Genomic DNA, 56547 nt, shown 5'->3' with positions numbered 1-56547 from the left:
CGAGCTACCTGCTGCGGTTAGAGATAGCATCGCTGAAAAGGGGACACTTACTGTCCGCTTTGATCTGAAGAGTGCGATCATACCGCGTGACTTAGGGCTTGGTAGCGATGATCGAATGCTGGCAATAGGCCTAAAAACTATTGCTTTGTATTAATATTCTCAAACGCGGCTCTGCGAGCCGCGTTTGACGGCTGGCTAGAATGAGGAACTTAATAGTTCTGTGGTTTTGTGGCCTTAACTTTTCGAGACCCTAGGCCCAATCTGTTTGTCCCACCAGCTGTATGAAACCGGTAGCGCCTTCGGTGAGTTGCTGGTTTTCCGGTGACTCGGTGAAATGCAGCATCACGTTGGCGCGGCTCATGCCGTGCTCGAGTTGCGTAGCCCAGTAGCTCAAGCCGCTGGCTTCGCCTTCGCGGCCTAGAACGGTGCGATAGAGGGTGTTGGTGAAGCCAACATTGTCTTGGCTGCCATACCAGGTGGCAAACTCGGGCGAAGCAGTGAAATTGCTGGCGATGTCGTCAAAGCTGCGACCAAGGGCGTGCTGGTGCATCCAATACTCGATGCCCTGATACTCCGGCACCCGATCGAAGGCAGTATAGAGGCGCGCGATCTGCGCCTCTTGCTGATCCAGGACGAAGATATCTCGGTCCTGAAAGCGCAGCACGTTCACATCGTGAACTTCCAGCGCAACACTGCCGTTGTTGGCCGTCAGTACCAACGTACTAGGTGCTGTGGCGGTACGTGCAAAATCCGCTACGGTTCCCTGCAGAGAAAGGACATCGTTTCCTTGGCCACCAAACACCCGCATTATATGACCAGAGTCGGCAACCATCTCGCTCTGTAGGAGGCTGTCTCCGTAGCTGCTGCCGAAAGCGACACCTTTTTGGATGACCACATCCGCGTTCGTCCAGGCAACGTGATCAACGATCTTGATGTGGCCCGCCGAGCCTTCTGTGAGCTGCTGACTTTCAGGTGAGTTGGTGAAATGAGTCATGACGTCCAGGCGATTCATGCCTTGATCCATCAAGGTAGTCCAGTAATTCAGTCCATCGCCATCACCTGCACGATCAAGCACACGCTCGTATAGCAAGGAGGCAAACTGGCTATTGGTACTGGTGCCATAGTGAGCGATGAATTCAGCAGAGTTGGCAAAGCTCCGACTGATATCGGTAAAGCTCATGCCATGGGCCTGCAGGTCGGTCCAATAGGCTAGCCCGGCAAGATCAGGCACACGATCAAATACCGTATAAAGCCTTGCCAGCTGAGCTTGGTTTTCCGTCATGACAAAAACAGTCTTGTCAGAAAAGTCGAGCGCGTTGACGTCGTGCAGGTTCAGCGTCTGCCCATTAACGTTGTCCTTTACCTGCAATAGGCTCGGATCATCGGTAGCCGTCGTCAGCTGATAAGACCAGGAAGAGCCGCGCATAATGAGCGCGTCCGTTCCTCGATAGCCGTAGACCTGGGCTGCGCCTGTTGTGTCGTACGACAGTCGAGCCTGGACAAGAATATCGTTGGCATCACTGCCACTGGCGACGCCAAGACCGCTTGGTCGATAGGCGCTGCTGGCATCCAGCAGGCCATCGTTGGCACTGCTCGCTTTGGCTACCCAGGCTGCGTTAGCGCCGGTCAGGGCAGCATAGAGAGAGAAGGTATTGGCGTTGTCCCCGGCGGACAGGACGCCACGGATGCTTGCAGTCGCACCAGAGCCATCCAGCAGCGGTCCGCCTGAAGCGCCTGAGCCCAGGCCAGTACCTACGAAGTAAAGCGGATAGTCAGCTACATAGGATGCCGTAGCGGTGTCTTGCATCAGTCCGGTACCGCGCACGGGATACCCTAGTACGGTGCCAGTCAGATCCGAGCCGGTAGTGGAAATGCCCAGGATGCCGGTAGTCGCCCCGATATTCGTGTCGAGACTGATCAGCGCCAGATCATGCCCAACCTCTTCATAACTCGGGACATGATCGCGATTCTTGTCCCAATTACTGGAATAGCCGGACCAGCTATGGGCCGCGTAGGTACCTAGAGGCGCGGAAAAAGAGGTGGAATTGATGTATGCGCCCGGTGTAACCGTGACACTGACTGCTTTTCCGCCATATCGATCGTCGTAGATCACGTGGAGCGCTGTCAGCACGTCGTTGTTGCCAACGACCGTTCCTGAGCCCCGGGCTACAGTACCATCAGGAAAAATACTCTGGATGAACGCGATTTCACGGTGGGGAGACGTGGAGCGATCATTGACGAGGAACATGGCGGGCCGCGGCAGTAGGTGACTTGTAGGTCATCATACAGACCCGAGTCTTGCCGCTGCATGTCGCAGGCGTGCGTTCCATCCGCTAGACAAAACCGTCCGGCAGACAGGATTACAAAAGAGATGGTGCCGGCACCAGGAGTCGAACCCGGGACCTACTGATTACAAGTCAGTTGCTCTACCAGCTGAGCTATACCGGCAAGGGGACGCCATTATAGCCATGGGAAAGCCCTTGTAAACCAAGGATGTGCGACGGTTAAGGCTGACGTAAGCCAGCTGCGGCTAAAATGACGCAAAGAGCTTGCGAGGAGCCGCTGATGAGAACCAAAACCCTGGCCTTCCTGGCCGCTGCCCTGGCCGGTTGCACCAGCCAGGCGAATCTTGAACGCAATCCGCCCATGGAGCTGCGCACGGGCAAGAGTGCCGAGGACTATCGCACCTGCCTGGTGACCGGCCTGGAGAAGGACGGTCGGCATGTGCTGGTTCAGCCGCAGGGCAGCAGCGGGCAGCGCGTGCTGGTGGACAGCAAGGTGCCGGGCGCCACGGCGGCCATCATCGACATCGGGTCGGCGTCGCGCGGTACGCGCATCCAGCTGCGTGAGCAGATGGCCAACAATCCGCTGCGGCCGCGGACCATTCTGACGGCGGTGAAGGATTGTCTGTGAGGTGAGCGGCTGGGCAGGCTGCCCTCACCCCGGCCCTCTCCCCGAGGGAGAGGGGGAAGAGCGGACTGCCCGTCGCACCTGGAGAGGCATATACAAGAAGGGCGCCCGAGGGCGCCCTTCTTGCGTTCGGCTGCCTGGAATCAGGCGGCCGGCTGGTCACGACGCTGCGGGACCGGCTCGGCGGCGCGCTGGCCGTTGACGTCGCGCAGCGGGGTGCCTCGTACCGGGGCGCCGTTGGCGACGTAGTAGGCGGCATTGCTGCGCGGCAGTGGGGCGCGTCCGCGGATTTTGTCGGCGATCTTCTCGGCGATCATGATGGTCGGGGCATTGAGGTTGCCCGTCGCGATGATCGGCATGATGGAGGCGTCCACCACGCGCAGGCCCTCCAGGCCATGCACGCGACCGGCGCCATCGACCACCGCCATGTCGTCGGTACCCATCTTGTTGGAGCAAGACGGGTGGTAGGCGGTCTCGGCGTGGGAGCGCACGAAGGCGTCCAGCTGGGCATCGGTCACGCAGTCGCGACCCGGATTGATCTCTTCGCCACGATAGGGATCCAGCGCCGGCTGCTGCATGATCTCGCGGGTCAGGCGGATGCCGTCGCGGAATTCCCGCCAGTCCTGCTCGGTGCTCATGTAGTTGAACAGGATGCTCGGATGCTGGCGCGGATCGCGCGAGGTCAGTTCGATGCGGCCGCGGCTGGGCGAACGCATGGAGCCGACGTGGGCCTGGAAGCCATGGGCCTCGATGGCGTTGGTGCCGTTGTAATTGATGGCGATCGGCAGGAAGTGGTACTGGATGTTGGGCCAGTCGAATTCCTCGCTGGAGCGGATGAAACCGCCCGCCTCGAAGTGGTTGCTGGCGCCCAGGCCGGTGCCCTTGAGCATCCATTCCAGGCCGATCTGCGGCTGGTTGTACCACTTCAGCGCCGGATACAGCGAGACCGGCTGCTTGCACTCGTACTGCAGGTACATCTCCAGGTGATCCTGCAGATTCTGGCCGACGCCGGGCAGGTCATGGACGACCGGGATGTCGAAGCGACGCAGCAGCGGCGCAGGGCCGACACCGGAGCGCTGCAGGATCTGCGGCGAGGCGATGGCGCCGGCGCAGAGCAGGACTTCACGACGGGCGCGCACGGTGATGGCTTCCAGGGAATCGCCCTTCATGTAGGCGACACCAGAGGCGCGCTTGCCCTCGAAGAGGATGCGATCGGTGGTGGCGTGGGTGACGATGGTCAGGTTCGGGCGGCCCTTGGCCTGATCCAGATATCCACGCGCGGTGCTGGAGCGACGGCCGTTCGGAGTGACGAAGCGGTCCATCGGGCCGAAGCCTTCCTGCTGGTAGCCGTTGAGGTCTTCGGTGCGCGGATAACCCGCCTGGACGCCAGCTTCGACCATGGCTTCGAACAGCGGATTGGTGTTCGGCTTGGCGGTGGTCACCGAGACCGGGCCGTCGCCGCCGTGCCAGTCATTGGCACCGGCATCGCGCTTCTCGGCCTTGCGGAAGTAGGGCAGGCAGTCGAGGTAGGTCCAGTCGTCCAGACCGTCGAGCTGCGCCCAGTTGTCATAGTCCAGGGCGTTGCCGCGGATATAGCACATGCCATTGATCAGCGAAGAGCCGCCCAGGCCCTTGCCACGGCCACATTCCATCCGGCGGTTGTCCATGTGCGGTTCGGGCTCGGTCTGATAGGCCCAGTTGTACTGCTTGCCCTGCAGCGGATAGGCGAGGGCAGCCGGCATCTGGGTGCGGAAGTCCAGGCGGTAGTCGGGACCGCCGGCTTCCAGCAGCAGGACGGTGACGTCCTTGTCTTCGGTCAGGCGGGTAGCCAGGACGTTGCCGGCCGAACCGGCGCCAATGACGATGTAATCGAATTCGTGTGCCATAGAGATTCTCCTCCTAACGGCGGGTGGGGTGGTCACCCCATCCCCGGGCCCTCTCCAGCGGAGAGGGGAGAAAAGCGCTACTGAAGCGGCTTAGAAGATCGAGGCGTAATCGCCCATCTCGACCTGCACCGACTTGATACGGGTGTAGTGGCCGAGAGTGGTGAGGCCGTTTTCGCGACCAACGCCGGAGTGCTTGTAGCCACCCACCGGCATCTCGGCGGGAGATTCGCCCCAGGTGTTGATCCAGCAGATGCCGGCTTCCAGGCGATGGATCATGCGATGGGCACGGGCCAGGTCACGGGTGACCACACCGGCGGCCAGGCCGTATTCGGTGTCGTTGGCGCGGCGCACCACCTCGTCCTCGTCGGCATAGGCGAGGATGCTCATGACCGGGCCGAAGATCTCTTCGCGGGCGATGATCATGTCGTCGCGGCAATCGGTGAAGACGGTGGGGGCGACGAAGTTGCCCTTGGCCAGCTCGCCCTGGGTGACGCGCTCGCCACCGGTGAGCAGGCGGGCGCCTTCGGCCTGGCCCTGGGCGATATAGCCCAGCACCTTTTCCATGTGCGGAGTGCTGACCAGCGGCCCGAAGTTGGTCTCGGCGGCCAGGGGATCGCCCAGCTTGATGCGCTTGACCCGCTCCACTACCTTGGCTTCGAAGTCGGCCTTGAGCGCCTGGGGCACGAAGACGCGGGTGCCGTTGGTGCAGACCTGGCCGGAGCTGAAGAAGTTGGCCATGACGGCGATGTCGGCGGCGCGTTCCAGGTCGGCGTCGTCACAGACGATCAGCGGCGACTTGCCGCCCAGTTCCATGGTGACTTCCTTGAGGGTCGAGCCGGCGGCGCTGGCCATGACCTTCTTGCCGGTGGCGACGCCGCCGGTAAAGGAGATCTTCTCGATGCCGGGATGCTCGGTCAGGGCCACGCCGACTTCCGGGCCGACGCCATTGACCACGTTGAAGACGCCATCGGGCAGGCCGGCTTCGGTGTAGATCTCGGCCAGCTTCAGCGCGGTCAGCGGGGTGACTTCGCTGGGCTTGAAGATCATGGCGTTGCCGGCGGCCAGGGCCGGGGCGGACTTCCACAGGGCGATCTGGATCGGGTAGTTCCAGGCGCCGATGCCGGCGACCACACCCAGGGGTTCGCGGCGGGTATAGACGAAGGAGGTCTCGCGCAGCGGGATCTGCTCGCCCTCCAGGGCGGGGACGAGGCCGGCGTAGTACTCGAGTACGTCGGCGCCGGTGACGATGTCCACGGCCTGGGTCTCGGACAGGGCCTTGCCGGTGTCCAGGGTTTCCAGCAGTGCCAGCTCATCGTTGCGCTCGCGGAGGATGTCCACGGCCTTGCGCAGGATGCGCGAGCGCTGCATGGCGGTCATGGCAGCCCAGACCTTCTGGCCGGCGGCGGCAGCGGCCACCGCCTTGTCCACGTCGGCGCGGCTGGCGCTCTGCACCACGGCAAGCACCTCGCCGGTGGCGGGATTCAGGGTTTCGAAGGTGGCACCACCGGTAGCGGCGACATAACGGCCACCGATGTAGAGCTGCTGTTCGGCGAAACGGGCCATGGACGTTCTCCCAAGCTGGGCGGGCGCCGTGGCACCCGCAAGGAACACAGGGGGCGCGAAAGAAGGAGCTCTTTGCGCCAGCGATGAATCCAGTCTACTTAATTTTTATTGAACGTTCAATCAATGAAAAATTCAGGGGCGCGTGGAGGCGGGGCGATGGGCGGCCCAGAGCGGTTCGATCAGAGTAGAGATGGATAGGGAAAAGCAGGAGGAGAGCCCCGGCCGAAGCGGACCGGCCGGGGTCGAAACGGTCAAAGAGGGGTTAGGCCTTGGCTAGTTGCAGGTCCAGGTAGTCGTAGGCGATCTGCAGGGCCTGCTGGGTGTTGAAGGTATCGCCGGAGAGGGCGCCGCGCAGCCAGAGGCCATCGATGATGGCGGCCAGGCCGCGCGCCGAGGCGCGGGCCTGCTCATGGGGCAGGAGGCGCCGGAACTGCCAGCAGAGGTTGGAATAGAGGCGCAGGTCGTTGATGCGTTGCAGGCGGCGCAGGTTGGGCTGGTGCATGCTGGTGGCCCAGAAGGCCAGCCAGGTCTTCATGGCCGGACCGCTGACCTGGGTATCGTCGAAGTTGCCCTGGATGATGGCGCGTAGGTTGGCGGCGGGATCATCACCGGGCAGGGCGGCGCGGCGTTCGCGCACGGCCTGGCGCAGGGCATTCATCAGATGCCGCATGGTGGCTTCGAGCAGGCCGTTCTTGTCCTGGAAGTAGTGGCTGATGATGCCGTTGGAGACCCCGGCCTTGCGGGCGATGAAGGCGATACTGGCGTCGCCCATGCCGACTTCGTCGACGGCTTCGAGGGTCGCGGCAATGAGCTGCGAACGGCGGATGGGTTGCATCCCGACCTTGGGCACGAGGCATCTCCTGAACAGAGCGGAAGAAGCCTCGGAGGGTAACTATTTTTTATTGAACGTTCAATCAATAAAAACGGTCACTACCTCCTGGATTGTGCCCTGGCTGGAACGGTAGTGCCAGCCCTGACAGGCGGTTACTTTTAATAACCGCCCGAAAGGCGTAGGCTGGGAGCCAGTTCTGCTTCGAGGATCGCCATGGACGCCGTGGTCAGTCGTATCTCCAGCCGTCGCCGCCTGCATGCCCACGCCTGTCCGATAAGAGACGTGCTGGACCGGATCGGCGATGCCTGGTCCTTGCTCACGCTCTTCACCCTGGAACCCGGTCCGCTGCGCTTCAACGAATTGCGCCGGCGGGTCGAGGGCATTTCCCAGCGCATGCTCAGCGTGACCCTGCGTCAACTGGAGCGCGATGGCCTGGTGTCCCGCACGGTGACCCCGACCAAGCCGCCCCAGGTGGAATACGCCCTCACCGAATTGGGCCAGAGCCTGATGGTACCGGTGGGTGCCCTGGCCGCCTGGGCCTCCGCGAAGCAGCCTTTAATTCAGCGCCACAGGGCGGCCTACGATCAGGCCGCCGAGGAGAATCCTGATGACCCGTCTCTCTAAGACCGCCCTGTCGGTCCTCGACCTGGTCCCCATCCGTGACGACGGCGATGCGACCCAGGCGCTGCACAATGCCCTGACCCTGGCGCGCCATGTCGAGCAGCTCGACTTTTCCCGCTACTGGGTAGCGGAGCACCACAACATGGACGGTATCGCCAGTTCCGCGACCAGCGTGTTGCTGGGCTATCTGGCCGCCGGCACCAGCACCCTGCGGCTGGGCTCGGGCGGCATCATGCTGCCCAACCACGCGCCGCTGGTGGTGGCCGAGCAGTTCGGCACCCTGGCCTCGCTGTATCCGGGCCGCATTGAACTCGGCCTGGGCCGCGCGCCGGGGTCGGACCAGCGCACCGCCTATGCCCTGCGCCGTGACCGCCTGGGCAGTTCCGACGACTTCCCGCGGGACGTGGAAGAGCTGCAGCACTACTTCGGGCCGCAGCAGCCGGGGCAGGGCGTGATCGCCATGCCGGGCGTGGGCACCGAGGTGCCGATCTGGCTACTGGGTTCGAGCTTGTTCAGTGCCCAGCTGGCGGCGGCCAAGGGCCTGCCCTATGCCTTCGCCTCGCACTTCGCGCCGCGCTATGTGCACGAGGCGATCCGGCTCTATCGCGAGAACTTCAAGCCGTCCGCGGTGCTCGATCGTCCCTATGTGATGCTCGGGGTACCCCTGGTGGCGGCCGACAGCGACGACGAGGCCAATTACCTGGCCACCACCGTCTACCAGCGCATCCTGGCGCTGTTCCGTGGCGACAGCCTGCGCCTGCAGCCGCCGGTGCGCAGCATGGAAGGGGTCTGGCTGTCCCATGAGAAGGAATCGGTGTCGAGCTTCCTCGGCATGGCGGTGATCGGCGGCCCGGACAAGGTCCGCGAGCGCCTGGAGCTGTTGCTGGAGAAGACCGACGCTGACGAGCTGATCTTTACCTGCGACGTCTACGAGCAGGCGGACCGGTTGCGCGCCTTCTCGATCCTGGCGGATCTGAAGGGCGGTTGATCGGGGATTGGGTCTGTTGGGCTTCGCTGCGCTCAGCCCAACCTACGTGTGCGCAGCGTTATCCACGTCGATGAGCCGTAGGTTGGGTTGAGACGGCTTCATCGTCGAAGCCCAACAGGCCCAAACGAAAAAGCTGACCTTTGCTAGCGGTCGGCTTTTTGTGTCCAAAGAAGGGCAACGCTGCTGCCTTTGTTGGGCTTCGCTTCGCTCAGCCCAACCTACGCGTGCGTAGCGTTATCCACGTGGGCGTTCTACAGGAAGGTGAAGACCTGCTCGCGGGTCAGGCGGGACTTGGGCAGAGCGGCGTTGAAGTCGCTTTCGCCGCGATAGCCCAGGCCAACCACCACCAGGGCGGTGTAGCCCTGTTCGCGCAAACCCAGTTCCTGGTCCAGGCTGTTGGCGTCGAAGCCCTCCATGGGAGTGGCATCGATGCCCAGGGCGGCGGCGCCCAGCAACAGGGTGCCCAGGGCCAGGTAGGTCTGCTTCTCCATCCAGTGCTGCACATCCTGGCGCTCATGACGATGCAGGTCGACGAAGTGGCGGCGGGTACCGTCCTGGGTGGCGCGCGCCTCGGGCTTGGCGAAGCGGCCGTCCTGGGCTTCCTGCTCCAGCACCTGGGCCAGATGGCCTTCGGTCATCTCCAGGCGGGTGCAGAGCACGATGACGTGGGAGGCCGGTAGCACCTTGGGTTCGTTGTAGGGACTCTGCATGCCACGGGCGATGCGGGCCTTGGCCTCGGCGCTGGCAGCGACCACGAAGTGCCACGGCTGCGAGTTGACCGAGGAGGGCGCCTGGCGCAGCAGCTCCAGCAGTTCCTCGACCTGCTCGGCCGGGATGCTGCGGGAGCCGTCGAAGGCCTTGGTGGTGTAACGGGTGCGGGCGATCTGGGACAGCTGCATGGATAACTCCTGATCGGATCAGTGGGTAGGGGCCGGCTGGGCGTCGATCTTGACGCGGAACAGGCTGTAGGGCTTCTCGCGCAGGTCTTTTGCATCGTGGAACTGGGCCTGGCGATGGAGCTGGTTGGCGGTGAAGTAGAGGTAGCCGTCCGGACCGATGCTGAAGGTGTCGGGCCAGAGCACGCGCGGATCGTGGACCAGGGTCCGCCAGCTGCCGTCAGCCTGGCGCTGGCGCACGGCGTTGTGCTCGTAGTCGCCGGCATAGACGCGACCCTGGGCATCGGCTTCGAGTCCGTCGGACGCGCCTTTCTCGCCGAGATCCTGTACCCCGGCGCGCACCTGGGCCTCGCTCGCCGTGGGATCACGCAACAGGGCGGTGGGCACGGCATAGAGATGGCGGCTGGACAGCGGGCTGAAGTAGAGGGTGCCGCCGTCCGGCGACAAGGCGATGCCATCGCTGGCGATGGCCGGGCGCACGGTGCTGCCATCGGGACGCCGCATCAGCAGCGGCTCGCCTTCCACCACCGGGACGAAGCTAGGATCGACGTTGGCCTGGGGCGCGCCGGTCAGGCGGCGCTGGGCCTGGCCGGTGGCGAGGTCGAGGATGATCAGGCCGCCCGGCGGCGCCGAGTCGGTGACATAGGCCACCCCGGCCCGACCGACGCGAAAGTCGAAGCGCACATCGTTGACGTAACTCTTGGGCTGGAGCACCGAGGCGGGGAAGGCCAGGGTCCTGGCGACCTTGTTGGTCTTGAGGTCGATGGCCACCAGCTTGACGCCACCGACCTTGGGCGCGGCGAAGCCCGGCGCGGCGGTGTCCAGCACCCAGAGGTGTCCGCGACCATCGGCCACCACGCTCTGCACGCTGATGAAGCCCTTGCCCGGCTGGCCCGGGGTCTCGACGTTCAACGCGGCGTCCGGGTAGGGCACGGCCTTGCCGTCCTTGAGTTCGGCGACGGTGAAGGGCACCTCGTCGCCCCAGCGGGGATAGTTGACGAAGATCCGGCCGGTCTCGCTGACGGTGACCCCGGTGGGCATGGCGTCCTGGAAGGCGAAGACCTGCTCCAGCTGGCCAAGGGTGCGCTCCTGGGGCAGCGGCGCGGCCAGGGCCGTCTGGCTACCCACGGCGAGGGCGGCGGCGAGGGTCAGGACACTGAAACGGGGCATCAGAAACCCTCCAGCACAAGCTTGCCGCGGGCCTGGTGGCTTTCCAGCCGGGCATGGGCGCGGCGCAGGTTGGCGGCATCGATCCGGCCCAGGTGCTCGCCCAGGGTGGTCTTGAGCGTGCCTTGGTCGATCAGCCCGGCAACGCGTTCGAGGATCTCGTGCTGGCGCACCTTGTCCGGGGTCTGGAACAGCGAGCGGGTGAACATCAGTTCCCAGTGCAGCGACAGCGACTTGGCCTTCATCGGCACCACGTCGAGTTGCGCCGGATCGTCGATCACGCCCAGGCGACCCTGGGGCAGCAGGACATCCACCAACTGGGTGAAATGCACATCGGTGTGGGTGAGGCTGGCGACGAGGGTCACACCATCCAGACCCAGGGCTTCGAGTTGGGGCCGCAGCGGCTGGTGGTGATCGATGACGTGATGGGCGCCGAGGGTACGCACCCAGTCCTGGGTTTCCTGGCGCGAGGCGGTGCCGATCACGGTCAGCTCGGTGAGTTGGCGGGCCAGCTGGACCAGCACGGAGCCGACGCCGCCTGCGGCGCCCATCACCAGCAACTGCTGGCCCGCGCCGCCACCCTCGGTTGCGCCGAGACGGTCGAACAGCAATTCCCAGGCGGTGATGGCGGTCAGCGGCAGGGCCGCGGCCTGGGCGTGATCCAGGCTCCTGGGCTTGTGCCCGGCCAGGTATTCGTCGACCAGGTGCAGCTCGCTGTTGCAGCCGGGGCGGAACAGTTCGCCGGCATAGTAGACCTCGTCACCCACGGCGAAGCGGCTGACGGCGCTGCCCACGGCGCGAACCACACCGGAGACGTCCCAGCCCAGCACCTTGGACTCCCGCTGCACCAAGCCTTGGCGCACCTTGGTGTCGACCGGATTGACCGACACGGCACGGACCTCTACCAGCAGGTCGTGGGCCTCGGGCGTGGGATCGGGCAGCACCGCGTCCTGCAGGGCGCGGGGATCGCTGGCGGGCAGGGTGGTGTCACCGTGGATGATGGCTTTCATGGGCGGATTCCTTGGTACGATGAGAAACGTTAGGCCATGGTCGTCTTCATTGTCGGTCGGAAAAAGCGGCAGAATCGGATAGCACCTTCACTGCAGGAGTGAAAATGATCCGCTTCGACGACCTGGGGCTCTTCGTGCGCTCCGCTGCCCTGGGCAGCTTTTCCCGCGCCGCCCGCGAGGCAGACCTGTTGCCGGGCCAGGTGAGCGCCGCCATCGGGCGGCTGGAGCGGGAGCTGGGCATTCGCCTGTTCGCTCGCTCGACGCGCAGCCTAAGACTGACCGCCGAGGGCGAGGCCTACCTGCCTTATGCGCGGGAGGTGCTGGAGACCCTGCGCGAAGGGCGCGAACGGCTGCAGGGTGAGAGCCCCGAGCTGCGCGGGGTGTTGCAGGTGGCGGCGCCGTCCGACCTGGGGCGTAATCTGCTGCTGCCGTGGCTGACCGAATTCCGCCAACGGCATCCGGGGCTGACGCTACGGCTGTTTGTGTCGGACCAGCAGGCGGACGTCTACCGCGATCCGGTGGACATCGCCCTGCGCTACGGGCGCAGCCAGGACGACAGCCTGGTGGCCCTGCCCCTCGCCCCGGACAACCGCCGGCTGCTGGCGGCGGCGCCGGCCTATCTGGCCCGCCAGGGTACGCCGCGCAGCCTGGATGACCTGGGCAGGCACGCCTGCTTGCTCTACCAGCTGCATGGGCGCACCCATGACAAGTGGAGCTTTCCACAGGCCGACGGTGGCCTGCGCCAGGTGGCCGTCGGCGGACCCTTGCAGAGTGACGATGCCGAGGTGGTGCGGCGCTGGGCGGTGGCGGGGGAGGGCATCGTCTACAAGTCCTGGCTGGACATGCGCGACGATCTCCAGACCGGTCGGCTGGTGCGGCTGCTGCCCGAGCAGCCCGGTGAGCCGTTGCCGCTGCAGCTGTTCTGTCCCCATCGGCGGCAATTCTCGCCAGCCGTGCGGCAATTGCACGGCTGGCTGGCGGAACGCTTCGCGGCGTTGGACGGACAGCCATGAAAAAGGGCGCGCATCCCTGGGGGATGCGCGCCCGCTATCCAACTCCCGGACTCAGGCCAGGGTCAGGCGCACGTCCACATTGCCGCGGGTGGCGTTGGAGTAGGGGCAGACCTGGTGGGCCTTCTCGACCAGGTCTTCGGCCACGGCGCGCTCCAGGCCCGGCAGGCTGATGACGAGCTCGACGTCCAGGGCGAAGCCGGTGGGGATGGGGCCGATGCCGACCTGGGCGGTCACGCTGACGTCCGCCGGCACGGCGATCTTTTCCTTGGCACCGACGAACTTGAGCGCGCCGATGAAGCAGGCCGAGTAACCGGCGGCGAAGAGTTGCTCGGGGTTGGTCCCTGCACCCCCGGCACCGCCCAGCTCCTTGGGCGTGGACAGCTGCACGTCCAGGGCCTTGTCGCTGCTGATGGAACGGCCGTCACGGCCACCGGTGCTGGTTGCGGAAGCGGTGTAGAGGATGTTCATGGCGTGCTCCTTTTTAGGTATCGCGATAACTGTTTGATCGGGCTTGGATCGCAAGGATTGCCCAGGTACGGATTTAAGTTATCGCGATACTTGTTATCGCGCAAATATATTTTTGGGAGCAGGCGACCAGCGGCGGTGGGACGGGATCAACGCTCCAGCTTGGCGCGCAGGGTCATCAGGTTTTCCCGCAAGGCATTCATTTGCGCATCGCCCAGTGCGCAATAGCCGCTGATGGTGCCGTTGATCTCCCGGGCCCGCTCGCGCAGGGCCCGGCCAGCCTCGGTGAGCTCGATGGACAGGTTGCGCTCGTCCTCGGCATTGCGCTGCCGGGTCACGTAGCCCTCGGCTTCCAGGCGCTTGAGCACCGGGGTCAAGGCGCCGGAATCCTGGTGCAGCCGACGCGCCAGCTCCTTGAGCGGTAGGCGGTCGTTCTCCCAGAGCACCAGCATCATCAGGTACTGCGGGTAGGTCAGGCCCACCTCTTCGAGCAGCGGCTTGTACACCTTGGTCATGGCCAGCGAGGTGGAGTACAGCGCGAAGCACAGCTGCTGATCGAGCAGAAGAGGGTCTTTGTTGGTCATGGCGGTCCCGCCTGGGTAAATGAGAAGTGATTCTACCCCGAGCATTTGGGTAGCATTAGCCCTTTCGCTTTCAGACCCCAGGGTTTCCATGCGTATCCATGTGTCGTTCATCGATCGTGTCGGCATCACTCAGGAAGTCCTGGCGCTGCTCGGGGCGCGCAATCTCAACCTGGACGCCGTGGAGATGGTGCCGCCCAACGTCTATATCGATGCGCCGACCCTGAGCGCAGCGGTACTGGAGGAATTGCGCGCCGCCCTGCTCATCGTGGTAGGGGTCGAGGCGGTGCGGGTGGTGGACATCCTGCCCGGCCAGCGGCGCTCCCTACAGCTCGATGCCCTGCTTGCCGCCATGGCCGACCCGGTGCTGGCGGTGGACGGCGAAGGACGCATCCTGCTGGCCAATCCGGCCTTTGCCGCCCTGGCGGGCGAAGGCGCCGGCAAGACCCTGGCCGAACTCTTCAACGACAGCGAATTGCCCGCCGAATTGCTGGATCAGGGCTTTCGCCTGCCCCTGCGCGAGGTGGTGCTGCGCGGCCAGGCGCTATTGCTGGACGCCACCCCCATTGGCGAACCCGTGGGCGGACTGGCCGGCGGGCTGCTGACCCTCTATGCCCCTAGCCGCATTGGCGGCCGTCTCTCGGCGCTGCGCCACGACACCCCCGAGGGCTTCGATTCGCTGCTCGGTGACTGCGCCGCCATCCGCACCCTCAAGGCCCGGGCCCAGCGCCTGGCCGCCCTGGAGGCGCCACTGCTGATCCTCGGCGAGACCGGCACCGGCAAGGAACTGGTGGCGCGCGCCTGCCATGCGGCCAGTGCGCGGCGCGAGGCGCCCTTTCTGGCGCTGAATTGCGCGGCCCTGCCGGAAAGCCTGGCCGAGAGCGAACTGTTCGGCTATGCCCCGGGCGCCTTCACCGGCGCCCAGCGCGGCGGCAAGCCGGGCCTGCTGGAGCTGGCCGACCAGGGCACGGTGTTTCTCGACGAGGTCGGCGAGATGTCGCCCTATCTGCAGGCCAAGCTGCTGAGATTCCTCTCCGATGGCAGCTTCCGCCGCGTTGGCGGAGCCCAGGAAACCAAGGTCAATGTGCGGATTCTCGCCGCCACCCATCGCGATCTGCAGGCCATGGTCGCGACCGGCACCTTTCGCGAAGACCTCTTCTATCGCCTCAATGTACTCAGCCTGCAGGTGCCGGCCCTGCGCGAGCGTGGCCAGGACATCCTGCTGCTGGCGCGGCACTTCCTGCAGCAGGCCTGCGCCCAGATCGGTCGACCGCCGTGCCGCCTGGCACCGGCCACCTACGGCGTGCTGCTGGGCAACGCCTGGCCGGGCAACGTCCGGCAATTGCAGAACATCCTCTTTCGGGCGGCTGCCATCAGCGAGAGCGGCCAGATCGACGTCGACGACCTGGACCTGGCCGGTACCGCAGTGGCCGGTAAGGTCGAGACCGAGGTCAGCACCCTGGAAGCCGCCGTCCAGGGCTACGAGGCGGCGCTGCTGGAACGGCTCTATCCGCAGTATCCGTCCAGCCGCCAGCTGGCCGCGCGCCTGCAGACCTCCCACTCGGCCATCGCCATGCGCCTGCGCCGTTACGGCATCCCGCGGCGCTAGAGGCCGCAGGCGTCCGGATCAGCGCAGGACGTTGGTCTTGGCCAGATCCACCACCTCGCTACCGCGGCCACTCATCACCGCGCGCAGCATGTAGAGGCTGAAGCCCTTGGCCTGGGCGGCCTCGATCTTCGGTGGCAGCGACAGTTCCTGCTTGGCGATGCGCACGTCCACCAGCGCCGGACCGGGGTGGGCGAAGGCCTCCTCCAGGGTGGCGTCGAGCAGACTGGCCGATTCCACCTTCCAGCCGCGCACGCCGCAGGCCTCGGCCACCCGGGCGAAATCGACCTCACCCAGATCGGTGGTCTCGTCGAGCATGCCGGCGGCCTTCATCTCCATGGCGACGAAGCCCAGGGTGGCGTTGTCGTAGACGATGACCTTGACCGGCAGCTGTTCGCTGGCGAGGGTCGCCAGTTCGCCCAGCAGCATGGACAGCCCGCCGTCACCGGCGAGGGCCACCACCTGGCGACCGGGATAGGCCGCCTGCAGACCCATGGCCTGGGGCAGGGCGTTGGCCATGGAGCCGTGGCTGAAGGAGCCGGCCAGCTTGCGCTCGAAGTTCATCGCCAGATAGCGCGCCGCCCATACTGTGGGGGTGCCGACGTCGCAGGTGAAGAGGGCATCTGCTGCGGCGAGTTCACTGACCCGGGTGGTGAGGTACTGCGGATGCAGCGGCTCGCCATCGGCGGTAGCGGTAGCCAGTTCGTCCAGCTCGGCGCGGGTCTTGCGGTAGTGCTGCTGGGCCTTTTCCAGGAAGCGACTGTGGCTGTTGGGCGTAAGGCGCGGCAGCAGGGCGTCGAGGGTAGCGCGGACATCGCCCACCAACCCCTTGAGCAGCGGGGTACGCACGCCCAGGTGGGCGCCCCGCACGTCGATCTGGACCACCCGGCCGTGCTCCGGGAAGAAGTTGCGATAAGGGAAGTTGCTGCCCAGCATCAAGAGCAGGTCGCATTCCTTGAGCGCGTGATAGCCGGAGGAAAAGCCGATCAGTCCGGTCATGCCCACGCCATAGGGATTGGAATACTCGATATGGGCCTTGCCACGCAGCGCATGGACTACCGGGGCCTGCAGCCGCTCGGCCAAGGCGACCACCTGGGCATGGGCACCGGCGCAACCGGCGCCGCAGAGCAGGGTGATGCGCTTCTCGCCAGCCAGCAACTCGGCCAGGGCATCCAGTTCGGCTTCCGGCGGGACCACCACCGGACGCACCGGCTCGCTCCACTGGGCTTCCTTGAGCGGCGCCTCGGCCAGGGCCACGTCGCCGGGAATCACCACCACCGACACCGAGCGATTGAGAATGGCCGAGCGCATGGCGGTCTCGAGGATGCGCGGCAGCTGCTCGGGATGGGAGACCACCTCGCAGAAGTCGCTGCAGTCGCGGAACAGCCGCTCCGGGTGGGTCTCCTGGAAATAGCCCAGACCGATCTCGCTGGAGGGAATCTGGGCGGCGATGGCCAGGACCGGTGCGCCGCTGCGCTGGGCATCGAACAGGCCATTGATCAGGTGCAGGTTACCCGGGCCACAGGAGCCGGCGCACACCGCCAGGCGCCCGCTGGTGTCGGCGGCGGCGCTGGCCGCGAAGGCAGCGGCTTCCTCATGACGCACCCCGCGCCAGCGGATACGGTCGCGCTTGCGCAGGCTTTCGGTGAGACCGTTGAGCGAATCGCCCGGCAGGCCCCAGATGGTGTCCACACCCGCGGCTTCGAGGGTGGCGACGAGCAGATCGGCAACGGTTTTCACAGCCATGACAAAGACTCCAGGCAAGGGTGGGGGAGGGCAAAGCCGCTTGGCAGAGGTCTTGTTGTGCTTTCTTGGTCCGACAGAGCGGGGCGGAAGTTCGCCTTGGGTGCTCCTGTCTGAATCTGGCCTCCGACTCCGCTGACGTTCCGCTTCCGGCGTTCTTGCCCAGGCTTCGCCAGGTGGCATCCGCGAGCAGAGCGCTCTGCCAGCTGCGTCGTCCGCTGCCGAGAGCATGCCGATGGACAGATCTGGCCTTGCTCTCAATATGGGATATACAGCCGATACGTTTCGGGAGGCCGAGCATGGATCAAGGTGCCGTGTTTCAGAGCAATCGCAGTTAGGCGGTGAGACTGCCCAAGGCGGTTGCCCTGCCCGAAGACGTAAAGCGTGTTGATGTGGTCGCCGTTGGCCGCGCGAGGATCATTGCTCCGGTCGGGGAATCCTGGGATTTCTGGTTCGAGGGGAGGGTGTCACGGCGGATTTCATGGCGGAACGTGGCCAGCCCACCGAGCAGGAACGTGAGCCTTCACTCGACACCAGGGGCAGTTGGGCATCAGTACGATCACCCTGATGGAGCTGATCTAGGGCTTCGCGGTACGTCTGGACGTGTTGAAGTACGGTCAGGAAGCCGCGGCGCACACCAGGCAACGGCATGCTTTGAAGACTGGTTAGTGCCGAAGGGAATGGGTCGGCGAGGGCGTTCACGCAGGCCTTGTCTATCCTGTATGGATAAGGGACAGCAGCCTGCAACCCGTTCAGCCTAGCTGTCAGATCCAAGAGCCCAGCTAACACTGTAATGATTTAGATACGGTGTTCGAAAATCGATACGGCTATAGGCGGCTAATCTATTAATCGTAACGATTTCGTTACAGCACACCATCCTCTGACTCGATAAGCCCTTGAAAATACTGAATTTTGTTCCTGGCATCGCCCTTGCACTGCTAGACCCATCTATCCATCAGGACAAAGGTCCGCAGGAGTCTGGCAATGGGTCTGCGCTATACCGAAGAACACGAATGGCTGCGTCAGGAAGCCGATGGCAGCATCACCGTCGGCATCACCGACTATGCTCAGGACTCGCTCGGCGACCTGGTCTTCGTGCAACTGCCGGAGCTGCGCAGCTACGCCCAGGGCGATGAGGTCGCGGTGCTGGAGTCGGTCAAGGCCGCCAGCAACATCACCATGCCGCTGGACGGCGAGGTCCTGGCCGTCAACGAGGCGCTCGACGACGCGCCCGAGACCATCAACAGCGATCCGCTGAACGCCGGCTGGTTCTTTCGCTTCCAGCCCGCCAATGCCGAAGCCTTCGCCGCGCTGCTCGACGAAGCCGCCTATCAGCAACTGATCAAGGGGTAAGACCGCCATGTCGCTGCACGACACCCTCAGCACCGCCGACGAATTCGTCCCGCGTCACATCGGTCCGCGCGAGCTGGACGAGATCGCCATGCTGAACCTGCTCGGCTACGAATCCCTGGATGCCATGACCGCCCAGGTGATCCCCGAGAGCATCAAGGGCACCAGCGTGCTGGACCTGCCCGCCGGACTGTCCGAAGCCGACGCCCTGGCCGAGCTGCGTACCATCGCCAGCAAGAATCGCCTGCTCAAGAGCCTGATCGGTCAGGGCTACTACAACACCCATACCCCGGCGCCGATCCTGCGCAACCTGCTGGAAAACCCGGCCTGGTACACCGCCTACACCCCCTACCAGCCGGAGATCTCCCAGGGTCGCCTGGAAGCCCTGCTCAACTTCCAGACGCTGATCGGCGACCTCACCGGCATGCCGGTGGCCAACGCCTCGCTGCTGGACGAGGGCACCGCCGCCGCCGAGGCCATGACCTTCTGCAAGCGCCTGGCGAAAAACAAGGCCAGCGCCTTCTTCGCCTCCGTGCACTGCCATCCGCAGACCCTCGATGTGCTGCGCACCCGTGCCGAGCCCCTGGGCATCGAGGTGGTGGTGGGCGTGGAAACCGAGATCGAGGACCACGGCTGCTTCTTCGGCGCGCTGTTCCAGTACCCGATGACCACCGGCGAGATCCGTGATTACCGGGAAAGCATCCAGGCCTTCCAGGCGGCCGGTGCCCTGGTGGCCATGGCCGCCGACCTGCTGGCCCTGACCCTGCTCACGCCGCCCGGTGAACTGGGCGCGGACGTGGCCATCGGTACCGCCCAGCGCTTTGGCGTACCGCTCGGTTTCGGCGGCCCCCACGCGGCGTACTTCGCGACGCAAGACAAGTACAAGCGCGACATGCCCGGGCGCGTCGTCGGCGTCTCCATCGACCGCCACGGCAACCCGGCCTATCGCCTGGCGCTGCAGACCCGCGAGCAGCACATCCGCCGCGAGAAGGCCACCAGCAACATCTGCACCGCCCAGGTGCTGCTGGCCAACATCGCCAGCATGTACGCGGTCTACCACGGTCCCGAAGGCCTGACCCGCATCGCCACCCGGGTGCAGCGTCTGACCAGCTTGCTGGCCGCCGGTCTGCAGCGCCTGGGCCACGAGACCCAGCACACCGCCTTCGACACCCTGACCCTGGTGTTCGGTGCGCGTACCGCCGCCCTGCACGAGGCCGCCCGTGCCCGTGGCTACAACCTGCGCGAAGTCAGCGCCGAGGCCCTGGGCGTGTCCCTGGACGAGACCAGCACCCTGGCCGACGTCCAGGCGCTGCTGGAGATCCTCGCCGACGGCAAGGCCGCGCCCCAGGTCGCCGAGCTGGGCGATGCCCAGGGCGTGGAAGTGCCCGCGGCGCTGCAGCGCCAGTCGGCCTTCCTGACCCATCCGGTGTTCGCCAGCCACAGATCCGAAACCGAGCTGATGCGCTACCTGCGCAAGCTGGCGGACAAGGACCTGGCCCTGGATCGCACCATGATCCCGCTGGGCTCCTGCACCATGAAGCTCAACGCCGCCAGCGAGATGATCCCGGTCACCTGGGCCGAGTTCGGCGGTATCCACCCCTTCGCCCCGGCCGACCAGACCGAGGGCTATGCCCAGCTCACCACCGAGCTGGAGGCCATGCTCTGCGCCGCGACCGGCTACGACGCCGTCTCCCTGCAGCCCAACGCCGGCTCTCAGGGCGAGTACGCGGGCCTCCTGGCCATTCGCGCCTATCACGCGAGCCGCGGCCAGGGTGAGCGCGACGTCTGCCTGATCCCGGCGTCGGCCCACGGCACCAACCCGGCCACTGCCAGCATGGTCGACATGCGCGTGGTGGTGGTGGCCTGCGACAAGCGCGGCAACGTCGATCTCGACGACCTGCGCGCCAAGGCCGAACAGCACAGCGAGCGCCTGGCCGCGCTGATGATCACCTACCCGTCCACCCACGGGGTGTTCGAAGAGGCCATCCGCGAGATCTGTCAGGTGGTCCATGACCACGGTGGCCAGGTCTATATCGACGGCGCCAACATGAACGCCATGGTTGGTCTCTGCGCCCCGGGTCAGTTCGGCGGCGACGTCTCCCACCTCAACCTGCACAAGACCTTCTGCATCCCCCATGGCGGCGGCGGTCCGGGCGTCGGCCCCATCGGCGTCAAGGCGCACCTGGCGCCCTTCCTGCCCGGCCATGCCCGGCTGGAACGCAAGGAAGGCGCGGTCTGCGCGGCGCCCTATGGCAGCGCCAGCATCCTGCCGATCTCCTGGATGTACCTGAAGATGATGGGCAGCGCCGGTCTGACCCGCGCCTCGCAGATCGCCATCCTCAGCGCCAACTACATCGCCCGCCGGCTGGAAGAGCACTATCCGGTGCTCTACAGCGGCACCGGTGGCCTGGTGGCCCACGAGTGCATCCTCGACCTGCGCCCGCTCAAGGACAGCAGCGGCGTGACCGTGGACGACGTGGCCAAGCGCCTGATCGACTTCGGTTTCCATGCCCCGACCATGTCCTTCCCGGTAGCCGGCACCCTGATGATCGAGCCCACCGAAAGCGAGTCCAAGCAGGAACTGGATCGCTTCTGCGACGCCATGATCGCCATCCGCGAAGAGATCCGCGCCCTCGAAGCCGGCACCCTGGATCCCCAGGACAACCCGCTGAAGAACGCGCCGCACACCGCGCGCGAACTGGCTGGGGAGTGGACCCACCCCTACAGCCGCGAGCAGGCGGTGTTCCCGCTGCCGAGCCTGGTGGACGGCAAGTACTGGCCGCCGGTGGCGCGCATCGACAACGTCTACGGCGATCGCAACCTGGTCTGCTCCTGCCCGCCGATCGAGGCGTACGGCGAGGCCTGACCCTCACCCCCGGCCCCTCTTCCGGGAGAAGGGGAGCAGAGCCGCTCTTCCCCCTCTCCCCCTGGGAGAGGGCTGGGGTGAGGGCAAACCCGAATCACCCAAGTCGCGCCCGCTTCCAACAGCAGGGCGCGATCAACCAGATCACCGCTTCCCCGTTCGTCCTCGCTGAACAGAGGACCAGAGCGAGAAAGCCGACACGGAGCCCCACCATGTCCCTGCTCAAGACTTCGCTGCACGCCCTGCACCTGGAACTCGGCGCCCGCATGGTGCCCTTCGCCGGCTACGAGATGCCGGTGCAATACCCGCTCGGCGTGCTCAAGGAGCACCAGCACACCCGTGCCCAGGCCGGGTTGTTCGATGTGTCGCACATGGGCCAGGTCCTGCTCGAAGGCGAAGAAGCCGCCGAGGCCCTGGAAACCCTGGTGCCGGTCGACATCATCGACCTGCCCAGCGGCATGCAGCGCTATGCCCTGCTGACCGACGACAACGGCGGCATCCTCGACGACCTCATGGTCGCCAACCTGGGTGACTGCCTCTACCTGGTGGTCAACGCCGCCTGCAAGGAAGCCGATCTCGCCCACCTGGAAAAGCACCTGGGCGACCGCTGCCAGGTACTGCCGCAATTCGATCGCGCCCTGCTGGCCCTGCAGGGCCCCGCCGCTGCCGAGGTGCTGGCGCGTCTGGCGCCGGAAGTGGCCGAGATGACCTTCATGCAGGTCCGCCGCGTCAAGCTGCTGGACCAGCCCTGCATCGTCAGCCGCAGCGGCTACACCGGCGAAGACGGCTACGAGATCTCGGTGCCGAGCGCTGCCGCCGAAGCCCTGGCTCGCCGCCTGCTGGCCGAGCCGGAAGTCGAGGCCATCGGCCTGGGCGCGCGCGACTCCCTGCGCCTGGAAGCCGGTCTCTGCCTCTATGGCCACGACATGGATGCCGGCACCACGCCGGTGATGGCCAACCTGGGTTGGGCGCTGTCCAAGGTGCGTCGTGAAGGCAACGGCCGCGCTGGCGGTTTCCCGGGTGCCGAGCGTATCTTCGCCGAACAGCGCGACGGCGTGACGCGCAAGCGTGTCGGCCTGCTGGTACAGGAGCGGGTGCCGGTGCGCGAAGGCGCGGAGCTGGTGGATGCCAATGGCGCTAGCATCGGTCGCGTCACTAGTGGCGGCTTCGGCCCGACCCTGGGGGCGCCGGTGGCCATGGGGTATGTCGACAGCGACTTCGCCGCCCTGGATACCCAGCTGTTCGCCGTGGTGCGCGGCAAGCAGGTGCCGGTCAAGGTCGCCAAGACCCCCTTCGTGCCGCAGCGGTACTACCGCGGGTAAGTAGTCGCCAAGAACATCGCGGCCATGGGCCGCTCCTACAAAAGCATCACCCTCTGTAGGAGCGGCCCATGGCCGCGATAAACCGGTAAGACGTAGGAGCAGTCGCCTCGGCGTACCGCCATGGCCGCGATGCTCTTTAGGCCACCGGATAATCCCGAAACACCGACAAGGCCTCCGCCTCGGCGGTCAGGGCCTCCAGCGTCGGATAATTACGACGCTCGATCAGTCCCGGCAGGGCGAAGTGCAGGAAGGTCCAGGCCACGGCGGTGTCGATGGCGTCCTGGCCGATGCTGTCCTCGCCCAGCGGCGGACGCGGGCCCAGCCAGGCCTTGTCCAGGGCACCACAGGCTGCGCGCAACTGCCCCTCCACCCGTTGCTGCCAGGGCGCATGGCGCTTGTCTTCCGGCCGCAGGTCGCGCTCATACACCAGCTGCACCGCCTTCTCGGACAGGGCAAGCGCCAGGCCGCTGCGGCTGAGGGCGGTCGCCCGCGCGGCATGGCCAGCGGGTCGCAGTTGGCGACTGCCGCAGGCGAGATGTTGGGCATAGTCCAGGATCAGCGACGAATCCATCAGCCGCTGGCCGTCCAGGCAGATCAGTGTGGGCGCCTTGAGTACCGGGTTGAAGCTGCGAAAGCGCTCGACCTCGCGAAACAGCGACACCTGGCGCAGTTCGAAAGGCAGTACCAGCAGGCGCAGGGAGATCGCGACTCGCCGCACATAGGGGGAGTCGAGCATGCCGATGAGTTGCATGAGGGCATCCTGTCAGAAAGAGTGAATCCTGTTTCACGTGGAACGTCACCCTTGTCATGTGTTTCACACTGGGTGCCGCTCTGGACAGGACATTAAGCATTCGGCGAAGCTGCCACCAGCGAGAAATTCTGACCGGACCGTTAAGGAAAACTTACATGTCCCGCGTGCCGCCCTTGAATGCCCTGCGCTGCTTCGAAGCGGTTGCCCGCCTGGGCAGCGTGACCCGCGCCGCTAATGAATTGCACCTCACCCATGCCGCGGTCAGTCAGCAGGTGAAGGGGTTGGAGCATCAACTGGGCATGGTGCTGTTCGAGCGCCAGGGGCGCGGGATCGAGGTCACCGGCGACGGTCGCGTCTATGCCGAGCAGGTCCGCCAGTTGCTCGACGATCTGGGCGAGGCGACCCGGCGCCTGCAGGCCCGCCCGCGGCGCAACGAGCTGGTGTTCGCCACCTTTCCCTCCTTCGCCACCCACTGGCTGTTGCCCCGGCTGCCGCGTTTTCGCGCCCTGCACCCGGAGTACCGCATCCGTATCCAGACCAGCCTGGATTTCCAGGATCTGCGCCAGGGCATGGTGGATATTGGAGTGCGCATGGGCGAGGGGCAGTGGGATGGCCTGACGGCGCTACGGTTGTTTCAGGACGATGTGCTGCTGGTGGCGGCGCCTGGTTACAACGGTGGGCAACTGCCGCGCAGCCTGGACGAGGCCCTCACGCAGCCGCTATTGCACACGGAGGAAACCTGGCTGCACTGGGGCGAAACGGCCGGTCTAGGCGAAGCGGCGCCCAATCGCGGCATCAGCGTGAACGATTCCAACGTGGTACTGGAGGCGCTCCGCCTTGGTCAGGCGCTGGCGCTGGAGCGGCGCAGCCTGGTGCAGGCCGCGCTGGACGAGGGTCGCCTGATCCAGCTCAGTCCGGTGACGGCGCCCTATCCCTATGCCTACTGGCTGGTCTGGCCCGAACGTGCCGAATCGGCGGAAAAGCAGGAGCGCTTCAGCGCCTGGATCCAGGCCGAGGTCGCGACCTATCTGGCCGCACTGGAGGCGCCGACGCCCGCTTAGGGCGTCGGGCGGAGCGTCTTAGCGCAGCAGCAGCTTGCGACGACCGTCCGGCCAGACTTCCCAGAGTTGATCGTTGATGCGCTGCACCTGGCTGGTGGTCCGGCGCATGGCCGAAATGCTGGCGCGCAGGGCCTGGCCGCTGGCGGTATCCACGAAATTTCCGGCGCCGGTGCTCTCGGCCGTGGCGCGATCCATAGCTACAGTGTTCATTGACGCCTCCCAGAGCTCGGCTAAAGACGGCGAAAGTGCCGTAGCCCAGGGACCGGCCGTCACGGGCAAGATTCCGCTCCCCCGGTAGCAGCCGTTCAAGCTGTGATCCACGTCCTAAGCGCGCTGTGGCCTGTTGGGCGAATTTGCGCCAAGACCGTTTTCTGTACGGATATACAGATTAGTTCTTGCGCAGGTCGCGCAGGCTTTGCATCCTGTGGCGATTCCCCTCGCGCGACGCCCGCCATGCAGCTGTATCTCTGCGAAAAACCTTCCCAGGCCAAGGACATCGCCCGTGTCCTCGGCGCCACGCGCCGTGGCGAGGGCTGCCTGCAGGGGCAGGGTGTGACCGTCACCTGGTGCATCGGTCATCTGCTGGAAACGGCGCCACCGGATGCCTATGACGCCCGCTACAAGCGCTGGTCGCTGGACGACCTGCCCATCGTCCCTGAGCAGTGGAAGCTGCAGGTCAAGAAGACCACCGGCAGCCAGTTCAAGGCGGTCAAGCGCCTGCTCGGCGAGGCAAGTGAGCTGGTGATCGCCACCGATGCCGATCGCGAGGGCGAGATGATCGCCCGCGAGCTGGTGGAACATTGCCGCTATCGCGGGCCGATTCGCCGGCTGTGGCTGTCGGCGCTGGACGACGTCTCCATCCGCCGTGCCCTGGCCGCGCTCAAGCCCGGTGCCGAGACCTATGGGCTCTATCAGTCCGCCCTGGGGCGTTCGCGCGCCGACTGGCTGATCGGTATGAACATGAGCCGGCTGTTCACCCTGCTGGGGCGTCGCTCCGGCTACCAGGGCGTACTCTCGGTCGGGCGGGTGCAGACCCCGACCCTGCGCTTGGTGGTGGACCGCGACCGCGCCATCGCCGCCTTCGTGCCAATGCCTTTCTGGACCGTGGAAGCGACCCTGGAGGCCTCGGGCAGTCGCTTTCAGGCCCAATGGCAGCCGCCAGAGGACGTCTGTGACGACCAGGGGCGCTGCCTCAAGCCCGAGGTGGCCCAGGCCGCGGCGCGGGCCATCGAGGCGGCCGGGCAGGCGCGGCTGGTCAAGCTGAAGACCGAACGCATCCGCGAGGCGGCGCCCTTGCCCTTCGACCTGGGCACCCTGCAGGAGGTCTGCTCCAAGCGCCTCAACCTGGGCGCCCAGCAGACCCTGGACGTGACCCAGGCGCTCTATGAGAAGTACAAGCTGATCACCTATCCACGCAGCGACTGCGGCTACCTGCCGCTGTCCCAGCACCCCGAGGCGCCGGCGCTGCTGGCCGCCTTGCTGGGCGCCGACAACAGTCTCGCCCCCCTGCGCGATCACCTGGACGCCAGTCGCCGCTCGCGGGCCTGGAACGACGCCAAGGTCAGCGCTCACCACGGCATCATCCCGACCCTGGTGACCCGCGACCTGGGCCGCCTTAGCCCTCAGGAGCGCAACGTCTATGGCCTGATCCGCGCCCGCTATCTGGCGCAGTTCCTGCCGCAGCACGAGTTCGATCGCACCCAGGCCGACTTCGAGGCGGGCGGCGAACGCCTGCGCGCCACCGGCAAGCGGCTGGTGGAACCGGGCTGGCGGCGCGCCTTGCCCGAGTCGCTCACGCCGCCCAAGGGCCGTGAGGCCCCGCCGCCCCAGGCGCTGCCCGAGTTGCGCCAGGGGGAGTCCTATCCGGTGGTGGAGGTGCGCTGCCGGGATCAACTGACCCAGCCGCCCAAGCCCTTCACCGAGGGCGATCTGATCAAGGCGATGAAAAATGTCGCCAAGCTGGTGGAGGATCCGGCCCTCAAGCAGAAGCTCAAGGACACCACCGGCATCGGCACCGAGGCGACCCGTGCCAGCATCATCCAGGGCTTGCTGGACCGCGGCTATCTGGTCAAGCAGGGCAAGGCCCTGGCGGCGACGCTGGCGGCCTTCGGCCTGATCGACGCCGTGCCCCGGGCCATCGCCGATCCGGGGACCACGGCGCTCTGGGAGCAGGCACTGGATCGGGTGCAGGAAGGCGAATTGAGCCTCGCGGAATTCGTCACCAAGCAATCGGCCTGGATGGGCAAGCAGGTGGAGCGCTGCCTCGGCCTGACCCTGACCATCAGCGGTCCGCCACCCGCAGGAAAGGGCGCGCCCTGGAAGAAGAAGCGCCGTACGGGCGGGGCCAAGGCCAAGCCGGGTGGCGCACCAACGCGGGTGCGCAAGCCGAGGGTCAAGCCTGGCTGAGGGCGGCGTGAAGGCAGTGGAGCACGACGTCGGGCTGGGTCAGGACGTCGTGATTCCAGAAACGCAGGGTCTGGAAGCCTTGGGCCTGCAGCCAGGCATCACGCTCGCGATCAGTGGCGCTGCCTTGATGCTGGCCGCCGTCCAGCTCGATCACCAGACGCGCTTCCAGGCAGACGAAGTCGAGGATGTAGCGGCCATAGGGGTGCTGGCGGCGGAATTTGTGGCCCTGCAGACGCTTGCCGCGCAGGTGATACCAGAGTGCGCGCTCGGCATCGGTCTGGCCGCGGTGCAGGGCGCGGGCATGGGTGATGAGAGGCATGGGAATCCTTTCCCTGGGGGTTTGGGTGTCGGGTTTGCCCTCACCCCAGCCCTCTCCCGGAGGGAGAGGGGGTGGTACGGAGCGAGAGGTGATCTGGGGAGTATCGCCTGGAGCTTTGCGGTTGGCGAGGCTCTGGCACGAGGGTTTTGTGCTGGCGGGAATGGGGCGACCGCGGACCCTGAAGCTTTGACGATGGCCTTACCCTCACCCCAACCTCTCCGGATGGGAGAGGGAGCGCTACGGAGCGAAGAGAGGCTATGGGATAGCCGGTGCCCCAGGAAAATAATCAAGATGACTATTATCGTGTGCGCTAAGCCGCTTTGCAGCTTGCAGAGAAGCCGTCGCCGCTTCAAGCAGTCCTTCTTCCCTGAGGAGAGGGTGGGGGCGAGAGCACAAGGATCGAGCATCGCGAATCGCTATGGCAGTAACACCGAAACGAAATCGAGACTTTTGTCTGGGGGAAGCCCTTCACCACTCCAGGCCGCCCCCTCTCCCTGAGGGAGAGGGTTGGGGTGAGGGCGTCAGGATCAGGCGTCGTGAATCGCTATCGCAGTAACACCGAAACGACGCTGAGGCTCTTGTCTGGAGGGGGAAGCCTTTCACCACTCCAGACCGCCCCCTCGCCCTGAGGTGAGGGCGTCAGGATCGGGCCTCGTGAATCGCTATTGCAGTAATGCTGAAACGGCTCTTGTCTGGAGGGGGGAAGCCCTTCACCGCTCCAGACCGCCCCCTCTCCCCGGGGGAGAGGGTTGGGGTGAGGGCGCAAAGCCCCGTGCCCGCGTCTTATTTCTTCTCGAACGCCGCTGCCGCCGTGGCGTAGGCCGCTTCGTGATAGTCGAATTCGGCGGACTGTACCAGCAGGGTTTCCTCGTCCTCGGTGAAGGCGATCACCGGGCGATAGGAGAGGCCGTCGGCCTTGATTTCGGCTTCGTCGATGAGCTTGGAGAGATCGAAGGCGAAGTCACCGCAGATGGCCTTGGCCTGGGCGTCGGTGATGCCGTGCTTCTTCAGGGCATCGCGCAGCAGGGTGCTCCACTGGTATTGAAACTGGATACCCAGTTTGGCGTAGCTGGGACCGTAGTCGATTTCCATGAGTGTGTAACCGGGGCTTGGGAGGAGGGGGCGAACTCGCCACAGCGGCCAGCGAAATGACCGTTGTGAGCGCTGCCGGTGGCACTACGATGGCGTGCCCCAAAGCCCAGGCAAAGGGGTGCGGGCCGGACGGCCAAATCTAATGACCGAGAGGCCCGCACCCAGGGACGAGCGGTTATTCGTGGACGATGCGCGAGTGGTCGCGGGTGTCCTTCATGAAGACGTAGACCAGCAGCGAGCAGGCGATGCAGCCGGTCACGTACCAGTAGTAGCCGCTCTCCATGCCGATGCTCTTGAACCACAGCGCCAGGTATTCGGCGGTGCCGCCGAAGATGGACACGGTCAGGGCATAGGGCAGGCCGACGCCCAGGGCGCGGATCTCGGTGGGGAACAGCTCGGCCTTCACCACGGCGTTGATCGAGGTGTAGAAGCTGACGATCACCAGCGCCACCATGATCAGGCCGAAGGCGCCCCACCAGCTGGTGACGCTGCCCAGGGCGGTCAGGATCGGATAGGTGAACAGGGTGCCGAGCACGCCGAAGGCGATCAGTACCGGGCGCCGGCCGACGCGGTCGGAGAGGGCGCCAACGATGGGCTGCAACAGCATGAACAGGAACAGCGTCGCGGCCGAGATGGAGGTGGCGTCGGTCTTGCTCATGCCCACCGAGTTGACCAAGTACTTCTGCATGTAGGTGGTGTAGGTGTAGAAGGCCAGGGTGCCACCCATGGTCAGGCCGACCACGGTGAGGAATTCCTTGGGATGGCGCGCCAGGGTGCGCATCAGGGATTCCTTGGGCTTTTCGGCCTTCTTGAAGGAGCTGGTCTCTTCCATGCCGCGTCGCAGGTAGAGCGCGGTCACGGCGCAGGCGGCGCCGATCAGGAAGGGAATGCGCCAGCCCCAGCTTTCCAGCTGTTCGACGGTGAGGGTCTGCTGCAGCACGATCAGGGTGGCCAGGGCCAGCAGCTGGCCGGAGATCAGGGTGACGTACTGGAAACTGGAGTAGAAACCGCGGCTTTCCTTGGTCGCCATCTCGCTCAGGTAGGTGGCGGAGGTACCGTATTCACCGCCCACCGAGAGGCCCTGCAGCAGCCGCGCCAGCACCAGCATGATGGGCGCGGCGACACCGATGGTGGTGTAGCTGGGGGTGAGGGCGATGATCAGCGAGCCGGCGCACATCATGATCACCGAGACCATCAGCGCGGACTTGCGGCCGGCCTTGTCGGCGTAGAGGCCCATCAGCCAACCGCCGATAGGACGCATCAGGAAGCCCACGGCAAAGATGGCGGCGACGTTGAGCAACTGGGCGGTCTGGTCGCCCTTGGGAAAGAAGGCCTTGGCGAAATACAGCGAGAAGGCGGCGTAGACGTACCAGTCGTACCATTCGACCAGGTTGCCGACGGAGCCGCTGAAGATGGACTTGATGCGCTGCGAGGTGGTCTTGGGCGCGGTCTGGCCGGCCGCGAGGGTAGCGGTGCTATCCACAGGGTATTCCTCTCTTGTCGTTGTTATTAGGGCGCTCGGGGCGTCGACAGGAGAGGTTGCAGACGGCGTGCCAGATCGTGAAGCCGCGCCACTGCTGGCTTTCTGCTCGGTGAATAGGCGAAAGTCTGCCTGGACGGCCTGAGCAATGAGCGGATTTCCGCCTATGGCCGGTCAGTCATCCTCGGGACTGTCGCGGAAGTCGGCACGCACCAGGCCGTGACGCTGCATCTTCTCGTTGAGGGTACGCCGCGGCAATTGCAACTCGTCCATCACCGCCTTGATCTCGCCACCATGACGGGCCAGGGCGGCGCGCAGGCACTGGGCTTCGAAGGCTTCCAGCTGATCGGCCAGGGAATTGCCCTGGGCGGTCGGCGGCGCGCCCAGGCCGAGGACCTCGCGTTCGGCGGCGTTGGCCAGTTCGCGGACATTGCCCGGCCAGCCGTGACCCAGCAGCTGGGCCAGTCGCGCCGCGCCGGGCGGTGTGACCGGGCGCCCCAGGCGGGCGCCGGCCTCGGCGAGAAAGTGATCGAACAGCAGCGGGATGTCTTCGCGTCGCGCCCGCAGCGGCGGCAGCTGCAGCTCGGCGACATTGAGGCGATAGGCCAGGTCTTCGCGAAAGCGCCCGGCGCGCGCCTCTTCCAGCAGGTCCGGCTTGGTGGCGGCGACGATGCGCAGGTCCAGGGCGATGCTCTGGTTGGAGCCGAGACGCTCCAGGCGCTGCTCCTGCAACACCCGCAAGAGCTTGACCTGCTGCGCCAGGGGCATGCTCTCGATCTCGTCGAGAAACAGGGTGCCGCCGTTGGCGTATTCCAGCTTGCCGATGCGCCGGCCCTGGGCACCGGTGAAGGCACCGCTCTCGTGGCCGAACAATTCGCTCTCGAACAGCTGCTCGGGGATGGCCGCGCAGTTGAGGGCGACAAAGGCCTTGCCGGCCCGGGGACCGAAATCGTGCAGGCAACGGGCGACCAATTCCTTGCCGCTGCCGGTCTCGCCGCGCAAAAGCACGTTGACCGGGGTCGGCGCCAGATCGAGGATCTGCTGGCGCAGGCGGACGATGCCGGGCGAGACGCCGAGCAGCCGACGGGCGAGGGCGCTCTGGTCGTCGACCCGGCGGTGCAGCTGGCGGTTCTCCAGCACCAGCCGGCGCTTTTCCAGGGCGCGGCCGAGATCGCCGAGCAGCGCCTCGGGGCTGAAGGGCTTTTCCAGGAAATCGTAGGCGCCCTGACGCATGGCGCTGACCGCCAGGGCGACGTCGCCGTGGGCGGTGAGCAGGATCACCGGCAGGTCGGCATCCAGCGCCTGCAGCCGGCCCAGCAGGGCCAGACCGTCCATGCCGGGCATGCGCACGTCGCTGACCACCACGCCGGCGAAATCCGGGGTCACGGCCGCCAGGCAGTCCTCGGCGCGGGCGAACAGCCGCACCTGATGCCCCGACAGCTCCAGCCACTGGCGCACCGCTTCGCGGATGCTGGCTTCGTCGTCGACCAGATAGACCTGGGCTTGCATGGGGGCGTCCTCTCGCGGCCGGTGCGCGGTTACCTTGCCCGAACGGCACGGGGCGGTCGAGTCATCCGAAGGATGAACGTAGCGGGCAGCGGAACAGACCCGAGGGGTCCGCTCAGTGATTTCAGCTTGGGCCAGTGCGGCAAGCCGCAGGCGACTAGGGGGAGGGAGGCGCTTCTTGGCCGCAGGAGGCTACCGGCAGCCGAAGCCTGAAGACCGCGCCTTCGGTGTCGTTCGCGGCCGTCAGGCTGCCGCCCTGGGCCTGGACGATGGCCGAGGACACCGCCAGCCCCAGCCCCAGGCCTTCGCCGACCGGCTTGGTGGTAAAGAAGGGGTCGAACACCTGGTCGAGGTGCTCGGCGGCGATGCCGCCACCGTTGTCGGCCACCTCCAGCAACCAGCTGTGCCCCTGTTGCACGAGGCTGACCCGAACCTGCGGCTTCGGTCGTTCGGCCACGGCGTCCAGGGCATTGCGCAGCAGATTGACCAGCACCTGCTCCAGGCGGATGGGGTCGCCCAGCAGCCAGGCCGGGCGCGGCAGTTCCAAGTCCAATTCGACAGCCAGCTCGGCGCGCCGCGCCTCCAGCAACTCCAGCGCCTGATCCACCACCAGCGCCAGGTCGACCCGCTCGCGCAGGCCGGCCGGGGTCTTGCGGGCATAGGTCTTGAGGTGGGCAGTCAGGCCACTCATACGGGTGAGCAGGCCATCGAGGCGTTCCAGGGCGGCGCGGGCTTCATCCAGCCGGCCGTGGTCCAGCAGTAGCCGCAGACTGGCCAGGTGCATGCGCTGGGCGGTGAGCGGCTGGTTGAGTTCATGCACCAGCGCCGCCGACATCTGCCCCAGAGCGGCCAGCTTGGCGGCCTGCACCAGGCCATCCTGGGCGGTGCGCAACTCGGCGGTGCGGGCTTCCACCAGCTGCTCCAGCTCCAGTCGGCTGCGCAGGCGCAGGCGCTGCAGCCGCCGCCGCTGCACCAGTAGCAGGCCGGCGCAGACCAGCAGCAGCCAGGCGCAACCGGCGGCCAGGGCCGCGCCCAGGCTGCTGCCCTGCAGTTCCCGGGTTGGTCTGATCAGGTGCAGGGTCCAGCCTTCGCTGGGCAGCGGCAGGCTGTCCCAGAGGTAGTCGGAGCTGCCTTCGGGCGCCTCGATACGGGCCACCTGGCGCTGGTCGCCCAAGACCACCTGTTGGCTATGCAGCAGCGGTTGCAGGGTGCGTCTGTCGTACTGCCGGGTGGTGGCCAGTTCGGCGCGTTCGGCGGGCGTCAGCTCGCGCAGCAGGCGATAGCGCCAGGCCGGCCGGTTGGCGGCAAAGACCACGCCGCGGGCATCGCTCACCAGCAAGACCTCGGGGTGCTCGCCCCAGCGCGCCTCGATGGCGGGAAATTCCAGCTTGACCACCACGGCGCCGAGAAAGCGGCCCTGGGCGTCCAGTACCGCATGGGAGAGGAAGTAGCCGGGAATGCCGGTGGTGACGCCCACGGCATAGAAGCGGCCGCTGCCGCCCGCGAGGGTCTCGCGGAAATAGGGCCGGAAGCCGTAATTATGGCCGACGTAGCTGGTGGGCAGCCGCCAGTTGCTGGCGCCGATGGCCAGGCCGCTGCGATCCAGCACCTCCAGGGTCGACGACTGGGCAGCGGCATTGAGTCGTTCCAGCTTGAGATTGAGGCGCTCGGTGGCGGCGGCATCGGGTGGCGTGGTGAGGGCGGCGATCAGCTCGGGATCCTGGGCCAGCACCGCGGGCAGGGCGCGAAAGCGATCGATCAGGGTCTGCAGGCTGCTGGCATGCAGGCGCAACTGTTCCTGGCCGAGCAGGCTGGCCTCGGCCAGGGTCGCCCGTTCGGCGCGCTGCCAGGCCAGCACGCTGACCAGCAGACCGCCGAGCAGGGCGAGCAACAGGACCGGCAACAGGCGCAGGGCAGGGGGCATGGCGGGAGACCGTGGCAGGAGTGGCCGGACGATAGCATGGCTGCGTGGGGGCAGTTCAGGCCGAGGCAGCGGTGCGCGTGGCGATCTGCTCGTGCTGGAAATGGCAGGTGAAGCAGCTGCCCTCGCCGGGCACGCTGTGGATGTCCAGGCCGCCGCGGTGGCGGATCAGCACGTGCTTGACGATGGCCAGGCCCAGCCCGGTGCCACCGGTGCTGGACGCACGGCTGGCGTCGATGCGATAGAAGCGTTCGGTCAGGCGCGGCAGGTGGCGGGCATCGATACCGGGCCCGGTGTCCTGCACGGCGACATGGGCCCCCTCGGCGTCCTGCCAGGCGCGGACCCGCACCTCGCCGCCCTCGGGGCTGTACTTGACCGCGTTGAACACCAGGTTGGAAAAGCAGCTGCGCAGTTCCGTCTCGCTACCCAGCAGCGCCAGGCCCGGTGCGCATTCCAGGCTCAGGCGGTGGCCGATGGCGCCGGACAGGGCGCGGCCGTCCTGCAGGATGGAGGCGAGCAGCGACTCCAGGGCTACCGGGCGGTTGTCGGCGGGATAGTCGGTGGCTTCCAGGCGCGCCAGCAGCAGCAGGTCGTCGATGGTGTGCTGCATCCGGCCGGCCTGCTGCTGCATCTGTCCCAACGCCCGGCGCCAGCGCGGGGTGGCGTGCTCGGCGTTGTCCAGCAGGGTTTCCAGGTAGCCGGTGATCACCGTCAGCGGGGTGCGCAGCTCATGGGAGACGTTGGCGACGAAATCCTTGCGCATCTGTTCCAGCTGGTGGATGCGAGTCACGTCACGCACCAGCAGCAGGCGATCACCCTCGCCGAAGCGGGTGATCAGGATGTGCAGGTACTGGTCGTCGTTGAGCGGCGAGGCCAGTTCCAGCGGCTCGCCATAGTCGCCGCCGAGAAAGTAATCGGAAAAGCGCGGATGGCGCACCAGGTTGGTGATGGGCTGGCCGAGATCCTGGGGCTGGCGCAGACCCAGCAGGGTTTCCGCGGCGCGGTTCCACCATTCCAGGTTGCCATAGCGATCCACCAGGATGATGGCATCGCGCAGGGCCTCGGTGGAGGCCTGGGCGCGGCCGATGACGGCGAGCAATTCTTCACGCTGGCGCTGCTCGTGGCGTTGCCGGCGATAGAGCCGATCCAGGACGTCGCCCCACAGACCTTCGGCTTCGGGTGGCGCGCCTGGCGCCTCGCTCAGCAGCCAGGCATGCAAGCGCAGCAGGTGTTTCAGGGTGACCGCCAGATAGACCGCCAGTCCCAGGGCCACCGCCAGGCCGACATGGCCGAAGGGCCAGCCGGCCAGGGCGCAGCCGCCGACCACGATCGACAGCTGGGTGGCCAGACGGGAGCGCCAGTTGATGTTCACGGCGGCGGTGATCCCGCGTCAGAGTTTGGTGGAAAAGCGATACCCGGTGCCGCGCACCGTCTGTACCAGGTTCTCGTAGGTCTCGCCCAGGGCCTTGCGCAGACGACGGATATGCACGTCCACGGTGCGCTCCTCGACATAGACGTTGCCGCCCCAGACCTGGTCGAGCAACTGACCGCGGGTGTAGGCGCGCTCCTGGTGGGTCATGAAGAACTGCAGCAGGCGATACTCGGTAGGCCCCATCTCGGCGGGCGCGCCGTCGATGGTCACTCGGTGGCTGATCGGATCCAGGATCAGGCCGTTGACCTCCAGCGGACCATCGTTCTCCAGGTGGCCGGTACGGCGCAGCACGGCTTTCAGCCGAGCCACCAGCTCGCGGGGCGAGAAGGGCTTGGTGATGTAGTCGTCGGCACCGGTCTCCAGGCCCTGGACCTTGTTGTCCTCGTCGCCCTTGGCGGTGAGCATGATGATGGGAATGGCGTCGGTCAGCTCGTCGCGCTTGAGGCGCCGAGCCAGCTCCAGGCCGGAGGTGCCGGGCAGCATCCAGTCGAGCAGGATGAGATCGGGCTTGCGATCGACGATCAGGGCGTGGGCGTCCTTGCTGTTGTCCGCCTCCAGGCATTCATAGCCCGCCATTTCCAGGGCCACGGCGATCATTTCGCGAATGGGGGCCTCATCGTCGACGATCAGGATGGATTTACCCGTCATGGAGCGCTCTGCCTCTCGAGTCCTTGCAATGTGCCGTGCATTAGATAGCGCCAATATTGCAGCTATGTGACAAGGCTGTCATATCTAACTTTTATCCCACAATATGGGATGAAGTATCACATATTGAGATTTGCCACAGAGGCTTCTAGAGTGAAGGCCATGAACGACAACAATTCCAACAAGGGCGAAGCGCCCAGCGGGGCCCAGGCACTGTTTCGCGGCCTGGCGGTGCTCGAAGCCGTGGCCGCCGGGGCCGACAACCTGGCCCAGGTCGGCGCCGCCATTGGCTGCACCCGCAGCACCACCCATCGCCTGGTGGCCGCCCTGACCCAGGCCGGCTACCTGCGCAGCGATAGCGGGCGGTTGATCCTGGGCAGCCACCTCATCGCCCTCGGCTACCAGGCCCGCGAACAGCTGCCGCTGACCGGCGTGGCCCGGCCCCATCTGCAACGCCTGGCCCAGCACTGCGGCGACACCGTGCACCTCGGCGTGCGCGAAGGCGGCGATGTCCTCTATCTGGATAAGCTGCCGGGCAGCCGTGGCCTGGAGATGAGATCCCGCGTTGGGCTGCGCATGCCGCTGGCGCTGACCGGGGTCGGCAAGGCGCTGATGCTGGATCTCGCCGAAGTCGAGTGGGAAGCCCTCTATGGCGAAGGCGTGGCCCGGCGTAGCGGCCAGCCCGGCCTGCGCGAGGACTTCCTGCCCTGGGCCGACTATTGCGCGCGGCTGCGCCGCCATGCCGCCGAAGGCTACGCCCTGGATCTGGAAGAGAACGAACTGGGCATCCGCTGCGTGGCCGCGCCCATCCGTGGCGCCGACGGCGCCATCGTCGCGGCCCTGAGCGTCGCCAGTGCCATCCCCTATATGCCCGAGGCGCGGCTGCACGAGTTGCAGCCCGAGGTCACTGCCTGCGCCCGGGCCATTTCCCGCGAACTCGGCTGGAGCCCTGCATGACCGCCACCCCGCACCTCATCGGCCTCGACTGGGGCACCTCGTCCCTGCGGGCCCAGCTGTTCGACGCCCAGGGCGCCGTGCTGGAAACCCGCAGTCGCCCCTGGGGCATCATGCATGTGCCGGAGGGCGACTTCGCCGCGGCCTATCGCACCCTGGTGGGCGACTGGCGCGAGGCCCAGCCGGACCTGCCCGCCATCGCCTGCGGCATGGTCGGCAGCCGCGGTGGCTGGCGCGAGGTGCCCTATGCCGATTGCCCCGCCGACGTCCACAGCCTGGCTGCCGGTCTGCTGCGCCTGGACAGCGGCTGCGGCGAGCTCCATCTGGTCCCCGGCGTGATGCAGCGCGGCGCCTTGCCCAACGTGCTGCGTGGCGAGGAAACCCAGGTGTTCGGCGCCCTCGAACTGGAGCCGGACCTGGCCGAGGAGGCCCTGCTGGTGCTGCCCGGCACCCACAGCAAGTGGGTGCGGGTGCGTGACGGTCGCCTCACCGATTTCGCCACCTACATGACCGGCGAGCTGTTCGCCGTCCTGCGCGAACATTCCATCCTGGGGCGTCCGGCCACCGAGGCCGGTCCCGAGGCCAGTGCCGAGGCCTTCCGCCTGGGCCTGGTCACCGCCCGCGACGCCGGGGCCGAGGGCCTGTTCGGCCGCCTCTTCACCGCCCGCAGCCGGGTGCTGGCCGGCGAGCTGGGCGCGGCGCACAGCCTCGACTACCTGTCCGGCCTGCTGATCGGCGAAGAGCTGCGCAGCCAGGTCGCCGCCCTCAAGGGCGCCCCCTGCCCACCCCTGGTGCTGATCGGCGACGCGGCGCTCTGCCAGCGCTATCGCGACGCCCTGGCACTGTTCGACATCCACCAGGTCCGCCTGCTGGAGCAGGCCACCCGGGCCGGGCTCTGGCGCCTGGCCCAGGCCGCCGGCCTGCTCCCCACCTCTGGAGGCTCCCATGCTTGATACCTACCTCAAGGACCTGCCGCTGATCGCCATCCTGCGCGGCGTCACCCCGGACGAGATCGTCCCGGTCGGTCGTGCCCTGTACGACGCCGGCTTTCGCGTCATCGAGATCCCGCTCAACTCGCCGCAGCCCTTCGAGAGCATCCGCCGGCTGACCGCGGAGCTGGATGAAAGCTGCCTGATCGGCGCCGGCACCGTGCTCACCGAGGCCCAGGTGGCCGAGGTGGACGCCGCGGGCGGCCGGCTGATCGTCTCGCCCAACGCCAACCTGGCGGTGATCCGCGCCAGCAAGGCCGCTGGCCTGGTCAGCGCCCCGGGCGTGGCCACTCCGTCGGAAGGCTTCGCCGCCCTCGACGCCGGGGCCGACAGCCTCAAGCTGTTTCCCGCCGAGCAACTCGGCCCGGCGGTGGTCAAGGCCTGGCGCGCGGTCTTCCCCAAGGCTCTGGCGCTCCTGCCGGTGGGTGGCATCACCCCGGACAACATGGGCCCCTACGTGGCGGCCGGCGCCAACGGCTTCGGCCTCGGCTCGGCGCTATACAAGCCGGGCCTGAGCGCCGCCCAGGTCAGCGCCAATGCCCAGGCCTTCGCGGCGGGATGGCAAGTAGCCAAAGGTTCCTGATTATCGCGGCCATGGCGGTTCGCCGCTGCGACCGCTCCTACGGATACCCCAGTAGGAGCGGCCCATGGCCGCGATCCCCTCGATCCAACAATTAAAATCGAGATGTGCACACCATGAAAATCACCAAACTCACCACCTATGTCGTTCCGCCGCGCTGGTGCTTTCTCAAGATCGAGACCGACGAGGGCATCCACGGCTGGGGCGAACCCGTGCTGGAAGGGCGCGCCCACAGCGTGGCGGCGGCGGTCGAGGAGCTGGCCGACTATCTGATCGGCAAGGACCCGCGCAACATCGAAGACCATTGGACGGTGCTCTACCGTGGCGGCTTCTATCGCGGCGGCGGCATCCACATGAGCGCCCTGGCCGGCATCGACCAGGCCCTGTGGGACATCAAGGGCAAGGCCCTGGGCGTACCGGTGCACGAGCTGCTCGGCGGCCAGGTGCGCGACAGCATCCGCGTCTATTCCTGGATCGGCGGTGATCGCCCGGCGGAGACCGCGGCCCAGGCCCTGGAGCGCCAGGCCAAGGGCTTCACTGCGATCAAGATGAATGCCAGCGAAGAGATGCAATTCGTCGACACCTACGACAAGGTCGACCAGGTGATCGCCAACGTCGCCGCCATTCGCGACGCCTGTGGTCCGCACTTCGGCATCGGCGTGGACTTCCATGGCCGGGTGCACAAGCCCATGGCCAAGGTGCTGGTGAAGGAACTGGAGCAGTTCCGCTTGATGTTCATCGAGGAGCCGGTGCTCAGCGAGCACCATGAGGCGCTCAAGGAAATCGCCCTGATGAGCAACACGCCCATCGCCCTGGGCGAGCGGCTGTACTCGCGCTGGGACTTCAAGCGCATCCTCCAGGAAGGCTACGTCGACATCCTGCAGCCCGATCCGTCCCACGCTGGTGGCATCACCGAAACACGCAAGATCGCCAACATGGCCGAGGCCTATGACGTGGCCATCGCCCTGCATTGCCCGCTCGGCCCCGTCGCCCTGGCGGTCAACCTGCAGCTGGACGCCAACTGCTACAACGCCTTCGTCCAGGAGCAGAGCCTGGGCATCCACTACAACCAGGGCAACGACCTGCTGGACTACATCAAGAATCCCGAGGTGTTCGACTACGCGGATGGCCACGTGAAGATTCCCCAGGGGCCGGGGCTTGGCGTCGAGGTCAACGAGGAATTCGTCAAGGAACAGGCCGCCATTGGCCATCGCTGGCGCAACCCGATCTGGCGGCACAAGGACGGCAGTTTCGCGGAGTGGTAAGGGACGCCCTCACCCCAGCCCTCTCCCCAAGGGAGAGGGGGCAAGAGCGGGAGCTCCGGCCCCGACGCTCGCACTGACCGTCCCCTCTCCCTCTGGGAGAGGGCCAGAGTGAGGGAAAAGCAACGCCACTGTTAATGGCCAGACACACAGCTGCTCCCTCACCCCAACCCTCTCCCAAGGGGAGAGGGGGCAAGAGCGGAAGCACCTGCCTCGACTACCGCACCGACCATCCCCTCTCCCTCTGGGAGAGGGCCAGGGTGAGGGCCGCTCCAACGCCCTGACCCCCAGACATCGACAACGCTCGCCACAACGTCAATTACAGGACCCGAGCCATGCCAACCCCTACCCAGGCCTCCCCGGCGGCAGCTACGTCCGCGCCGACCCTGGCCAAGCCCAGCCGGGCGCGCTTCTTCATCATGACGCTGCTGTTCGTCACCGTGGTGATCAACTACCTCGACCGCAGCAACCTCTCCATCGCTGCCCCGCACCTGGCCCAGGATCTGGGCATCGAGCCGGTGCACATGGGCCTGATCCTCTCGGCCTTCGGCTGGACCTACGCCGCCATGCAGATCCCCGGCGGCTGGCTGGTGGACAAGGTCGCCCCGCGCATCCTCTATCCGGTGGCCATCGCGCTCTGGTCGCTGGCCACCATCGGCCTGGGTTTCGTCGGCAGTTTCATCGGCCTGATCATCCTGCGGCTCGCCGTGGGCGCCTTGGAGGCACCGGCCTATCCGATCAACAACCGGGTGGTCACCACCTGGTTTCCCGAGCGTGAGCGGGCCACCGCCATTGGCTTCTACACCTCCGGCCAGTTTGTCGGCCTGGCCTTTCTCACCCCGGTGCTGATCTACCTGCAGCAGACCTTTGGCTGGCACATGGTCTTTGTCGTCACTGGCGGCGTTGGCATCCTCTGGGCGGCCGTCTGGTACCTCGTCTATCGCGAGCCCAAGGATTTCCGCGGCGCCAACGCCGCCGAGGTCGCGCTGATCCAGGAAGGTGGCGGTCTGGTCGATCTGGAGCAGAAGAATCGCAGCCGCGCCGCCTTCCAGTGGCGTGACCTCTGGAGCGTGCTCAACAAGCGCAAGCTCTGGGGCATCTACATCGGGCAGTTCTGCCTCAACTCCACCCTCTGGTTCTTCCTTACCTGGTTCCCCACCTACCTGGTGAAATACCGCGGCATGGACTTCATCAAGGCCGGCTTCCTTGCCTCGCTGCCGTTCCTGGCCGCCTTCCTCGGCGTGATCTGCTCGGGCCTGCTGTCGGACTGGCTGGTCCGCCGCGGCGCCTCCGTGGGCCTGGCGCGCAAGCTGCCGATCATTGGCGGCCTCTTGATCTCCACCAGCATCGTCGGCGCCAACTTCGTCGACTCCCCGGCGCTGATCATCGCCTGCCTGGCGCTGGCCTTCTTTGGCAACGGCCTGGCCTCCATCACCTGGTCGATGGTCTCGGCCATGGCGCCGGAGCGGCTGATCGGCCTCACCGGCGGCATGTTCAACTTCATCGGCAACCTCTCGGCCATCTGCGTGCCCATCGTCATCGGCTTCCTGGTCAAGGACGGCAGCTTCGCCCCGGCCATCGCCTTCATCGGCGTGACCGCACTGATCGGTGCCCTCTGCTATGGCCTGGTGGTGGGCAAGGTGGAACGTCTGCCCGAATAACGGCGACTAAGGAAGCACCGCGTGCCTGTCCCGGTACGCGGTGCTCTGCCACCGGCCTTGCCGGACCCATAACGACAACAAAGGAGTCTCCCCATGCCGCTCGCCCGTCGCACCTTTCTCGGCGTGTCCCTGGCCGCTTCGGCCGGTCTGGTCGCCAGTCGCGCCCTCGCCGACGACAAGTTCGGTCTCACCCGTAACTGGGAGGGCAAGCCGCCCATCGTCATGCCCGATCCCGCCTGGGAGATCCATGACCAGGCCTTCAAGGGCCGGCTGGGCAACGCCTTCGTCGAGCGCCTCTGGTCCGGTGGTCTCTGGACCGAGGGCCCGGTGTGGATGGCCGACTGGCGCTGCCTGCTGTTCAGCGACATCCCCAATGCCCGGGTGATGCGCTGGAGCGCCGACGACGGTCACGTCAGCGTCTATGACGACCAGTCCCACAACGCCAACGGCCACACCCGTGACCGCGAGGGTCGGCTGATCAGCTGCGAGCACGACAGCCGCCGCGTCACCCGCCGCGAGTTGAACGGCAGCACCACGGTGCTGCTCGACCGCTTCGACGGCAAACCGCTGAATGCGCCCAATGACGTAGTGGTCGGAGCCGATGGTGCCATCTGGTTCACCGATCCGGGCTACGGCATCCTCGGCGCCTACGAAGGCCACAAGGCCGAATTCGAGCTGCCCACCAACGTCTATCGCATCGACCCCCAGGGCAAGGCCACGGTGGCGGTGGGCGACTTTGGCCGGCCCAACGGCCTGGCCTTCGCCCCCGATGGCAAGCGCCTTTACATCAGCGACACCGCTGGCGGCGGCAATCCCGGCAAGCCCAACCACCTGCGTGCCTTCACGCTGAAGGACGACGGTACTCTGGGCGGTGGCGAGGTGCTGATCGATGCCAAGGACCAGGGCGTGATCGACGGCTTCCGCGTCGACAGCGACGGCAACCTCTGGTGCAGCTGGGCCGGCTCGGCCGAGCAGAACAGCGTGCGGGTCTTCAATCCGAGCGGCCAGCCGCTGGCCACCCTGCACCTGCCGGAAACCGTCTCCAACGTCGAATTCGGCGGCCTCAAGGGCAATCGCCTGTTCATCACCGGCGGCGGTTCGCTCTATGCCACCTATGTGAACGCCCAGCCGGCGCGGCTCTGGTAAGGGCCTCTCATCGGCCGAACCAAGGGTCGTTAGACGGGTCTGTAACAAGCGGATACGGAACGACCCGCGACAACAAGATCGCCCACAAGGCGAGCGAGGAGCCTCAGTCATGAGCAACACCACTACCAACGCCGACGGTCACGTCACCGAAAAGGCCCAGCCCAAGGCGATCTTCGCCTGCCTGATGGCCGCCCTGGCCGGTCTGATGTTCGGCCTCGACATCGGCGTCATTTCCGGCGCCACCAAATTCATCCAGCAGGAATTCCAGATCTCCGATCAGGTGATCGAGTGGATCGTCTCCAGCATGATGGCCGGTGCTGCCCTGGGCGCTCTGGGCGCGGGTTCGCTGTCGGCCAAGCTGGGTCGCAAGAAATCGCTGATGCTGGGCGCCATCCTGTTCGTGATCGGCTCGATCCTCTGTGGCCTGGCCACTTCGCCGACCATGCTGATCTTTGCCCGCTTCCTGCTCGGCCTGGCCATCGGCATCGCGTCCTTCACCGCGCCGCTGTACCTGGCCGAGGTCGCTCCGGAAAACATCCGCGGCTCGATGATCTCGCTGTACCAGCTGATGATCACCGCCGGCATCCTGCTCGCCTTCCTCTCCAACACCGCCTTCAGCTACTACGAAGCCTGGCGCTGGATGCTCGGCATCATCGCCATTCCCGGGGTGCTGTTCCTGATCGGCGTCTTCGCCCTGCCCGACAGCCCGCGCTGGCTGATCATGGCGGGTCGCCGCGAGGAAGCGATCAAGGTCCTGCACCGGCTGCGCGGTGACGAAAAGGTCATCCAGCAGGAGGTCGCCGAGATCGAAGAGCAGCTCAAGGTCCCGCAAAAGGGCTGGTCGCTGTTCAAGGAGAATGCCAACTTCCGCCGCTCGGTGGGCCTGGGCGTGCTCCTGCAGGTGGTGCAGCAGTTCACCGGCATGAACGTGGTCATGTACTACGCGCCGCGCATCTTCGAAGGCATGGGCTACGACACCGCCGCCCAGATGTGGTTTACCGCCGCGGTGGGTCTGACCAACGTGCTGGCCACCTTCATCGCCATCTTCCTGGTCGACAAGTGGGGCCGCAAACCCATCCTCTATACCGGCTTCGTGGTCATGGCGGTGGGCCTGGGCGTGGTCGGCACCATGCTCGGCATGGGCAACCTGAGCCACGGCCAGCAGACCTTTACCGTGGTCATGCTGCTGATCTTCATCGTCGGCTTCGCCATGTCGGCCGGTCCGCTGATCTGGACCCTCTGCTCGGAAGTGCAGCCGCTCAAGGGCCGCGACTTCGGCATCGGCTGCTCCACCTTCACCAACTGGATCGCCAACATGATCGTCGGCGCCACCTTCCTGACCATGCTGGGCACCCTGGGTCAGGGCACCACCTTCTGGATCTATGCCGGTCTGAACGTGGTGTTCATCTTCCTGGTGTTCCTGCTGGTGCCGGAGACCAAGGGTGTCACCCTGGAGCGCATCGAGCGCAATCTGATGCAGGGCAAGCGCCTGCGCGACCTCGGTCAATAGGATCGAGCGCACAAGAAAACGCCCGGCGATGCCGGGCGTTTTTCATTAACGATCCCAGTGTTTGTGTCTGTGCTTGGCGTGCTTCCAGCCCTTGCCGGGATGGTCGCGGTAGCCGCGATAGCCACGCTCGTCGCGACCGCTGTCGCCCAGATTGTTGCCCAAGGCACTGCCGGCACCGCCACCCAGGGCTGCGCCCACCAGGCCACCGGTGCTGCCACCGACTCTATTGCCGATCACGTTGCCGCCCGCGGCGCCCAGGCCACCGCCGATGGCGGCCTCGGTGCGATTGCGCCGGTCCGCGCCCAGTACGCCACCTGCTGCACCACCCACGCCGGCACCGATGGCCGCACCGGTACTGCCGCCGACCTGCTGGCCGACCAGGGTACCGAGTACGCCACCCACGGCGCCGCCGAGTCCGGCTTCGGTATTGCCCGCATAGGCCGGGGCAACGCCCGCCAGGGCAAGCAACAAGAACAGGGCTGAAGGTTTCATGGAGTCCACTCCGTGGTAGAGACGAGCCGATCCTCGGCAAAAATCGCTGCCCTGGCAAGTACCGAACGGTCGTTTGAATGGTAAAGGTTGTCTTTACCCATTCCTTTGATTTCCTTGAACAAACCTATACGGGAATAAGGGGTCTTGTCCCTCTGGTCGCGTCTGGAGCGGGGGTCTGCAGGCCGGCGCGGGCTGGTCTAGACTCAAGTCGACCGCGCTGCCAAGGGGACTTCATGATCCACGCTCGTCTGTTGTCTGGCTGTCTCCTGCTCCTTGCCAGTGTCAGCGCCTCGGCCTGGGAATACACCCTCATCGCTCCCGACAAGCCGGTGCAGTACTGGAGCATCAGCAGCGATCGCCTGGGTCTGCGCGATGGCCTGGCCTTTACCGTCGGCATGCACCGCCTGAGTGGCGGGCGCCAGGAGGGCTCGGTGCTGATCGAGATCGATACCGGCGCTATGCAGCTCACCGTGGTGGCGACCCGTGGCATGAACGTCTTGCGCGCCCAGGCCGGCACCCTGCGACTGGGCTGGGATTCTCCGGTACGCGAGGTGGTCAATCCGGCCTTCGTCAATCTGGAAAGCCGTAACGGGCTAGGCTGGCTGGAAGGCTTCAACGAATTGGTGGCCCGCGCCGGCTTCGAGTGGGTCGGTCACCCGGGAATGGACCGGGGACAGCTGCTGACCCTGCATGGACGGGCCAGTTATCTGCCGGCCAGCCAGGTGGTGCTGACCATCGACGAACAGCCGCCGCACCGCATCAGCCTCAAGGGCGTGCTGCACGAAGAGGCCTTCAAGCAGGCCAACTTTCGCATCGACACCGAACTGGTCACCCACGCCGGGGCCACCGGCTTCACGCTGCACGACCGCCTGACCAACCAGGGGGCGCATACCGCCGAGTACCAGGTGCTCTATCACAGCAACTTCGGTCCGCCGCTGCTCGGCCAGGGCTCACGGTTCGCCGCTCCGGTGCGGGAGGTGTCACCCTTCGATGCGCGGGCGCGTCAGGAACTGGGCGAATGGCAGACCTATCGCGCACCCACGCCGGGCTATGGCGAGACGGTCTACAACCTCTACCCCTGGGGCGACGACCAGGGGCATAGCCTGGCGGTACTGCACGATCACAGTGCCCACCAAGGGGTGGCGCTGGCCTTCAATGTGCGGGAATTGCCGGTCTTCACCCTGTGGAAGCACACCGATGCCAAGGCCCCGGGCTATGTCACCGGCCTGGAGCCGGGCACCAGCTTTTCCTACAACCGCAGCCAGCAGCGGGCCCTGGGGCTGGTGCCGCGCATCGAGGCGGGCGGCACGCGCGACTTCACCCTCGACTATCGGTTGCTGGCCACCGCCGCCGAGGTCCGGCAGGCGCTGGAGCAGGTCGAAGGCATCCGCCACGGCCGACCGACCAAGGTGCGCGAGGCGCCGCTGGCCCAAGAGCCTTAGTGGCCTGGCGAGGCCGCGCTAGCGCCGCGCGGGCAACGGGCGGGTGCGACCGCTACCGTCGATGGCGACGAAGACGAACACCGCCTCGGTGACCTTGCTCCACTCGCTGGACAGCGGATCGTCGCTCCAGACCTCGATGAGGATCTGGATGGAGCTACGGCCCACTTCCAGCGTGTTGGTATAGAAGGAGAGCTGTGCGCCCACGGGCACCGGCGTCATGAAGGCCATGCGGTCGATGGCCACCGTGGCCACCCGACCAGCGGCCAGACGACTGGCCATGGCACTGCCGGCCAGGTCCATCTGGGCCACCAGCCAGCCGCCGTAGATGTCGCCGAAGCCGTTGGTCTCGCGGGGCAGAGCGGTGATCTGCATGGCCAGGTCGCCCTGGGGGATGGGATCTTCTTGTTCGAGCTCTTCGATCATGACAGGGCCCTCGGGAGCCCGGATAGGTAGGTAACGTTCAGCATCTGCACGCAAGAATGCTGCCAATCTCTCTGGGGAGATCGTTAGGGGGCTACAGTATAACGCCTGGGGCAGGGCGGCTCGACCGCTTTTGCACCAGGATGGAACAGGCATAGCTCGGCAGATGAGCCCTGAATGGGCACTGAATGAATAGCGGAAATTCCTTGCGGATTTGCTATCGTGGAGACCGTGCACGGCCAGGCAATCCAGAGGGTCGTGCACGTCCGATGATCAGGTAATGATCGGTAGACCTGCTGCTGCCGTGCTCCACAAGAGCGCAGGCGGCGCGGTGCAGGTCCGGCGCCCATCCGGCGACCCGCCCGATCCCTGCCAGCCGCCCCAGGCGGACGGTCACTCGGGGCCGCGTCTTGTCCGCTACACCCGGAGGGATGCCAGAGGCCGAATTTCCTTTGCGCTCCTCTCTTGTCCGGGATCCTCGATGAAACTGCAATCCGCCTCCGCGCCGCTCACGTCGCGCCCTCTGGGCCGCAACGACTACAAGACCCTCTCGCTGTCCGCTCTCGGCGGCGCGCTGGAGTTCTACGACTTCGTCATCTTCGTCTTCTTCGCCGCGGTGGTGGGGAAGCTGTTCTTTCCCGCCGACATGCCCGAATGGCTGCGGCAGATGCAGACCTTCGGCATCTTCGCCGCCGGCTACCTGGCCCGCCCGCTGGGCGGCATCATCATGGCCCACTTCGGCGACCTGCTCGGACGCAAGAAGATGTTCACCCTGAGCATCTTCATGATGGCGCTGCCGACCCTTGGCATGGGCCTGATGCCCACCTACGCCCAGATCGGCGTGGCCGCTCCCATCCTGCTGCTGGTGCTGCGCATAATCCAGGGCGCGGCCATCGGCGGCGAGGTGCCCGGTGCCTGGGTGTTCGTCTCCGAACACGTGCCCGGCAAGCACGTCGGCTATGCCTGCGGCACCCTGACCGCCGGTCTCACCTTCGGCATCCTGCTCGGCTCGCTGATGGCGACCCTGATCAACACCGTCTTCACCCCCGTGGAGGTGGCCGACTACGCCTGGCGCTTCCCCTTCCTGATCGGCGGGGTCTTCGGCCTGTTCTCGGTCTATCTGCGCCGCTGGCTGCACGAGACGCCGGTGTTCGCCGAGCTGGCGATCCACAAGTCGCTGGCCGAGGAAGTGCCGCTCAAGGCGGTGCTGCGTGACCACCGCAGCAGCGTGGTGCTGTCCATGCTGCTGACCTGGATGCTCACCGCCGGCATCGTGGTGGTCATCCTCATGACCCCGACCCTGCTGCAGACCCAGTACGGCTTCTCCGCCGCCCTGGCGCTCAAGGCCAACAGCCTGGCCATCGTCTTCCTGACCCTGGGCTGCATCGTCTCCGGTGCCCTGTCCGATCGCTTCGGCAGCGGTCCGGTGTTCATCGTCGGCGGCCTGATCCTGGCGGTGGCCAGCTGGGCGCTCTATGCCGGTCTGAAGATCCACCCGGAGTGGCTATTCCCGCTCTATGCCCTGGCCGGTGCAGCGGTCGGCGTCATCGGCGGCGTGCCGCGAGTGATGGTGCTGGCCTTCCCGCCCAAGGTGCGCTTCTCGGGCCTGTCCTTCTCCTACAACGTGGCCTACGCCATCTTTGGCGGCCTGACCCCCATGGTCGTCACCCTGATGCTCAAGCAGCATCCGCTGGGCCCGGCCTGGTACGTCATGGGGCTGGCCCTGCTGGGCGTGGGCATCGGCTGCTACCTGCTCAGCCGCGAGCGCCGCGCCGCCGCCTTGGCGCCCGCCTGACCCCGGCCGTTCACGCCACCTGCACCGGCGGCGTGAACGGGTTCGCCAGGACGACCCGCCAGGGCGACCTCGGCATGGCCAAAAACGCCATCCCCACAGACGCCACGCTTCGCGAGGACTAGGCTCGAACCGCTACGGCTTGTTTGAAAAGTCGCCGAGCGAAGGTGAGGCAAGGAAAAAATCGGCGAGGAAGCGGAGTTTACGACCGGTAAATGAGCATTCCGAGCTGATTTTTGACGCCGCATCGCCGAGGCGCAGGCACTTTTCCGACAACGCCCAGAGCCAGTCCAACAAAAATAGCGAGGTGCAACATGTCCGGTAATCGTGGCGTCGTCTATCTGGGCGCGGGCAAGGTCGAGGTGCAGACCATCCCCTATCCGAAGATGGAAACCCCGCAGGGCAAGCGTATCGACCACGGCGTGATCCTGCGCGTGGTGTCCACCAACATCTGTGGTTCCGACCAGCACATGGTGCGTGGCCGGACCACTGCCCCCGAAGGCCTGGTGCTCGGCCACGAGATCACCGGTGAGGTCATCGAAGCGGGCCGCGACGTCGAGACCCTCAAGGTCGGCGACCTGGTCTCGGTGCCCTTCAACGTCGCCTGCGGTCGCTGCCGCACCTGCAAGGAGCAGGACACCGGGGTCTGCCTGACCGTCAACCCCTCGCGTGCCGGCGGTGCCTACGGCTACGTCGACATGGGCGGCTGGGTCGGTGGCCAGGCCGAATACGTGCTGGTCCCCTATGCCGACTTCAACCTGCTCAAGCTGCCGAATCGCGACGCGGCCATGGAAAAGATCCGTGACCTGACCTGCCTGTCCGACATCCTGCCCACCGGCTACCACGGCGCCGTCACCGCCGGCGTCGGTCCGGGCACCAGCGTCTATGTAGCGGGTGCCGGTCCGGTCGGCCTCGCCGCTGCCGCCTCGGCTCGCCTGCTGGGCGCCGCCGTGGTCATCGTCGGCGACGTCAACCCAGTGCGCCTGGCCCACGCCAAGGCCCAGGGCTTCGAGATCGCCGACCTGTCCCTGGACACCCCGCTGCACGAGCAGATCGCCGCGCTGCTGGGCACTCCGGAAGTGGATTGCGCCGTCGATGCCGTTGGCTTCGAGGCCCGTGGCCATGGTCACGAAGGCGCCAAGAGCGAGGCCCCGGCCACCGTGCTGAACTCGCTGATGGGCATCGTGCGGGTGGCCGGCAAGATCGGCATCCCCGGTCTGTACGTCACCGACGATCCGGGCGCCGTCGACGCCGCGGCCAAGCAGGGTGCCCTGAGCATCCGCTTCGGTCTGGGCTGGGCCAAGTCCCACAGCTTCCACACCGGCCAGACCCCGGTGATGAAGTACAACCGTCAGCTGATGCAGGCCATCATGTGGGATCGCATCAAGATCGCCGACATCGTCGGCGTGCAGGTGATCACCCTGGACGAGGCACCCCGCGGCTACAGCGAATTCGATTCGGGCGTACCGAAGAAATTCGTCATCGATCCGCACAAGCTGTTCAGCGCGGCCTGATCATTGCGCTAAGGGTTTTGTCCGGGAATGCTGGCCATTTGGCATTTCTCGGGCAAAGCCTGCAGTCGTTTGCCACACCAAGGGGTCTACCCTCGCAGCGTCCGATTCGGGCGCTGTTTTTTTGGTGCCACAGACGAGGCCTGCATGACCCCGAATGTCCTTTCGACCCTTCGCCGTATCCTCCCCTCACTGCTGGTGGCGTCCGTGCTGCTGCTGGGCAGCAACCTGGCGCGCGCCGAGGGTGGCGTGTCCTTTCGCTTCGCCGAAGAAGGGCAGGGCTGGATGCTGCGCGGTTCGGTCGATGTCCTCAAGTGGCCCTTCGTCTACGACCGTAGTCGCGAGCGCGCGCGCAACACCCTGGTACGGCTGGACGGCGATACCCAGGTGCGGGTGATCGAGACCCGTTCCTTCCAGCGTTGGAAGCGCATCGAGCTGCAGCGGGATGGCCGTACCGTGCTGGGCTGGGTGGAAAGCTACAGCGTGCCTGAGGCCATGCGCCTCGACTGATCGGGAGCAAAAGGCCACCGCCGCCAGTCACACCTCTGGTACCCCATCCATTCCAGAGGAGCGACGCATGTCCGCGATCACCCGTCTTCAGCTCAACGACGGTCACCACATTCCGCAATTCGGTCTGGGGGTCTGGCAGACCCCGGCCGAAGAGACCGCCCAGGTGGTCAAGACGGCCCTCGACCTGGGTTATCGACACATCGATACCGCCGCCATCTATGGCAACGAAGAGGGCGTCGGCCAGGCCATCGCCCAGGCCGGTCTGCCGCGTGACGAGCTGTTCATCACCACCAAGCTGTGGAATGCCGACCAGGGCTACGACAGCGCCCTGCGCGCCTTCGACACCAGTCTGGCCAAGCTGGGCCTGGAGCATGTCGACCTCTATCTGATCCACTGGCCGCTGCCGGAAAAGGGCCTGTTCCTCGACAGTTGGAAGGCGCTGATCGAATTGCGCAACCAGGGTCGGGTGAAGTCCATCGGTGTCTCCAACTTCCGCCAGGCCGACATCGAGACCCTGCTGACCGAGACCGGCGTGGTGCCGGTGGTCAACCAGATCGAGTGCCATCCGCTGCTGCAGCAGCAGGAGCTGCGTGACTTCAACACCTACAAGGGCATCGCCACCGAGGCCTGGAGTCCGCTGGCTCAGGGCGGCGAGTTGCTGGGCAGCCCGATCCTGCAACAGCTAGCGGCCAAGCACGGCAAGACGCCGGCCCAGGTGGTGCTGCGCTGGCACATCCAGCTGGGCAACATCATCTTTCCCAAATCCAAGACGCCCAAGCGCATCGAAGAGAACATGCAGATCTTCGACTTTACCCTGGACGACGAGGACTTGCGGCAGATCGTCGGGCTGAATCAGGACAAGCGTCTGGGTCCGGATCCTTCCACCTTCAACGGCTGATCTCCAGGAGGCGCCGCGATGAGCGGCGCCTCTGTATGCCTGGCGTGCAAGGCGCCAGTGCCTGTATGCTGCGCGGCCCTTTCGGGACACCTCATGCCGGAACGGCATAGGGCAGGCGACAGCGGCATTAGACATACCCCGTTACCCTCTGGCAAAAGTGTGACGCCTTGGTGCTCCTCGTCCTTTTCGAGCACCGTTTCCGCAGCCTGAACGCACCCTCCACGTTGGCGTTGCATGCGCTTTGCGCATCACGACCCGGCACGGTGACGTTCGTCCCGAACTCCATCCAAATAGAACAAAGGTGTCGGTACATGACCAAGCCCAAGCTCAGCCTCGCGTGGCAGATCCTCATCGGCCTCGTGCTGGGGATCGCCGTCGGCGCACTGCTCAACCACTTCAGCGCCGAGAAGGCCTGGTGGATCTCGAACGTTCTCAAGCCGGCCGGCGACATCTTCATCCGGCTGATCAAGATGATCGTGGTGCCCATCGTCATCGCTACCCTGGTGGTTGGCATCGCCGGCGTCGGCGACTCCAAGAAGCTCGGTCGTATCGGCCTCAAGACCATCCTCTACTTCGAGATCGTCACCACCCTGGCCATCGTCGTCGGCCTGTTCTTCGCCGACAGCGTGCAGCCTGGCGCCGGCATCGACATGAGCACCCTGGGCACCACCGACATCTCCCAGTACCAGAAGACCACCGCGGAAGTGCAGCATGACCACGCCTTCATCGCGACCATCCTCAACCTGATCCCGTCCAACGTCTTCGCCGCCGTCGCCCGCGGCGAGATGCTGCCGATCATCTTCTTCGCGGTGATGTTCGGTCTGGGCCTGGGCGCTCTGCCGGAAGCCACCCGCGAGCCGGTGGTACGCGTCTTTCAGGGCATTTCCGAAGCCATGTTCAAGGTCACCCACATGATCATGAACTACGCCCCCATCGGCGTCTTCGCCCTGATCGCGGTGACCGTGGCCAACTTCGGCTTCGCTTCCCTGCTGCCGCTGGCCAAGCTGGTGGTGCTGGTCTACGTGGCCATCGGCTTCTTCGCCCTCGGCGTGCTGGGCTTGGTGGCCAAGCTGTTCGGCTTCTCGATCTTCCGCATCATCCGCATCCTCAAGGACGAGCTGATCCTGGCCTATTCCACTGCCAGCTCGGAAACCGTGCTGCCGCGCATCATCGAGAAGATGGAGGCCTATGGCGCACCCAAGGCCATTACCAGCTTCGTGGTGCCCACCGGCTACTCCTTCAACCTCGACGGTTCCACCCTCTACCAGAGCATCGCGGCGCTGTTCATCGCCCAGCTCTATGGCATCGACCTGTCGCTGAGCCAGCAGTTGCTGCTGGTGCTGACCCTGATGGTCACCTCCAAGGGCATCGCCGGCGTGCCGGGTGTCTCCTTCGTGGTACTGCTGGCCACCCTGGGCAGCGTCGGCATTCCGCTGGAAGGCCTGGCCTTCATCGCCGGCGTGGACCGCATCATGGACATGGCGCGCACCGCCCTGAACGTGATCGGCAATGCCCTGGCCGCCCTGGTCATCGCCAAGTGGGAAGGCCTCTACGACGCCGAGAAGGGCGCCGCCTACTGGGCCGCCCTGCCGCACCTGAAGAGCACCGCCAAGGTCGAGGAGCGTCCTCAGGCCACCCGCGGCGAAGCCCTGCGTGACTGAGTGGCTAGCTAGCTGAGAACGGAGCCCGACCCTGTGTCGGGCTCTGTCGTTTCAGCGGTCGAGAATGGCCGCGTAGCCTTCGCGATAGCTGGGGTAGCGGGGCGTCCAGCCCAGCGCCCGGGCGCGGGCGTTGCTGCACCTCTTGCTGCCGGCGCGGCGCAGCTGGGCTTCGTCGGACCAGAAGGTGATGCCCAGGCGCGCCCGCAGCCAGTCCACTACCTCGTCCAGCGGCGCCGGATCGTCGTCCACGCCCAGATAGAGCGCTTCCAGGGCGACCCCTTCGCGATCCCGCTGCAACAGCAGCGCCAGCAGGCCGGCAGCGTCCTCGACATGGATGCGATTGCCATACAGCGGCGGCTCGCGGGTCACCCGGGAGCCTTCGCGCACCTGCCGCAGCAGCGCCTCGCGGCCCGGGCCGTAGATGCCGGTCAGGCGGACCACGGTGGCGGGCAGGCCGCTGCCCAGCGCCAGGTCCTCCGCCTCGCGCAGGAGGCGTCCGGAAAAGCGCTCGGGTTCGGCAGGGGCGGTCTCGTCGACCCAGGCGCCGTCGCCCTGGGCATAGACGCCACTGCTGGAAACGAACAGCAACCGCTGCGGACGCTGGTCGCAGGCGGCCAGCCAGTCCAGCAGGTGGCGTAGGCCGTCGACATAGGCGGCGCGATAGCCGGCTTCGTCATGGTGGGTCGCGGCGGTGGCATAGACCACCTGGTCGATGGGCTCTCGCGGCCAGGCCGCCGGTGGCATGGCGTCGGCCAGATCGCCCGCCACCGGCAGCAACGCGGCGGGGAGGGCGGCGACGTTGCGCCTGAGGCCGAAGACCCGGTGGCCCTGGGCGACCAGTTGCAGGCCGAGACGGCTGCCGACAGCGCCGCAACCGGCGATCAGAATGGTGCTCATCGGTGTTTCCCTCTGCAAAGGCCTGGACAGACGGCCAGGGTAGCCTGAGCGTACCCGCGGTCCAACCAGAAGGCGCAGGCAGCTGCCCGTCGCGCTTGGCCGTTGATAGAGACAGCCGCTAAGATTGCCTGGCCACCCATGGAATTTGACTATGACCCTGACTGAACTGCGCTATATCGTCACGCTCGCCCAGGAACAGCACTTTGGCCGAGCTGCCGAGCGTTGCCACGTCAGCCAGCCGACCCTGTCGGTCGGCGTCAAGAAGCTCGAGGACGAGCTGGGCATTCTGATCTTCGAGCGCAGCAAGAGTGCCGTGCGCCTCACCCCTACCGGCGAGGGCATCGTCGCCCAGGCGCAGAAGGTGCTGGAGCAGGCCCAGGGCATCCGCGAACTGGCCCAGGCCGGCAAGAACCAGCTCACCGCGCCGCTGAAGATCGGTGCCATCTATACCATCGGGCCCTATCTCTTTCCGCACCTCATCCCGCAGCTCAACCGGGTGGCGCCGGAGATGCCGCTGTACATCGAGGAAAACTTCACTCACCTGCTGCGCGACAAGCTGCGCACCGGTGAGCTGGACGCCGTCATCCTCGCCCTGCCGTTCAACGAGCCGGACGTCCTGACCCTGCCGCTGTACGACGAGCCCTTCTACGTGATGATGCCGGCGCGGCACCCCTGGACCAAGCTCAAGGCCATTCCGCAGAACCAGCTCAGCGACAAGAGTCTGCTGCTGCTGGGCGAGGGTCACTGCTTCCGCGACCAGGTCCTGGAAGCCTGTCCGACCGTGCGCAAGCACGAGGAAAACAAGAATTCCACGGTGGAATCCTCCTCGCTGGAAACCATTCGCCACATGGTGGCCTCGGGTCTGGGCGTCTCGGTGCTACCGTTCTCGGCGGTGGAGAGTCACCACTATGCCCCCGGGATCATCGAGGTACGGCCTTTCGAGCGGCCGGTGCCCTATCGCACCGTGGCCATCGCCTGGCGCGCCAGCTTTCCGCGGCCAAAGGCCATCGAGGTGCTGGCCGACTCGGTCCGCCTCTGCTCGGTGGCGCGGCCTGAAGCCAAGGGCGTCGTGCAGCCGGCATGAGTGAACTGGCCGCGACGCCGGTCACCGCCCTCAAGGGGGTCGGCGCTGCCCTGCAGGAAAAGCTCGCGCGGGTCGGTCTGGAAACCTTGCAGGACGTGCTCTTCCACCTGCCGCTGCGCTACCAGGATCGCACCCGCATCGTGCCCATTGGCGCCCTGCGGCCCGGGCAGGACGCGGTGGTGGAGGGCATGGTCGCCTCCGCCGAGGTGCTCATGGGCCGCCGCCGCAGCCTGCTGGTGCGCTTGCAGGACGGCAGCGGCACCCTGTCGCTGAGATTCTTCCACTTCAGCCAGGCGCAAAAGGACGGGATGGCTCGCGGCACCCTGCTGCGCTGCTATGGCGAGGTGCGTCCCGGTGCTTCCGGCCTGGAGATCTATCACCCCGAATACCGCGCCCAGGACGAGAACGCTCCGGCGCCGGTCGAGCAGACGCTGACGCCCATCTACCCGACCACCGAAGGCCTCACCCAGCTGCGCCTGCGCCAGCTCAGCGCCCAGACGCTGGAGCGGCTCGGTCCCGAATCCCTGCCCGACTGGCTGCCGCCGGAGATGGCCGAGCACTATCGCCTGGGGCCGCTGGCCGATGCCTTGCGCTATCTGCACCGACCGCCGCCGGATGCGGACCTGGAAGAGCTGGCCGAGGGCCGCCACTGGGCCCAGGAACGGCTGGTCTTCGAGGAATTGCTGACCCACCAGCTGTCCCTGCAGCGCCTGCGCGAGACCCTGCGCGCCCAGCGCGCGGTGCCCCTGCCGGCGGCCCGGCGCCTGCCACAGCTTTATCTGGACAACCTCGGCTTCAAACCCACCGGTGCCCAGCAGCGCGTCGGGCGCGAGATCGCCCATGACCTGGCCCAGCCCGAGCCCATGCTGCGCCTGGTGCAGGGCGACGTGGGTGCGGGCAAGACGGTGGTCGCCGCCCTGGCCGCCCTGCAGGCCATCGAGGCCGGCTACCAGGTGGCGCTGATGGCGCCCACCGAGATCCTCGCCGAGCAGCACTTCCTCAACTTCCAGCGCTGGTTCGCCGCTCTGGACATCGAGGTGGCCTGGCTGGCCGGCAAGCTCAAGGGCAAGGCCCGTGCCAGCTCCCTGGAGCGCATCGCCGCCGGGGCGCCCATGGTGGTGGGCACCCATGCGCTGTTCCAGGACGAGGTGCGCTTCGCCCGCCTGGCCCTGGTGGTGATCGACGAACAGCACCGCTTCGGCGTGCAGCAGCGCCTGGCCCTGCGCCAGAAGGGCGTCGACGGCCGTCTCGCGCCGCACCAGCTGATCATGACCGCCACCCCCATCCCGCGCACCCTGGCCATGAGCGCCTATGCCGACCTGGACACCTCGGTGCTCGACGAGCTGCCGCCGGGGCGGACGCCGGTCAATACCGTGAGCGTCACCGACAGTCGCCGCGAGGAAGTGGTGGAGCGGGTGCGCGCCGCCTGCCACGAAGGCCGTCAGGCCTACTGGGTCTGCACCCTGATCGAGGAATCCGAGGAGCTCACCTGCCAGGCGGCCGAGACCACCTACGAGGAGTTGCAGCTGGCCCTGGCTGAATTGCACATCGGCTTGATCCACGGGCGCATGAAGCCAGCGGAAAAGGCCGCGGTGATGGCTGAATTCAAGGCCGGCAACCTGCAGCTGCTGGTGGCCACCACGGTGATCGAGGTGGGGGTGGACGTGCCCAACGCCAGTCTGATGATCATCGAGAATCCCGAACGCCTGGGTCTGGCCCAGTTGCACCAGCTGCGTGGCCGTGTCGGGCGGGGCAGTGCGGTCAGCCATTGCGTGCTGCTGTTCCATCCGCCGCTGTCGCAGATCGGCCGCGAACGCCTGGCCATCATGCGCGAGACCAACGACGGCTTCATCATCGCCGAGAAGGACCTGGAGTTGCGGGGGCCCGGCGAGATGCTTGGCACCCGCCAGACCGGCCTGTTGCAATTCAAGGTGGCCGATCTGATGCGCGATGCCCACTGGCTGCCGGCGGTGCGCGACGCCGCCCAGGAGCTGCTGGCACGCTGGCCAAGCCATGCCGCTCCGCTGCTGGAGCGCTGGTTGCGCCATGGGCAGCAATACGGCCAGGTTTGACAAAGCTTATACAGACGACGCTACCTACGGAGCCGAATGGTTATACTCCAAGGCGTACGTGAGGAAGAAAATGCCATGACCGATGTAGCGCTCGCTTCGCCCCTCCCTGAGGTCCCCCCTTCGATCCAGCAGTTGCTCGCCCAGTTGAACCTGGCCTATCGGCCGGTCCCGGCGACGACGCGTCAGCCGCAGGCGAACCGGGTGCACACGGTGCTCTTGAGCGACAGCGTCGGCATG

At 66.2% G+C, this 56547-nt stretch carries 49 protein-coding genes, 1 tRNA gene and 2 pseudogenes (2 of these 52 running past the window's edge); 29 read left to right on the top strand and 23 right to left on the bottom strand.

Annotation, left to right across the window (positions count from 1 at the left end; genetic code table 11):
• Nucleotides 1–154, top strand: the end of a protein-coding gene (locus tag LRS53_RS21365; RefSeq protein WP_231357238.1) for a DUF6311 domain-containing protein. Its footprint begins 2000 nt before the window's first position; 154 of the gene's 2154 nt are visible here — the last part of the coding sequence; the start codon falls outside the window, past its left edge; it ends in the stop codon at nucleotides 152–154.
• Between the two features lie 96 nt (nucleotides 155–250).
• Here the strand turns inward: LRS53_RS21365 and LRS53_RS21360 are convergent, their stop codons facing one another.
• Nucleotides 251–2248 (bottom strand): DUF4214 domain-containing protein, encoded by a 1998-nt coding sequence (locus LRS53_RS21360; protein ID WP_231357237.1) that lies wholly within the window; start codon nucleotides 2246–2248, stop codon nucleotides 251–253.
• Nucleotides 2249–2372: 124 nt separating this feature from the next.
• A tRNA-Thr gene (locus LRS53_RS21355) sits at nucleotides 2373–2448 on the bottom strand.
• A gap of 117 nt (nucleotides 2449–2565) precedes the next feature.
• On the opposite strand from LRS53_RS21355, the gene LRS53_RS21350 reads away from it, so the two are divergent.
• A complete protein-coding gene (locus LRS53_RS21350; protein WP_027597345.1) occupies nucleotides 2566–2913 on the top strand; it encodes a hypothetical protein in 348 nt (115 codons plus the stop codon).
• A gap of 140 nt (nucleotides 2914–3053) precedes the next feature.
• On the opposite strand, the gene betA is transcribed toward LRS53_RS21350, so the two are convergent.
• The 3 genes from betA to betI form a co-directional block, all read right to left on the bottom strand.
• Nucleotides 3054–4796, bottom strand: a complete 1743-nt coding sequence (gene betA, locus LRS53_RS21345; protein ID WP_231357236.1) for a choline dehydrogenase — start codon at nucleotides 4794–4796, stop codon at nucleotides 3054–3056.
• 90 nt (nucleotides 4797–4886) lie between these two features.
• Nucleotides 4887–6359 (bottom strand): betaine-aldehyde dehydrogenase, encoded by a 1473-nt coding sequence (gene betB / locus LRS53_RS21340; RefSeq protein WP_231357235.1) that lies wholly within the window; start codon nucleotides 6357–6359, stop codon nucleotides 4887–4889.
• A 262-nt stretch (nucleotides 6360–6621) separates the two neighbouring features.
• Nucleotides 6622–7209 (bottom strand): transcriptional regulator BetI, encoded by a 588-nt coding sequence (gene betI, locus LRS53_RS21335; RefSeq protein ID WP_027597348.1) that lies wholly within the window; start codon nucleotides 7207–7209, stop codon nucleotides 6622–6624.
• 195 nt (nucleotides 7210–7404) lie between these two features.
• Between betI and LRS53_RS21330 the strand changes: the two genes are divergently transcribed.
• The gene (locus LRS53_RS21330; protein WP_173149877.1) at nucleotides 7405–7815 is read left to right on the top strand and encodes a winged helix-turn-helix transcriptional regulator; all 411 of its coding nucleotides are present in this window, start codon (nucleotides 7405–7407) and stop codon (nucleotides 7813–7815) included.
• Nucleotides 7799–8800 carry an LLM class flavin-dependent oxidoreductase gene (locus tag LRS53_RS21325; RefSeq protein ID WP_231357234.1) on the top strand — a complete coding sequence of 334 codons (1002 nt, stop codon included), beginning with the start codon at nucleotides 7799–7801 and terminating at the stop codon, nucleotides 8798–8800. Before LRS53_RS21330 ends, LRS53_RS21325 begins: the two co-directional genes overlap by 17 nt.
• A 251-nt stretch (nucleotides 8801–9051) precedes the next feature.
• Here the strand turns inward: LRS53_RS21325 and nfsB are convergent, their stop codons facing one another.
• The 3 genes from nfsB to LRS53_RS21310 are packed head-to-tail and all read right to left on the bottom strand — an operon-like array spanning nucleotide 9052 to nucleotide 11873.
• Nucleotides 9052–9699: an oxygen-insensitive NAD(P)H nitroreductase gene (nfsB, locus tag LRS53_RS21320; RefSeq protein WP_231357233.1), complete on the bottom strand. Its 648-nt coding sequence runs from the start codon at nucleotides 9697–9699 to the stop codon at nucleotides 9052–9054.
• Between the two features lie 18 nt (nucleotides 9700–9717).
• Entirely contained in the window at nucleotides 9718–10866 is a 1149-nt protein-coding gene (locus tag LRS53_RS21315; RefSeq protein ID WP_231357232.1) for a major royal jelly family protein, read from the bottom strand.
• Nucleotides 10866–11873: a zinc-binding alcohol dehydrogenase family protein gene (locus LRS53_RS21310; RefSeq protein WP_231357231.1), complete on the bottom strand. Its 1008-nt coding sequence runs from the start codon at nucleotides 11871–11873 to the stop codon at nucleotides 10866–10868. The genes LRS53_RS21315 and LRS53_RS21310 overlap by 1 nt, the downstream gene beginning before the upstream one ends.
• A 104-nt stretch (nucleotides 11874–11977) precedes the next feature.
• Here LRS53_RS21310 and LRS53_RS21305 point away from each other — a divergent pair, with 104 nt between their 5' ends.
• The gene (locus LRS53_RS21305; RefSeq protein ID WP_231357230.1) at nucleotides 11978–12886 is read left to right on the top strand and encodes a LysR family transcriptional regulator; all 909 of its coding nucleotides are present in this window, start codon (nucleotides 11978–11980) and stop codon (nucleotides 12884–12886) included.
• A gap of 51 nt (nucleotides 12887–12937) precedes the next feature.
• On the opposite strand, the gene LRS53_RS21300 is transcribed toward LRS53_RS21305, so the two are convergent.
• Nucleotides 12938–13354: an organic hydroperoxide resistance protein gene (locus LRS53_RS21300; RefSeq protein ID WP_064309165.1), complete on the bottom strand. Its 417-nt coding sequence runs from the start codon at nucleotides 13352–13354 to the stop codon at nucleotides 12938–12940.
• A gap of 146 nt (nucleotides 13355–13500) precedes the next feature.
• Nucleotides 13501–13935, bottom strand: a complete 435-nt coding sequence (locus LRS53_RS21295) for a MarR family winged helix-turn-helix transcriptional regulator (RefSeq protein ID WP_064309166.1) — start codon at nucleotides 13933–13935, stop codon at nucleotides 13501–13503.
• A gap of 88 nt (nucleotides 13936–14023) precedes the next feature.
• Here LRS53_RS21295 and LRS53_RS21290 point away from each other — a divergent pair, with 88 nt between their 5' ends.
• On the top strand, nucleotides 14024–15541 hold the full coding sequence (locus LRS53_RS21290) for a sigma-54-dependent transcriptional regulator (RefSeq protein WP_231357229.1): 1518 nt from the start codon (nucleotides 14024–14026) through the stop codon (nucleotides 15539–15541).
• 18 nt (nucleotides 15542–15559) lie between these two features.
• On the opposite strand, the gene poxB is transcribed toward LRS53_RS21290, so the two are convergent.
• Nucleotides 15560–17284 (bottom strand): ubiquinone-dependent pyruvate dehydrogenase, encoded by a 1725-nt coding sequence (gene poxB / locus LRS53_RS21285; RefSeq protein ID WP_231357228.1) that lies wholly within the window; start codon nucleotides 17282–17284, stop codon nucleotides 15560–15562.
• A gap of 338 nt (nucleotides 17285–17622) precedes the next feature.
• Between poxB and vapB the strand changes: the two are divergent.
• The 5 genes and pseudogenes from vapB (at nucleotide 17623) to gcvT (ending at nucleotide 22816) form a co-directional block, all read left to right on the top strand.
• Nucleotides 17623–17849: pseudogene (gene vapB, locus LRS53_RS21280) on the top strand (type II toxin-antitoxin system VapB family antitoxin).
• Nucleotides 17801–17935 (top strand): annotated as a pseudogene (locus LRS53_RS24065) (VapC toxin family PIN domain ribonuclease); the annotation flags it as partial. The pseudogenes vapB and LRS53_RS24065, both read left to right, overlap by 49 nt.
• 330 nt (nucleotides 17936–18265) lie before the next feature.
• Nucleotides 18266–18634, top strand: coding sequence for a glycine cleavage system protein GcvH (gcvH, locus tag LRS53_RS21275; RefSeq protein ID WP_173149869.1), 369 nt, complete (start codon nucleotides 18266–18268; stop codon nucleotides 18632–18634).
• 7 nt (nucleotides 18635–18641) lie between these two features.
• Nucleotides 18642–21497 (top strand): aminomethyl-transferring glycine dehydrogenase, encoded by a 2856-nt coding sequence (gene gcvP, locus LRS53_RS21270; protein WP_231357227.1) that lies wholly within the window; start codon nucleotides 18642–18644, stop codon nucleotides 21495–21497.
• 209 nt (nucleotides 21498–21706) lie between these two features.
• Nucleotides 21707–22816, top strand: a complete 1110-nt coding sequence (gene gcvT / locus LRS53_RS21265; protein ID WP_231357226.1) for a glycine cleavage system aminomethyltransferase GcvT — start codon at nucleotides 21707–21709, stop codon at nucleotides 22814–22816.
• Nucleotides 22817–22952: 136 nt separating this feature from the next.
• Here the strand turns inward: gcvT and LRS53_RS21260 are convergent, their stop codons facing one another.
• Nucleotides 22953–23567 (bottom strand): glutathione S-transferase, encoded by a 615-nt coding sequence (locus LRS53_RS21260; protein ID WP_173149863.1) that lies wholly within the window; start codon nucleotides 23565–23567, stop codon nucleotides 22953–22955.
• Nucleotides 23568–23722: 155 nt separating this feature from the next.
• Between LRS53_RS21260 and LRS53_RS21255 the strand changes: the two genes are divergently transcribed.
• Entirely contained in the window at nucleotides 23723–24628 is a 906-nt protein-coding gene (locus LRS53_RS21255) for a LysR substrate-binding domain-containing protein (protein WP_231357225.1), read from the top strand.
• Between the two features lie 18 nt (nucleotides 24629–24646).
• Here the strand turns inward: LRS53_RS21255 and LRS53_RS21250 are convergent, their stop codons facing one another.
• Nucleotides 24647–24838, bottom strand: coding sequence for a hypothetical protein (locus tag LRS53_RS21250; RefSeq protein WP_133860042.1), 192 nt, complete (start codon nucleotides 24836–24838; stop codon nucleotides 24647–24649).
• A 243-nt stretch (nucleotides 24839–25081) separates the two neighbouring features.
• On the opposite strand from LRS53_RS21250, the gene LRS53_RS21245 reads away from it, so the two are divergent.
• Entirely contained in the window at nucleotides 25082–27034 is a 1953-nt protein-coding gene (locus LRS53_RS21245) for a DNA topoisomerase III (RefSeq protein ID WP_231357224.1), read from the top strand.
• Here LRS53_RS21245 and LRS53_RS21240 read toward each other — a convergent pair.
• The 7 genes from LRS53_RS21240 to phoB all read right to left on the bottom strand — a co-directional run bounded on the left by LRS53_RS21240 (nucleotide 27021) and on the right by phoB (nucleotide 35432).
• Nucleotides 27021–27353, bottom strand: a complete 333-nt coding sequence (locus LRS53_RS21240) for an endonuclease domain-containing protein (RefSeq protein ID WP_231357223.1) — start codon at nucleotides 27351–27353, stop codon at nucleotides 27021–27023. The genes LRS53_RS21245 and LRS53_RS21240 overlap by 14 nt on opposite strands.
• A gap of 783 nt (nucleotides 27354–28136) precedes the next feature.
• On the bottom strand, nucleotides 28137–28445 hold the full coding sequence (locus LRS53_RS21235; RefSeq protein WP_017642364.1) for a hypothetical protein: 309 nt from the start codon (nucleotides 28443–28445) through the stop codon (nucleotides 28137–28139).
• Nucleotides 28446–28620: 175 nt separating this feature from the next.
• Nucleotides 28621–29928, bottom strand: coding sequence for an MFS transporter (locus LRS53_RS21230; RefSeq protein WP_017642363.1), 1308 nt, complete (start codon nucleotides 29926–29928; stop codon nucleotides 28621–28623).
• Nucleotides 29929–30099: 171 nt separating this feature from the next.
• Entirely contained in the window at nucleotides 30100–31434 is a 1335-nt protein-coding gene (locus LRS53_RS21225) for a sigma-54-dependent transcriptional regulator (protein ID WP_231357222.1), read from the bottom strand.
• Nucleotides 31435–31588: 154 nt separating this feature from the next.
• Nucleotides 31589–33355 carry a sensor histidine kinase gene (locus LRS53_RS21220; protein WP_231357221.1) on the bottom strand — a complete coding sequence of 589 codons (1767 nt, stop codon included), beginning with the start codon at nucleotides 33353–33355 and terminating at the stop codon, nucleotides 31589–31591.
• Nucleotides 33356–33410: 55 nt separating this feature from the next.
• Nucleotides 33411–34724, bottom strand: a complete 1314-nt coding sequence (gene phoR, locus LRS53_RS21215; protein ID WP_442968540.1) for a phosphate regulon sensor histidine kinase PhoR — start codon at nucleotides 34722–34724, stop codon at nucleotides 33411–33413.
• An 18-nt stretch (nucleotides 34725–34742) separates the two neighbouring features.
• Nucleotides 34743–35432, bottom strand: a complete 690-nt coding sequence (phoB, locus tag LRS53_RS21210) for a phosphate regulon transcriptional regulator PhoB (RefSeq protein WP_007159925.1) — start codon at nucleotides 35430–35432, stop codon at nucleotides 34743–34745.
• A 159-nt stretch (nucleotides 35433–35591) separates the two neighbouring features.
• Between phoB and LRS53_RS21205 the strand changes: the two genes are divergently transcribed.
• The 7 genes from LRS53_RS21205 (at nucleotide 35592) to LRS53_RS21175 (ending at nucleotide 43531) form a co-directional block, all read left to right on the top strand.
• Entirely contained in the window at nucleotides 35592–36386 is a 795-nt protein-coding gene (locus LRS53_RS21205) for an IclR family transcriptional regulator (protein WP_231357220.1), read from the top strand.
• Nucleotides 36383–37336 (top strand): 2-dehydro-3-deoxygalactonokinase, encoded by a 954-nt coding sequence (locus tag LRS53_RS21200; RefSeq protein WP_231357219.1) that lies wholly within the window; start codon nucleotides 36383–36385, stop codon nucleotides 37334–37336. The genes LRS53_RS21205 and LRS53_RS21200 overlap by 4 nt, the downstream gene beginning before the upstream one ends.
• Nucleotides 37329–37955: a 2-dehydro-3-deoxy-6-phosphogalactonate aldolase gene (locus tag LRS53_RS21195; RefSeq protein ID WP_231357218.1), complete on the top strand. Its 627-nt coding sequence runs from the start codon at nucleotides 37329–37331 to the stop codon at nucleotides 37953–37955. The genes LRS53_RS21200 and LRS53_RS21195 overlap by 8 nt, the downstream gene beginning before the upstream one ends.
• 113 nt (nucleotides 37956–38068) lie before the next feature.
• Nucleotides 38069–39217 carry a galactonate dehydratase gene (gene dgoD, locus LRS53_RS21190; RefSeq protein WP_231357217.1) on the top strand — a complete coding sequence of 383 codons (1149 nt, stop codon included), beginning with the start codon at nucleotides 38069–38071 and terminating at the stop codon, nucleotides 39215–39217.
• A 332-nt stretch (nucleotides 39218–39549) separates the two neighbouring features.
• Nucleotides 39550–40875, top strand: a complete 1326-nt coding sequence (locus LRS53_RS21185) for an MFS transporter (protein ID WP_231357216.1) — start codon at nucleotides 39550–39552, stop codon at nucleotides 40873–40875.
• 93 nt (nucleotides 40876–40968) lie between these two features.
• A complete protein-coding gene (locus tag LRS53_RS21180) occupies nucleotides 40969–42021 on the top strand; it encodes an SMP-30/gluconolactonase/LRE family protein (RefSeq protein ID WP_231357215.1) in 1053 nt (350 codons plus the stop codon).
• A gap of 109 nt (nucleotides 42022–42130) precedes the next feature.
• The gene (locus LRS53_RS21175) at nucleotides 42131–43531 is read left to right on the top strand and encodes a sugar porter family MFS transporter (protein ID WP_173149843.1); all 1401 of its coding nucleotides are present in this window, start codon (nucleotides 42131–42133) and stop codon (nucleotides 43529–43531) included.
• A gap of 45 nt (nucleotides 43532–43576) precedes the next feature.
• On the opposite strand, the gene LRS53_RS21170 is transcribed toward LRS53_RS21175, so the two are convergent.
• The gene (locus tag LRS53_RS21170) at nucleotides 43577–44023 is read right to left on the bottom strand and encodes a hypothetical protein (RefSeq protein ID WP_231357214.1); all 447 of its coding nucleotides are present in this window, start codon (nucleotides 44021–44023) and stop codon (nucleotides 43577–43579) included.
• 233 nt (nucleotides 44024–44256) lie between these two features.
• On the opposite strand from LRS53_RS21170, the gene LRS53_RS21165 reads away from it, so the two are divergent.
• Nucleotides 44257–45465 (top strand): aldose 1-epimerase family protein, encoded by a 1209-nt coding sequence (locus tag LRS53_RS21165; protein WP_231357213.1) that lies wholly within the window; start codon nucleotides 44257–44259, stop codon nucleotides 45463–45465.
• 18 nt (nucleotides 45466–45483) lie between these two features.
• Here the strand turns inward: LRS53_RS21165 and LRS53_RS21160 are convergent, their stop codons facing one another.
• Nucleotides 45484–45885 carry an acyl-CoA thioesterase gene (locus LRS53_RS21160; RefSeq protein ID WP_026083995.1) on the bottom strand — a complete coding sequence of 134 codons (402 nt, stop codon included), beginning with the start codon at nucleotides 45883–45885 and terminating at the stop codon, nucleotides 45484–45486.
• A 487-nt stretch (nucleotides 45886–46372) separates the two neighbouring features.
• Here LRS53_RS21160 and LRS53_RS21155 point away from each other — a divergent pair, with 487 nt between their 5' ends.
• From LRS53_RS21155 to gltP, 5 genes are all read left to right on the top strand, one after another.
• Nucleotides 46373–47680 (top strand): MFS transporter, encoded by a 1308-nt coding sequence (locus LRS53_RS21155; protein WP_231357255.1) that lies wholly within the window; start codon nucleotides 46373–46375, stop codon nucleotides 47678–47680.
• A gap of 311 nt (nucleotides 47681–47991) precedes the next feature.
• Complete coding sequence (fdhA, locus tag LRS53_RS21150; protein WP_007159913.1) at nucleotides 47992–49191, top strand: formaldehyde dehydrogenase, glutathione-independent; 1200 nt, start codon at nucleotides 47992–47994, stop codon at nucleotides 49189–49191.
• 144 nt (nucleotides 49192–49335) lie between these two features.
• On the top strand, nucleotides 49336–49698 hold the full coding sequence (locus LRS53_RS21145; protein WP_231357212.1) for a hypothetical protein: 363 nt from the start codon (nucleotides 49336–49338) through the stop codon (nucleotides 49696–49698).
• 67 nt (nucleotides 49699–49765) lie between these two features.
• Nucleotides 49766–50596 (top strand): aldo/keto reductase, encoded by an 831-nt coding sequence (locus LRS53_RS21140; protein ID WP_231357211.1) that lies wholly within the window; start codon nucleotides 49766–49768, stop codon nucleotides 50594–50596.
• A 311-nt stretch (nucleotides 50597–50907) separates the two neighbouring features.
• Entirely contained in the window at nucleotides 50908–52257 is a 1350-nt protein-coding gene (gene gltP / locus LRS53_RS21135) for a glutamate/aspartate:proton symporter GltP (RefSeq protein WP_133860023.1), read from the top strand.
• Nucleotides 52258–52308: 51 nt separating this feature from the next.
• Here the strand turns inward: gltP and LRS53_RS21130 are convergent, their stop codons facing one another.
• Nucleotides 52309–53154 carry an NAD-dependent epimerase/dehydratase family protein gene (locus tag LRS53_RS21130; RefSeq protein WP_231357210.1) on the bottom strand — a complete coding sequence of 282 codons (846 nt, stop codon included), beginning with the start codon at nucleotides 53152–53154 and terminating at the stop codon, nucleotides 52309–52311.
• Between the two features lie 151 nt (nucleotides 53155–53305).
• On the opposite strand from LRS53_RS21130, the gene LRS53_RS21125 reads away from it, so the two are divergent.
• From LRS53_RS21125 to LRS53_RS21115, 3 genes are all read left to right on the top strand, one after another.
• Nucleotides 53306–54238 carry a hydrogen peroxide-inducible genes activator gene (locus LRS53_RS21125; RefSeq protein ID WP_007159908.1) on the top strand — a complete coding sequence of 311 codons (933 nt, stop codon included), beginning with the start codon at nucleotides 53306–53308 and terminating at the stop codon, nucleotides 54236–54238.
• Complete coding sequence (gene recG, locus LRS53_RS21120; protein WP_231357209.1) at nucleotides 54235–56310, top strand: ATP-dependent DNA helicase RecG; 2076 nt, start codon at nucleotides 54235–54237, stop codon at nucleotides 56308–56310. The genes LRS53_RS21125 and recG overlap by 4 nt, the downstream gene beginning before the upstream one ends.
• A gap of 75 nt (nucleotides 56311–56385) precedes the next feature.
• On the top strand, nucleotides 56386–56547 hold the beginning of the coding sequence (locus tag LRS53_RS21115; protein WP_231357208.1) for an aminoacyl-tRNA deacylase and HDOD domain-containing protein. Its footprint extends 1233 nt past the window's final position; only the first 162 of its 1395 coding nucleotides appear in the window; the start codon lies at nucleotides 56386–56388; its stop codon lies off the right edge, out of view.

Source organism: Pseudomonas sp. PLB05 (assembly GCF_021106615.1).
GTDB classification, from domain to species: Bacteria; Pseudomonadota; Gammaproteobacteria; order Pseudomonadales; family Pseudomonadaceae; genus Chryseomonas; species Chryseomonas benzopyrenica.
This window is presented reverse-complemented; position numbering and strand designations above follow the sequence as displayed.

Coding starts and splice junctions, on each gene's coding strand:
- LRS53_RS21300 (WP_064309165.1), bottom strand. CDS start 13,354: ATGAACATCCTCTACACCGCTTCCGCAACCAGCACCGGTGGCCGTGAC.
- dgoD (WP_231357217.1), top strand. CDS start 38,069: ATGAAAATCACCAAACTCACCACCTATGTCGTTCCGCCGCGCTGGTGC.
- LRS53_RS21140 (WP_231357211.1), top strand. CDS start 49,766: ATGTCCGCGATCACCCGTCTTCAGCTCAACGACGGTCACCACATTCCG.
- phoB (WP_007159925.1), bottom strand. CDS start 35,432: ATGACGGGTAAATCCATCCTGATCGTCGACGATGAGGCCCCCATTCGC.
- LRS53_RS21200 (WP_231357219.1), top strand. CDS start 36,383: ATGACCGCCACCCCGCACCTCATCGGCCTCGACTGGGGCACCTCGTCC.
- LRS53_RS21225 (WP_231357222.1), bottom strand. CDS start 31,434: ATGCAAGCCCAGGTCTATCTGGTCGACGACGAAGCCAGCATCCGCGAA.
- LRS53_RS21195 (WP_231357218.1), top strand. CDS start 37,329: ATGCTTGATACCTACCTCAAGGACCTGCCGCTGATCGCCATCCTGCGC.
- LRS53_RS21245 (WP_231357224.1), top strand. CDS start 25,082: ATGCAGCTGTATCTCTGCGAAAAACCTTCCCAGGCCAAGGACATCGCC.
- LRS53_RS21295 (WP_064309166.1), bottom strand. CDS start 13,935: ATGACCAACAAAGACCCTCTTCTGCTCGATCAGCAGCTGTGCTTCGCG.
- LRS53_RS21255 (WP_231357225.1), top strand. CDS start 23,723: ATGTCCCGCGTGCCGCCCTTGAATGCCCTGCGCTGCTTCGAAGCGGTT.
- gltP (WP_133860023.1), top strand. CDS start 50,908: ATGACCAAGCCCAAGCTCAGCCTCGCGTGGCAGATCCTCATCGGCCTC.
- gcvH (WP_173149869.1), top strand. CDS start 18,266: ATGGGTCTGCGCTATACCGAAGAACACGAATGGCTGCGTCAGGAAGCC.
- poxB (WP_231357228.1), bottom strand. CDS start 17,284: ATGGCTGTGAAAACCGTTGCCGATCTGCTCGTCGCCACCCTCGAAGCC.
- betA (WP_231357236.1), bottom strand. CDS start 4,796: ATGGCACACGAATTCGATTACATCGTCATTGGCGCCGGTTCGGCCGGC.
- LRS53_RS21325 (WP_231357234.1), top strand. CDS start 7,799: ATGACCCGTCTCTCTAAGACCGCCCTGTCGGTCCTCGACCTGGTCCCC.
- LRS53_RS21330 (WP_173149877.1), top strand. CDS start 7,405: ATGGACGCCGTGGTCAGTCGTATCTCCAGCCGTCGCCGCCTGCATGCC.
- LRS53_RS21130 (WP_231357210.1), bottom strand. CDS start 53,154: ATGAGCACCATTCTGATCGCCGGTTGCGGCGCTGTCGGCAGCCGTCTC.
- LRS53_RS21360 (WP_231357237.1), bottom strand. CDS start 2,248: ATGTTCCTCGTCAATGATCGCTCCACGTCTCCCCACCGTGAAATCGCG.
- LRS53_RS21170 (WP_231357214.1), bottom strand. CDS start 44,023: ATGAAACCTTCAGCCCTGTTCTTGTTGCTTGCCCTGGCGGGCGTTGCC.
- betB (WP_231357235.1), bottom strand. CDS start 6,359: ATGGCCCGTTTCGCCGAACAGCAGCTCTACATCGGTGGCCGTTATGTC.
- LRS53_RS21250 (WP_133860042.1), bottom strand. CDS start 24,838: ATGAACACTGTAGCTATGGATCGCGCCACGGCCGAGAGCACCGGCGCC.
- LRS53_RS21180 (WP_231357215.1), top strand. CDS start 40,969: ATGCCGCTCGCCCGTCGCACCTTTCTCGGCGTGTCCCTGGCCGCTTCG.
- LRS53_RS21220 (WP_231357221.1), bottom strand. CDS start 33,355: ATGCCCCCTGCCCTGCGCCTGTTGCCGGTCCTGTTGCTCGCCCTGCTC.
- recG (WP_231357209.1), top strand. CDS start 54,235: ATGAGTGAACTGGCCGCGACGCCGGTCACCGCCCTCAAGGGGGTCGGC.
- LRS53_RS21350 (WP_027597345.1), top strand. CDS start 2,566: ATGAGAACCAAAACCCTGGCCTTCCTGGCCGCTGCCCTGGCCGGTTGC.
- LRS53_RS21235 (WP_017642364.1), bottom strand. CDS start 28,445: ATGGAAATCGACTACGGTCCCAGCTACGCCAAACTGGGTATCCAGTTT.
- LRS53_RS21145 (WP_231357212.1), top strand. CDS start 49,336: ATGACCCCGAATGTCCTTTCGACCCTTCGCCGTATCCTCCCCTCACTG.
- gcvT (WP_231357226.1), top strand. CDS start 21,707: ATGTCCCTGCTCAAGACTTCGCTGCACGCCCTGCACCTGGAACTCGGC.
- LRS53_RS21290 (WP_231357229.1), top strand. CDS start 14,024: ATGCGTATCCATGTGTCGTTCATCGATCGTGTCGGCATCACTCAGGAA.
- LRS53_RS21305 (WP_231357230.1), top strand. CDS start 11,978: ATGATCCGCTTCGACGACCTGGGGCTCTTCGTGCGCTCCGCTGCCCTG.
- nfsB (WP_231357233.1), bottom strand. CDS start 9,699: ATGCAGCTGTCCCAGATCGCCCGCACCCGTTACACCACCAAGGCCTTC.
- fdhA (WP_007159913.1), top strand. CDS start 47,992: ATGTCCGGTAATCGTGGCGTCGTCTATCTGGGCGCGGGCAAGGTCGAG.
- LRS53_RS21125 (WP_007159908.1), top strand. CDS start 53,306: ATGACCCTGACTGAACTGCGCTATATCGTCACGCTCGCCCAGGAACAG.
- gcvP (WP_231357227.1), top strand. CDS start 18,642: ATGTCGCTGCACGACACCCTCAGCACCGCCGACGAATTCGTCCCGCGT.
- LRS53_RS21315 (WP_231357232.1), bottom strand. CDS start 10,866: ATGCCCCGTTTCAGTGTCCTGACCCTCGCCGCCGCCCTCGCCGTGGGT.
- LRS53_RS21185 (WP_231357216.1), top strand. CDS start 39,550: ATGCCAACCCCTACCCAGGCCTCCCCGGCGGCAGCTACGTCCGCGCCG.
- LRS53_RS21260 (WP_173149863.1), bottom strand. CDS start 23,567: ATGCAACTCATCGGCATGCTCGACTCCCCCTATGTGCGGCGAGTCGCG.
- LRS53_RS21175 (WP_173149843.1), top strand. CDS start 42,131: ATGAGCAACACCACTACCAACGCCGACGGTCACGTCACCGAAAAGGCC.
- LRS53_RS21310 (WP_231357231.1), bottom strand. CDS start 11,873: ATGAAAGCCATCATCCACGGTGACACCACCCTGCCCGCCAGCGATCCC.
- LRS53_RS21165 (WP_231357213.1), top strand. CDS start 44,257: ATGATCCACGCTCGTCTGTTGTCTGGCTGTCTCCTGCTCCTTGCCAGT.
- LRS53_RS21205 (WP_231357220.1), top strand. CDS start 35,592: ATGAACGACAACAATTCCAACAAGGGCGAAGCGCCCAGCGGGGCCCAG.
- LRS53_RS21240 (WP_231357223.1), bottom strand. CDS start 27,353: ATGCCTCTCATCACCCATGCCCGCGCCCTGCACCGCGGCCAGACCGAT.